The organism is Microbacterium sp. NPDC056569, from assembly GCF_042793475.1.
In the GTDB taxonomy this organism is placed as follows: domain Bacteria; phylum Actinomycetota; class Actinomycetes; order Actinomycetales; family Microbacteriaceae; genus Microbacterium.
In genome coordinates, this window is sequence record NZ_JBHTUV010000003.1 from 114,265 (window position 1) to 170,265 (window position 56,001).

Sequence of the window (56,001 nt, forward strand, 5' to 3'; positions counted from 1 at the left end):
ACCTCGCGGTCAGCCTAGCCAGGCTCTCGCCCGTGGCGCCACTGTTGCCAGCGTGACTGGTGTGACGGCCGACGCATCGCGGGGCGGCATCCGTCCCCTTAACTAGACTTGAGGTCATGTCGAAGGTCCTCCAGTCCCTGCCCGTCGGCGAGCGCGTCGGCATCGCCTTCTCGGGAGGACTTGACACCTCCGTAGCCGTCGCGTGGATGCGCGACAAGGGCGCGATCCCCTGCACCTACACCGGCGACCTCGGCCAGCCCGACGAGGACGACATCGACGCGATCCCGAGCCGGGCGCTCGAGTACGGCGCCGAGGTCTCGCGCCTGGTCGACTGCAAGCCCGCCCTCGTCGAGGAGGGCTTCGGCGCCCTCGCGTGCGGCGCGTTCCACATCCGCTCGGGCGGCCGCACCTACTTCAACACGACGCCGATCGGCCGCGCCGTGACCGGCACGCTGCTCGTGCGGGCCATGAAGGAGGACGGCGTCGACATCTGGGGCGACGGCTCCACCTACAAGGGCAACGACATCGAGCGGTTCTACCGCTACGGTCTGCTCGCCAACCCGGCCCTGCGCATCTACAAGCCGTGGCTCGACGCCGACTTCGTCACCGAGCTGGGCGGCCGTCAGGAGATGAGCGAGTGGCTCGTCGAGCACGGCTTCCCCTACCGCGACTCCGCCGAGAAGGCGTACTCCACCGACGCCAACATCTGGGGCGCCACCCACGAGGCGAAGACCCTCGAGCACCTGGACGTCTCTCTCGAGACGGTCGAGCCCATCATGGGCGTGCGCTTCTGGGACCCGTCGGTCGAGATCGAGACCGAGGACGTCACGGTCACCTTCGAGGCGGGCCGCCCGGTCGCGCTCAACGGCGTCGAGTTCGCCGACCCGGTCGCCCTGGTGTTCGAGGCGAACCGCATCGGCGGCCGCCACGGCCTCGGCATGAGCGACCAGATCGAGAACCGCATCATCGAGGCCAAGTCGCGCGGCATCTACGAGGCTCCGGGCATGGCGCTGCTGTTCACCGCGTACGAGCGCCTGGTCAACGGCATCCTCAACGAGGACACGCTCGCGACCTACCACGAGCAGGGCCGCCGCCTCGGCCGCCTGATGTACGAGGGCCGCTGGCTCGAGCCGCAGTCGCTCATGCTGCGCGAGTCGATCCAGAAGTGGGTCGGTTCGACGATCACGGGCTCCGTGACGCTGCGCCTGCGCCGCGGCGAGGACTACACGATCCTCGACACCACCGCCCCGCGTCTGTCGTACCACCCCGACAAGCTCTCGATGGAGCGCGTCGGCGACGCCGCATTCGGCCCGACCGACCGCATCGGCCAGCTCACCATGCGCAACCTCGACATCGCCGACTCGCGCGTGCGCCTCGAGTACTACGCGTCGAAGGGTCTCATCGGCGGCGCGACCGGCGAGCTCGTCGGCCACCTCGCGCAGGGCGAGGCCGGTGAGATCACCGAGCACGCCGAGCAGTACAGCGCCGAGCGCGAAGAGCTCGCGGAGGCGACGGATGCTGCGAACGAGGCGTCCGCGTTCGACCTGGGAACCGACTGAATCATCGTGGATTAACTTGCACACCACTGTGCAAGTTACCTAACGTGGAGGCATGACCTCCCCGATCGATGCTGCGCGCCGTCCGCGGCGCGACGCCCTCGAGAACCGCGCGGGCATCCTCGCCGCGGCTCACGTCGCCCTCGCGCACGACCCGCGCGCGTCCGTCGACGCCATCGCCCGCCAGGCCGGCCTCTCGCGCCGAGCGCTGTACGGGCACTTCGACGACCGCGACGCGCTGGTCCGCGAGCTCGTGGCGCAGGGCGCCGCGCGCTTCAACGCCGTCGCCGCCTCGATCGACGACGCCGACGCGCGGGTCGCGCTCGCACGTCTCGCCGCGGCGCTCTGGAACGAGGCCGCGCACGTGCAGGTGCTGGCCGCGATCGCCCTCGACGAGGCGCACCTCGAAGAGACGGCGACTGCGCTCGCACCGCTGCGCCGCACCGTCGTGCGGATCGTGCGCGACGGACAGGACGCCGACGCGCTGCGCACCGACGTCGCCGCCCCGACCCTCGCCCGCCTCGTCGAAGAGACGGCGCGCACCGTCATCACGCGCATCGACGCATCCTCGCCCGCCGCCCGTGGCCTCGCGGTGCGCGCCGTGCTGAGCATCGCCGGGCTGTCGTGGCGTGAAGCCGCCGCGCTCCTCGACGAGCATCCCGAGATCCTCGCAGCGCCGGCTGAAGCGGCGAGCGCGTGAGGGTCGTGCTCGACGCGGTCGGCAAGGGCCGCCGCGAGCACGCCCTGCCCGTGACGTCGGTCGCGTTCGAGTCGGGCCGCGCCACGCTGGTCTCGGCCGAGACCGCGCAGCGGCCGACGGTGCTCGGCCTCATCGCCTCGGGGCGCATGCGGCCCGATACCGGCCGCGTGCAGCTGGACGGACGAACGGATGCCGCGGCCCTGCGCCGCCGCGTCGCCCTCGTCGACGCCCCCGACGTCTCGGAGCCCGAGCCCGACGTGACGCTGGCCGGCGTCGCCGCCGAGGAGCTCATGTTCGCCGGGCGGCGGTCCGACCCCGTCGCGGTGCGGCGCTGGCTCGACGGGCACGACCTCGGGGACGCAGCATCCGTTCCCGTCTCGAACGTCGATCCCGCCGCCCGCGTGAGTGCGCTGTGCGAGCTGGCGGTGCTGCGCAAGGGCGTCGAGGGGATCGTGCTGGTCTCCCCCGACCGCCACGGCGGAGACCCCGCCGGGTGGTGGGGCATCGCCGAGGACTTCACGGAGCGCGGCTTCGCCGTGCTCGTGATCGCCGGCCAGGCGTCCCTCCCGCTGGTTGAGCGAGCGAAGCGAGACGAAACGCCCCGGACCATCGGACGACCCCGCGTGCGCAGGCTCACGGCACCCACGAAGGGGCACCGCGCATGAAGGTGCCCCAGATGATCCTCGCCGAGCTCCGTCGCCTCGGCTCCACGCGCATGTCGCTCATCGCGCTCATCGCGCTCATGGTCGTGCCGATCCTCTACGGCGGTCTGTACCTGTGGGCGAACCGCGACCCCTACGGCCGGCTCGACCAGGTTCCGGTGGCGCTCGTCGTCGCCGACTCCGGCGCGGAGCTCAGCGGAACGCCACGCAACCTCGGCGACGAGGTCGCCCAGGAGCTCATCGACGACGGCACCTTCGACTGGCACCTCGCCACCGCCGAGGAGGCCGACGCCGGCCTCGACGAGGGTGGCTACGACTTCGCGATCGAGCTGCCCGCCGACTTCACGGCCGCCATCGCATCCATCACCACCGGCGAGCCGCGGACCGCCGACATCGTCCTTCGCACGAGCGACGCCAACAACTACCTGGCCTCGACGATCGGCACGCAGGCGGTCGAGCGCATCCAGGCGACGATCACCGAGAAGGTCGTGGCCGAGGCGGGTCTCACCATGCTCGACGCCCTCGACACCATCCGTGTGCAGCTGACGGATGCTGCCGCCGGCGCCTCGCAGCTGGTCGACGGCCTCGCGCAGGCCGGTGCCGGCGCGTCGCAGCTCTCCGACGGTGCTGCCCGGCTCGCCGACGGCACCGCCCAGCTCAGGGACGGTGCGGCTCAGCTGTCGGACGGAGCCGCCCAGGTCGCCGACGGCGCGGCCCAGATCGCCGGCGGCACCGCCCAGCTCGACGCCATCGCCGACCGGATCGGCGCCGCATCCGCGTCTGCGATCTCGGTGCTGCCGCAGGTCCGCGACGACATCGCCGCGAAGCTCGCCGAGGCCGGGCTCGATCAGGCGCAGATCGACGAGGTGCTCGTCGCACTCGATCCGGTGGGCGAGCGGCTCGGCACGGTGGACAGCCGCGTCCAGGGCGCCGTCGCCCAGATCGACCGCCTGGACTCCGGCGCCCAGCAGGTCTCGGTGGGAGCGGCATCCGTCGCCGCAGGCGCCGCCGCGCTGGCCGCGGGGACGGTCACCGCGGCGGACGGTGCGTCGCAGCTGCGCGACGGCGCGGCGAGCCTCGACGGCGGGATGGTCCAGCTCGAAGACGGTGCGACGCAGCTGCGCGACGGTCTCTCCGCGGGCGCGGCCCAGCTTCCCTCCTTCGACGCGGACACCCGACAGGCGCAGGCCGACACGCTCGCAGCTCCTGTCGAGGTCGAGCGCTCGTCGCTCACGCAGGCGCAGAACTACGGTGCCGGCCTGGCCCCGTTCTTCGCCGCGCTCGCGGGCTGGATCGGCATCTACGCGCTGTTCCTCATCGTCAAGCCGGTCTCGAAGCGCGCGGTGACCGCGCTGCACTCGCCCATCCGCATCACGCTGGCCGGCTGGGCGACCCCGGCCCTCCTCGGCGGCGTGCAGATGCTCGGCCTCTTCGGCGTGCTGTCGCTCGCGCTCGGCTTCTCGTTCGCGCATCCGCTCGCGACCCTCGGCATCCTGCTCCTGGCCTCGGCGACGTACGCCGCGATCGTGCTCGCGCTCAACGTGTGGCTCGGCTCGGTCGGGCAGTTCCTCGGCCTCGTGCTCATGGTGCTGCAGCTCGTGACCGCGGGCGGCACGTTCCCGTGGCAGACGCTGCCGGCGCCGCTCGCGGCGCTGCACCATGTGCTGCCGATGGGCTACGTCGTCGACGCCATGCGCCAGGTCATGTACGGCGGCAGCGCCGACCGCGTGTGGCTCGACCTCGCCGTGCTGTTGGCGTGGCTCGTCGGCGCGGGAGTGATCGCCGCGATCGGCGTCACCCGCATGACCCACTTCCGCACGCTGCGCGACCTGCAGCCGAGCGTCATCGGATAGCGGGCGTCTTCGTCGCAGGTGCCGGCGGCGATCTGCGTCGGGTCCCCGTTGCCCGGAAACCACAGCGTGTCGCCGTCCCCTGGTTGAGATCGGCCAGTGGACGCGTCGAGTCCGGCAGTGCCGCGCATCTGGGACAAGAGCCCGGTCGCAGGACGAAAAGCGAGCGCGATTCGGCACGGGGGGCCGGTCGGGGTTAGCATGCGGAATGGTGCCGCGGCGACCCGAACGCATGCGGCACCGAATATCGCGGTGTCCGGCACCGCGTGTCCCCCCACTCCGCCCGGAAAGCCCTTTCAATGACGAAGCCCCAGCCATCTCCGTACGCCGTCGACGACAGCGTGCCTCGCCGGTCTGCGGGGAGGACCGTCGGGATCATCCTGTTCAGCATCCTCGCGGTCGTCGTGGTGATCGCCCTCATCGCGGTCGGCTTCGTGACGTACACCGCGCAGCGCTCCTTCCCGCAGCTGAGCGGCGAGGTGAAGGCGGCAGGGCTCGACGCCGAGGTGACGGTGCAGCGCGACGCGCTGGGCATCCCGACGATCACGGCGGACTCGTCGCACGATCTCTTCTTCGCGCAGGGCTACGTGCACGCGCAGGACCGCTTCTGGGAGATGGACTTCCGCCGCCATGTCACGAGCGGCCGGCTCTCCGAGATGTTCGGCGAGTCGCAGCTGGCCACCGACCAGTTCCTCCGCACGCTCGGCTGGCACGACACCGCCCAGCAGGAGGTCGACGCCCTCGACGAGACCGAGCGCGCCTACTACGACGCCTACGCCGACGGCGTGAACGCGTACCTCGCCGATCACCAGGGCGCCGACGCGTCGTTCGAGTACGCCGTGCTGGGCCTGCAGAACGCGGACTACCAGATCGAGCCCTGGACGCCGGCCGACTCCGTCGCCTGGCTGAAGGCGATGGCCTGGGACCTCCGCAGCAACATCGAGAGCGAGACCGAGCGGGCCGTCATGGCACCGGACTTCAGCGAGGCCCAGATCGACCAGCTCTACCCCGGCTACCCGTTCGACCGGAACCCGGTCATCGTCCCCCAGATCTCGGCGGTGCCGGCGGTCGGCACGGCACCCGACCTTCCCGCCGAGGAGGGCGCGGCCGCGGACGAGGGTGCGGACGACGCGGCGGGCGACGCCGCGGGGAACACGGATGCCGCCACCGCCGCCATCGACTGGACCGAGGTCGGCAGCGTGATCGAGGCCGTCGGCGAACTCGTCGGCGACGCCGGCGAAGGCATCGGCTCGAACTCGTGGGTGGTGTCGGGCAGCATCACCGACACCGGCATGCCGCTGCTCGCCAACGACCCGCACCTCGGCGCATCGCTGCCGAGCGTGTGGCACCAGATCCAGCTCAAGTGCCGTGACGTGACCGAGGAGTGCCCGTTCGACGTCGCCGGCTTCGGCTTCTCGGGTCTGCCCGGCGTCGTGATCGGCCACAACGAGCGCATCGCGTGGGGCTTCACGAACCTCACCACCGACGTCACCGACCTCTACCTCGAGAAGGTCGAGGGCGACTCGTACTGGTACGACGGCGTGCTGGTGCCGCTCCAGACGCGCACCGAGACCTTCAAGGTCGCAGGATCCGAGGACGTCGAGCTCGAGGTGCGCTCCACGGCGAACGGACCGATCGTCTCGGGCCTCACTGATGACTTCACCGCCATCGCCGAGGCTCCGTACGTCGGCACCGGAGGCACCGTGACGGAGCCGCCGGCGGCTGCCCCGGCTGGCGAGACCGCGGTCAGCCTGCGCTGGACCGCGCTGCAGCCCGGGACCACGGCATCCGCCATCTTCGCCCTCAACACCGCGAAGGACTTCGACGACTTCCGCGGCGCCGCCGCCCTGTTCGACGTGCCGGCGCAGAACCTCATCTACGCCGACGTGGACGGCAACATCGGGTACCAGACGCCGGGCAAGCTGCCGATCCGCGGCGCCGGCGACGGCTCGATGCCCCAGCCCGGATGGGACTCCGCCTACACCTGGCAGGGCTATATCCCGTTCGAAGAGCTTCCGGTCTCGTACAACCCGACCGAGGGGTACATCGTCACCGCGAACAACGCGATCGTCGCGCAGGACTACACCTACCCGCTGACCCGCGACTGGGACTACGGGTGGCGCGCCGCCCGCATCACGGAGCTGGTCGAGCGGGCGATCGCCAAGGGTCCCGTCACGATGGACGACCTCAATGCCATCCAGGCCGACGACTACTCCTTCATCGGCATGCGTCTGACGGCGGCCTACGCCGACATCACCACGGGCGACGACGAGACGGATGCGGCGCTCGAGCTGCTGCAGGAGTGGGACGCCCAGAACAGCGCGGACTCCGCGGCCGCCGCCTACGCGAACGTGCTGTGGGACACCCTCGCGGAGAACGTGTTCGTCGACGGCCGCGAGAACGCGGCGCCGATGAGCGGTCAGGGCCGTCAGTTCCTCGTGATCGACGCGATGCTCGACGACGAGACGTCGCCGTGGTGGACCAACGACGAGCTCGGCGTGGACGGCATGACAGACATGCTGAAGCGGTCGGCCATCGACGCCTACGAGCGTCTCGTCGATGCCCAGGGCGACAATCCGTCGCGGTGGAACTGGGGCAGCCTGCACGCCCTGCCGCTGGAGAACGAGAGCTTCGGCCAGTCCGGCATCGCGCCGATCGAGTGGCTGTTCAACCGCGGTCCGTTCCCCGTGGGCGGCGGCTCGTCGGTCGTCAACGCGACCGGGTGGGACCTGGGCTCCAGCTTCGCGACCGTCACCGTGCCGTCGATGCGCATGATCGTCGACCTGTCGGACTTCGACGCCTCGCGCTGGAACCAGCTCACGGGGCAGAGCGGCCACGCGTTCCACACGAACTACATCGACCAGGTGGAGTCGTGGCAGAAGGCCGAGCTCACCCCGTGGGCGTTCACACCCGAGGCCGTCGCGGCCGCGACCACCGACACACTCGTGCTGAAGCCCTGACGCTCAGCCCGGGCGCTCGATCGCGTAGCCCTCGGCGGCGAGCGTCCGGGCCATGAACGCGGCGTACCATCGCGGCCACGCCTCGTCGTAGACCCCTCCCAGCACGTCGCGCTCATACCCGCCGTGGGCTTCGGCCGTCCGGATGAGGAGCTCGCGCAGGAACGCCTCGGTGTCGGGCATGCGTGACATCGCCGGAGTCCTTCGCGGCTCAGCGTCCGGGCGCCCGCGTGACGATCTGCTGCAGCACCCATTCGTTGCCGTCGGGATCGGCGAACGACGCGAACGTGCCGTAGCTGTCGGCCGACGGGTGCGGCCCCACCACGCGGTTCTCGGTGCCGGCCCAGTGGAAGACGCCGTCGGCGTCGTGCCACAGCTCGCTGACCACGGCGCCCCGCTCGAGGAGCGCAGCGCGCGCGGCGGCGATGTCGGCGGTGATGGTGATGTGATCCACGCCTTCCCCTGCGGCACGCTCAGCCTCGACTTCGTCGGAACCCTCCGCGCGCGCCGCAACGACGAACCCACCGAGAAGCTCGCCACGCCGTCGGACCTCGACGCGTGGTTCACCGAGTCGGGTCTCGTCGCCGAGGTCGCAGCATCCGTGTCCCGCGACCTCAGCGACGCGATCGAGGTGCGCGAGGCGATCTACGCGCTGGTGTGGTCGCGCCTGCACGACCGGCCACAGCCCGCCGACGCCGTCGCGACGCTGAACGCCGCCGCCGCGACGCCCCCGCTCACCGCAGCACTCACCGCCGACGGCTGGACGCGGTCGGGCACCCCGCGACAGGCGCTGTCGCACCTCGCGCGCGAGGCCGTCGAGATCATCGGCGGCGAGCAGGCGGCACTCCTGCGCGAATGCGCGCGCCCCGAGTGCACGCAGGTCTACCTCGACACGTCGCGCGGGCACCGTCGCGAATGGTGCTCGATGGCCACGTGCGGCAGCCGCATGAAGGCGAAGGCCTATCGCGAGCGCCGGAAGGCCGGCGCGGCTTGAGGCCTCAGCCGCCCGCGGCGGGCGGGGTGCGCTTCGACTCGGCCAGCTCGTCCACGTACAGACCCGTCTCGTCGATCGTGCCGTTGCGGTAGGCCTGACGCCCCACCATGTGCGCCGACAGCGGCGCCGTCGCGAGCTGGATGAGCACGACCGGCACGAGGAACGCGACAACGGGCCACGACCGCAGTGACAGCGCGATCGCGAGGCAGATGAGGATGAGCCCGAGCACCTGCGGCTTGGTCGCGGCGTGCAGGCGTGTCGGCACATCGCGGAAGCGCAGCACGCCGATCGCGGCGGTCAGGCACAGCAGCGCCCCGATCAGGATCAGGATCACCGAGGCGACGTCGAGGATCTGGTTCATCGGTCCTGGTCCCTTCTCGCGACGAACCGCGCGATCGAGATCGACCCGAACACTCCGACGGCCGCGATGATCAGCAGCACCGGCAGGGTGCGCGTGTGATGGTTGATCGCCATCTCGGCGCCGAGAACGCACATCACGAGGGTGAGCAGGACATCGGATGCCACCGCCCGGTCGAGGATGGACGGTCCGATGACGATGCGCCACAGCGTGAGCAGCGCCGCGACGGCGAAGATCACGTAGATCGCGAGCAGCAGCACGTTCATCGCGCACCCCCCTTGATGGCATGCAGCTGCGCGTGCGAGCCCACGGCGCGGACGATGCGGGCCTCCCAGTGGTGCACGCTGGCGCGCTGCTTCTCCACGTCGGCGTCGTCGCGCACGCCGATGACGTGCAGGTACAGGATGCGGCGGTCGCGATCGGTGTCGACGATGAGGGATCCGGGAATGAGGGATGCCGTCACCGCCGTGTGCGTCATGATCAGGTCGTCGTCGGTGACGAGCTGCACGGCGATGATCGCGGCGCCCGGCTGCCGGCGGAAGTCGAGCACCTGCCACGCCACCGTGAGGGAGCCCTGGAGCACCGCGATGAGGAATTCGACGACGAACACCAGGCCCCACCAGAGGTTCACCCGGCCCGACAGCTCGACGGGCGGCAGGCGGAACACGCGCGTCACGACGAGGGCGGCGACGAGTCCGGTGAGGAACGCGACCCACGTGAACTGACCCCACAGCAGCATCCACAGGGCGATCAGCCACACGAAGAACGGCAGCTGCCGCCACGCCGTCGCGAACGCGCGGCGCTGGCGGGTCTGGGGCAGATCGGGGCTCACGGAGCCTTCTCCGTTCCCGCGGTGTCGTCTTCGAGCTGGGTCAGCGACACGGGCTGCAGCAGCGCCTCGCCGATGCGCGTGCACACGTCGTAGAGCGGGCCGGCGAACACGGTGAGCGCGACGGTGATGACCACCATGCCGGTGGTCGCCGCGGTCATGATCTTCGGGATGACGCGACGCTCGGTCTCGATGCCGGCGGCCGGCGCGGAACCGAGGTAGGAGATGCGGGCCTCGGTCTCGGCCGAGTCCTCGTCCTCGCGCCAGAACGACAGGTTCCACGCGCGCATGAGCGCGTAGAGCGTGAGCAGGCTGGTCAGGATGCCGCCCACCATGAGCACCATCATGATCGGCGTGCCGACCTGCGCGGCGGCGTCGAAGAGCGCGAACTTGCCGATGAAGCCCGAGAACGGCGGCAGCCCTCCCAGGTTGATCGCGGGGATGAAGTAGAGCACCGCGATCACGGGTGCCGCCTTCATGAGGCCCTTGACCCGGAGGATCGACGTCGAGCCCGCGCGGCGCTCGACGAGCCCGACGGCGAGGAACAGCGTCGTCTGCACCACGATGTGGTGGACCATGTAGTAGATCGTCGCGCCGATCGCGGCGGGCGTCGCGATCGCGAGCCCGAAGATCATGTAGCCGATGTGGCTCACGAGCGTGAACGACAGGATGCGTTTGAGCTCGGCCTGCGCGACCGCGCCGAGAACCCCGACGATCATCGTCGCGAGCGCCACCCACATGAGCAGCTGGTTGACGTCGTTGTCGAGGAACAGCTCCGTCTCGGTGCGGATGATCGCGTAGACGCCGACCTTTGTCAGCAATCCGGCGAACACCGCCGTGACCGGGGCCGGCGCTGTCGGGTACGAGTCGGGCAGCCAGAACGACAGGGGGAACACGGCGGCCTTGATGCTGAACGCGAGCAGCAGCATCAGGTGCAGGATGAGCTGCGTCTCCTGCGGCAGCTCCCCCATGCGCTCGGAGATCTGCACCATGTTCACAGTGCCGAGGGCGCCGTAGATCATCGCGATGGCGGCGAGGAACAGGATCGACGACACCAGCGACACGACGATGTAGACGACGCCGGTGCGGATCCGCGACTCGGTCGAACCCAGGGTGATGAGCACGTACGAGGCGACCAGCAGGATCTCGAAGCCGACGTAGAGGTTGAAGAGGTCGCCCGCGATGAACGCGTTGAAGATGCCCGCGCCGAGGATCAGGTACGAGGGGTGGAAGATCGAGACCGGCGTGTCGTCGTCGCCGTCGGCGGCGCCCTGACCGACGGAGAACAGGAGGACGGCCAGCAGCACGATGCTCGAGACCACCACGAGCAGTGCCGCGAGGCGGTCGACATAGAGCACGATGCCGAACGGGATCGGCCAGCCGCCGACGGACACCGCGATCGGCTGGTCGCCGGTGTCGACGACGTAGAGCAGGATCGCCGCGATGACGGTGACCGCGCTGAGCGTCACGACCGAGACCGTGACCTGGGTCTTGCGGTGACGGCCGGCGATCAGCGCGATGGCGGCGCCGAGCAGAGGCAGAGTGACGAGCAGGGGGACGAGGGCGGGAGCGATCTCGGTCATGCGTCGTCACCCCGGTCCCGCGGGTCCCGGTCGGGGCGGTCCACCGGTGCGTCGTCGCGGAGGCCGGCGAAGTCCCGCGCGCCCAGGATCGTGATCGGGGCGGTGTCGGTGCCGACGAAGTCCGTGGTGGCGTCGTCGTCGGTGTCCTCGATCTCGGTCTCCTCGTCCATCGTCTCCTCGGCCTCGGCGGCGCGCTCGCGCACCTCGAGGTCGGCCTCGTCGTCGGTCACGGTGTCGGCCTGGCCGAGCTGCCAGGACCGGTAGATGAGGGCGAGGAGGAACGCCGAGACGGCGAACGTGATGACGATGGCGGTGAGCGTGAGTGCCTGCGGCAGCGGGTCGGACATCTCGTCGACCGATGCCGAGCCGAAGAACGGCGCGACGCCCGGGCGGCCCATCACGATGAGCAGGAGCAGGTTGGTGGCGTTGCCGAGCAGCAGGAACCCGATGAGCACGCGGGTGAGGCTGCGCTCGAGCATGGCGTAGACGCCGCAGGCGAAGAGCACCGCCATCACGATGATGAGGACGAGCGACACGTTCACGGGACCGTCACCCCCTGCTGCTCCCGTGCCTCCTGCGCCTGTCGGTCGACTTCGGCGCCGAGGCTGCGCAGCACGTCGAGCACGAGGCCGATGACGACGAGGTAGACGCCGATGTCGAACAGCGTCGAGGTGACGAACTCGACATGGCCGAGCAGCGGCACGTCGTCGAACTCCCAGAAGTAGCTCGTGAGCGGCTGGTCGCCGAAGAACACCGGCACGATCGCGCACGCGACGGCGATCGTCATGCCGGTGCCCAGCAGACGGCCCGCATCGGTGGGAGCGGCGGCGCCGAGCTCGTAGCGACCGCCGGCGACGTAGCGCATGACGAGCGCCATACCCGCGACGAGACCGCCGGCGAAGCCGCCGCCGGGAAGATTGTGGCCTGCGAACAGCAGGTAGAGCGACACGATGATGATCGTGTGGAACAGGATCCGCACGATCACCTCGAGCATGATCGAGCGGTTCTCGGGGCGCACGCGCTGGCCGCCGACGAGCCACGCCATGCGTCCGCTGCCCCGCTCATCGCCGCGCTGGCGCAGCCCGTCGGAGGTCTCGACGAGCGGGCGTCGCGCCCGCGTCGCCCCGGTGGGCAGCGACGAGATCGCCCGGGAGAGCGTGTCGGCGCGGTGGGTGACGAACACGAGGGAGGCCACGCCCGTCGCCGCGAGGATGAGCACCGACAGCTCGCCCATCGTGTCCCAGCCGCGCAGGTCGACGAGGGCGACGTTGACGACGTTCCTGCCGTGGCCGAGCTCGTACGCGAGTTCGGGGAACGCGTCCGAGATCGGCTTCTCGACGCGGGCGCCGGTGGCGACGATCGCCACGAGCGCCATCGTGATCCCGACCGCCGCGCCGAGCACGGCGCGGGCGACGGGCCACACCGAGGCGTTGTGCTCGCCGAGCCGCGACGGGATGCGCCGAAGCACCAGCGCGAAGGCGACGAGCGTCACCGTCTCGACCAGGATCTGGGTGAGCGCGAGGTCGGGTGCGCCGCTCGTCGCGAAGAGCAGCACCATGCCGAGGCCGGTCACCGACACGAGGACGACGCCCGTGTACCGTTTGCGCGCGCGGATCGCGATGAGGCCGGCGGCGATCATGACGGGTGCGACCAGCAGCTGCGTGGGCGTCTGGTAGGCGTCGAGCTTCGCCTGCCAGTCGTCGCTGGCCAGCAGAGCCGTCGCCTCGGCCGCGACGAACACCACGAAGATCGTGCCGACGTACACCGGCAGCGATCCACGCTGCGTGAGGCTCGTCGTGACGACCGAGAGGCGCGCGACGCCGCGCAGCGCGCCGTTGTACGCCTCCGCCGCCGTGAAGGGCAGCATGCGCTTGGCGGGGCGCCAGCCGCGGGTCGCCCAGAACACGACGACGCCGATCACGATCGTCGCGAGTGAGATCCACAGCGCGGGCTCGAGCCCGTGCCACAGCGCCAGGTGCGCGGGGGACGACGGTGCGGCGACGCCGGGCGTCGACACCGGCGCCTGGTCGGCGTACGGCGCGAACGCCTTGTCGAGCCACGGCGCTGCGGCACCCGCGACGACGGTGAGCCCCGACAGCACGATGGGCGCGACGAGGAAGCCGATCGGCGGGTCCGGCCATTCCGTATCGGGCATGCGATCGCCGTTCGGCTCCCGCTTCGTGGAGAACGCGCCCCACAGGAAGCGGATGCCGTACCCCGCGGTCAGCACGGAACCCAGCGCGATCCCGACGAGAGCGACGATGCCCCAGACCGCGCCGCCGAGCGCCTCGTGCAGGAGCGCGGCGAGCGCGCCCTCCTTCGCGACGAAGCCGATCGTGGGGATGATGCCGATCATCGACGCGACGGCGACGATCGAGAACGCCGTCATCACCGGCGCCTGGCGTCCGACGCCGGAAAGCTCGGTCAGGTCGCGCGTCGAGAGCTGGCGGTCGATGACGCCGACGACGAGGAAGAGCGCCGACTTGAAGAGGGCGTGGCTCAGCAGGAGCGCGAGACCCGCGAGGGCGGCATCCCGGGTTCCGTAGCCGAGCACGACGGTCAGCAGTCCCAGCTGGCTCACGGTGCCGAAGGCGAGCACGCGCTTGAGGTCCGTCTCGCGCAGCGCCTGCAAGCCGCCGAGCAGCATCGTGAAGACGCCGAGCCCGACCACGATCGGCCGCCAGGTGGGGGCGATCGCGAAGACCGGTGCGAGGCGCGCGATGAGGTAGATGCCGGCCTTCACCATCGCCGCGGCGTGCAGGTACGCGCTCACCGGAGTGGGCGCGGCCATGGCGCCGGGCAGCCAGAAGTGGAACGGGAAGATGGCCGACTTGCTGAGCGCGCCGACCAGGATCATGACGAGCGCGGCGTCGACGATCGCTCCGGAGGGGGCCTCGACGAGGATCGTCGAGACGCTGGAGGTGCCCGCGTCGACGACGAGGAGCACGACCCCGATCAGCATGACGAGCCCGCCGAGGGTGGTCACGAGGAGCGCCTGCAACGCCGCACGGCGGCTGGCCGCACGCTTGTTGTAGTACCCGATGAGCAGGTACGACAGGACGCTCGTGACCTCCCAGAACATCACGAGGACGACGAGATCGTCGGTGAGCACGAGTCCGTACATCGCCCCGGCGAAGGCCAGCAGGACCGCGGCGAACTGCCCGAGGTTCTCCTTCTTGCCCCGGAAGTACCAGCGGCAGTAGACCATCACGAGCGCGCCGACGCCGGTCACGATCAGCGTCATGAGCCACGACAGCGTGTCCATGCGCATCGACAGGTCGATCCCGAGCTGCGGGATCCAGGCGTATGTCTCGAACGGAATGTCGCCGGCGAGGACGCGCGGCGTGAGCACGGCGGCGTACACGAAGCCGGCGATGGGGAGGATCGCCGCGACGTAGAAGGCGCGGGCGCCGATGCGTGCCACGAGCCACGGCAGCAGGAGCGGGACGACCGCGAACGCGCCGAGCACGAGGAGCATTCGGGCCTCCTCGTGGTCGTCGGCGGCGCACGTCAGGAGAGGACGGCGCGAAGCCCAGGCGATCGGGGTGTCGGAACCATCCTAACGGGCGCGCTCTGCCCGATCGCCCAGACGGCATACATCGGCGGCTCGTGGGAGAGTGTGGGGGTGGCCGAAGCGAGCCCGACTCAGGTGAACGCGTCACCGCCGCCGCCGCGCTGGGCGCACGAGCTTCTCGGCGTGCTCGCGGCCATCGCGATCGCGATTGCGGCGGTGACGGCGGTGGCGGCATCCCCTCGCTCCGAGCTGCTGTTCCGCGACGGCGATTCGCTGGTCACGACGATGATCGTGCATTCGATCGCGGCCGGTCAGCCGCAGGACTGGGCACTGTCGTCGGTCCTGTTCCTCCCCGAGACCGCAGCGCTCGGACTGCTCTCGCTGCTCGGTCTGGGGGTCGACGGCACCCTCGCCCTCGCGGGCGTCGTGAACGTGCTGGCGCTCTACGGCGCCCTGCGGGTCGCCGCCGGTTCGATCGCCCGGGCGCGCGCGCCGATCGCCGGCGCGCTCCTCGCCCTCGGCGCGTTCGCGCTGCTCGCGGCGACCGAGACCTCGCCGTCGCGCGACGCCCTCGAGCTCGCGTCGCTGCTCACGACGACGACCTACTACTCCGCGACCGTCGTCGGCGTCGTGCTCGTCGTCGGGCTCGCGCGGCGCGCGCTCGACCGCGCGACCGGCCCGGTGCCGTGGGGCGCTGCGGCCGGGATCGGCGCCGTGGCCGCAGCATCCGTGCTCAGCAATCCGCTGTTCGCGGTGTGGGCGACCGTTCCGCTCGGGCTCGTGCTCGGCGTCGTCGCACTCCGCCGCCGGGTCGCGCTGTGGCTCATCGGCGGGCTCGTGGCGGGCACGGCCCTCGGCTTCGTGGGACGCGTGCCGCTGGCGCCCCTCATCGCGAACACCGGAACCGGCTACTTCGACCCGTCGCAGTGGCTGTTCTCGCTCGAGTACTACGCCGCGCTGCTCGCCGAGCGATGGAACGCACCGTGGGGCGCAGCATCCGTCATCGCGATCGCGGCGCTGTGGGGCTGGTGCGTCGCAGCGACGGCGCTGCTCGCGCGGCGACGCGACGCCGGAGCCGTCGTCGTCGCGGCGTGCGGCTGGGCGATGCCGCTCCTCGTCGTGGTCGGGGCGATCGTCGCCGGCACGCAGGCCGCCCGTTACCTTCAGCCGATGGCCTTCGCGCCGCTGCTCGGCCTCGCGGTGCTGCCGGCACTGCTGCCCCGCACGCTGCCGGTGCTCCGGCCGGCGGTGGTGATCGCCGCGACCGCGGCGGCGCTGGTGGCGTCCGTCGGCTTCGGCGTGCCGCGGATCGCGGTGGCCGCAGACGCGCCCGACGCCGACCTCGCCTGCGTCGTCGACTGGGCCGGACAGTCGGGTCGCACCGGCGCCGGGCAGTTCTGGACCGTCCGCCTGCCGAAGACGCACCTCGCCGACCCCCGCGGGCTCGTGCAGGTCGACCACCAGTTGCGCGGCTACGCGTGGCTCGTGAACCGCGACGACTTCGGCGTCGGAGAGGTGTCGTTCCTCGTGCTGGACGCGCAGTCGGCCGCGTTCGACCTGCCGGGCGGGGCGTCGATGGCAGAGGCCGAGCTGGTGTCGTGCGGTCGCTACACGATCGCCGACTTCGGCGCGGAGCGGCTGCCGATCGGGCCGCTGCGCTCGTAGCCCCCGGTCTCAGGCGGAGGTCGGCGCCGGTCCGGTGGTGTTGCCCTCGCGGAACGTGCACGTGAAGCGGATCGACGCGGCCGGAGCGCCCTCGAGCATCGCGGCGACGGCGGCGCCGGCCGCTCGGCCCTTGTCGGTCGCCGGCTGCACGAGCGTGGTGAGCTCGTAGGGGGCGAGTCCGTCGACCACGATGCCGTCGAAGCCCGTGACGCTCACGTCCTCGGGTACGCGGAGCCCCGCCTCCTCGGCCGCCCGGATCACGCCCGCGGCGAGCAGGTCGCTCTGCGCGATCACGGCGGTGGGGCGCCGGTCGGGGTCGGCGAAGATCTCGCGACCGGCCGCGAACCCCTGATCGATGAAGCTGCCGGCGGCGGCGTAGGCCGGCGCGTCCGGAAAGACGTCGAGGGCGCCGGCGAGTCGCTCGCGCGTGACGTCCACCGTGACCGCGGTGTCGTCGTGCAGCCAGCTGCGCTGCCAGTCGACCCGCGCAGGCAGCGTCACGATCGCGACGTCGCGGTGCCCGAGCGCCCGCAGATGGCTCGCCGCCTGGCGCTGGGCCTCGCGGTTGTCGAGGCCGATCCGCGGCACGTCGTCTCCGGCATCCCCCTCGATGACGACGACCGGGATGCCGCGTGCCTTGACCGTCGCGAGGGATTCGCGCAGGAGACCGCTGCAGCCGATGAGCACCGCGGCGTCGAGCGGTGCACTCGTGAGCGACGGACCGGTCCCGGTCGGCTCGTGGTCGCGCAAGAGCAGAAGTCCGGCGCCGAGGTGGGTCACCGCGTCGGCCAGGCCGTCCATCATCAGTGTCTTGACCGGATCGAGGAACGCCGTGCCGAGGTGCTCCTCGAAGACCACGCCCACGATGCCGGAGCGGCCGCGGCGCAGAGATGCGGCGCGGGGGTCGGGGCCGGTGTAGCCGAGGACGGCGGCGGCATCGAGCACTCGGCGACGGGTCGCGTCCGACACCGGGGTCTTGCCGCTGAACACCACCGATGCGGTCGACGGCGAGACGCCTGCCTCACGGGCGACGTCGGAGATCGTGGCACGGCGGGTGCCGGTGTCCTGACGGCTCATGCTGTCACGATCGTAGCCCGTCGCGGACCCCCGATGTCGAATCGATTCGGGCACCTCCGAATCGATTCGGTAGCATGTCCGGATGGACACCGCGCTCACCCGTCGGCAACTGGTCGCCTGGCGCACCGCGATCTTCACGATCTTCCTCGTGATGGGCGTCGGCTTCGCGTCGTGGGCGGCGCGGCTGCCCGCGGTGAAGAGCGACCTCGGCATCAACGACCTCGAGGTCGGCATCCTCCTGTTGGTCTCGGGCGCCACGTCGATCGTCGGCCTGTCGCTCGCCAACGTCATCGTCGCCCGCTGGGGCGCCCGGCGCGGGATGTTCGCCACGATCATCACGTTCGCCCTCGGTGTCGTCGTGGCCGGCGTCGGCGTGGAGTTCGCCGGGTCGTACCTCGTCACCGCCGTGGGACTCGGGCTCATGGGCCTGGGCATGAGCGCGACCGACGTCATGATGAACGTCGAGGCGGCCGCGGTCGAGCAGGCGTTCGAGCGCACGCTCATGCCGCTGTTCCACGCCTTCTTCAGCCTCGGCACCGTCGCCGGTGCCGGTCTCGGCGTGGCGATGGCCGCCGCGGGCATCGGGGTCGGCTGGCACCTGGGCGGCGCCGGCCTGATCGTCGCCGCGGCGGGACTGCTGTCGCTGCGGGCCGTCCCCGTGCGCGAGAGCATGCACGACGACCCCGCGACGACCAGCACGCGCCGCGAGCGCTTCGCCGAGGTGGTGGCGGTGTGGCGCGATCCGCGCACCTACGCGATCGGCGCCATCATGCTGGGCATGGCCTTCGCCGAGGGCAGCGCGAACGACTGGCTCACCATCGCGATGGTCGACGGCCACGACCAGACCGAGGCCGTCGGGGCCATCGCGCTGACGGTGTTCTCGGTCGCGATGACCACGTTCCGCATCATCGGCGGCCCGCTGGTCGATCGGATCGGCCGTGTCTGGGCTCTGCGCATCCTGTCGATCGCCGCCGGGGTCGGCCTCGTCATGTTCATCCTCGCGCCGGACCTGCCGATCGCCTTCATCGGCATCGCGCTCTGGGGCGCGGGCGCCTCGCTCGGCTTCCCGCTGGGCATGTCGGCCGCAGCCGACGACCCGGCCAAGGCCGCAGCATCCGTCTCCGCCGCCGCGACGATCGGCTACCTCGCGTTCCTGTGCGGGCCGCCGATCCTCGGGTGGATCAGCCACGAGATCGGCATCCTGCCGACCCTGTGGATCATCGTCGGCCTCATTGCGATGTCGGGGCTCGCCTCGGGCGCTGCGAAGCCGATCGCCGGATCTAAGGTGGGCGCGGGGCACGCGCACCACTGATCCCGGCGAGGGGTTTCGCCTGTCAGAGCCGGTCGGCCACCGTCGCGGCGACGGTGAGCCATGCGTCCCGGGTCTGCGGCGACAGGGCCTCGAAGTCGATCGGCCCGCCGTCGACGAGCGAAGGGTCGAAGGGCGCGTTGACGACGGCCGACGTCACCTGCTCGAAGTGCTGCGAGAGGCGCGCCTCGAGGCGGCGGTCGGGTCGGGACGACGGCGCGGTGAGCACCGTCACGGCCTCGTCGATCTTGCGGCCGAAGCCCTTCTCGCGCAGGCCGTCCAGCAGCCATGCGGCGCTGGCGGCGGTGTCCTCGCGCACGGTCGACACGATGACCAGCTGGTCGGCGGCGGCGACCGCAGCGACCCAGTTCGACGCGCGCATGTTGTTGCCCGTGTCGACGATCATCAGGCGGTAGTACCGGCGCAGGAGCGCGTGGAGCCGGTCGAACGCCGCCGAGTCGATCGTCGAGGAGGCGGCCGCGTCCTCGTCGGAGGCGAGCACGTCGAAGCGGGCATCGACCTGCGTACGCACGTAGTGGTCGAGCGCGGCAAGGCTCGACCCGCGGAAGTTCGACGACTCGTCGAGGTCTTCCAGGAGGTCGACGGCGGTGCGGTGGTGCGGCGCGTTCTGCGCGCGCCAGCCGAGCGTTCCCCGGGTCTCGTTGTTGTCCCACGCGAGCGTCGCACCGCCGCGCAGCGTGCCGAACGTCGCGGCGAGCAGCAGCGTGCTCGTCGTCTTGTGCGCGCCGCCCTTCGGGTTCAGCACGACGATCGTGCGCGGCGCGTCCAGGCGCCGCTGCACCCGCTTCTCGCGGTCGAGGCGTGACCGCTCCGCACGCCCGGGCGCAGGAGAGATGAGGCCACCGGTCGCGCGGTGCACGGCGCCCTGCCAGCCCTCCGTCGCGCGCGGGCGGCTGCTGCCGCCGCGCGAGTCGAGCAGATCCTGCACTGTCGGCCGGGGCTCTTCGGGCGCCGACGGCGCGGGCACCGCCGCGACGGGCGTCGGCGTGGTGACCGGGAGCACCGACACCGGATCCCCCGACACGGGAGTCGCCGAGACCGGCGCCGGGGCGGGAACCGGCGCCGGGTCGACGGCCGCCTCCTCCAGGGCCTCGTCGAACGTGCCGTCGGGGTGCACGACGAGCGGCCAGCGCGACGAGCCCTCCACCAGGGTGGCGTGAGCGGGCTCTCCGGCGGACGCGGCGAGCTGGCGGATCTCCTCGACGACCCTGTCGCGCAGGGCGAGGCTGTCGGGGGCGACGACCTCCGCCACGTCGGTGCCGACGTGGAGTTCGGCGACGGTACTGGACAGGATGTGCACCGTCGCGTCGGGCAGGCGTGAGTTCATCGGTTCTTCTCCGGACGAAAGGGCGGCGTGGGGGGCCGGGGTCAGGGGGCCCGCGACAAACCGCAGGCAAACAGGGCAAAGGCTATCCGACGAGCCTGCGGGCAAGCTGTGGCGGCCCGCCCCGGTGGCACCGCCGCACACGACGGATCCGGCGTCGTGCGACCGGCCCCGGGCTAGGCTCTTCGGGTGCGTCTCGTCATCGCCCGCTGCTCCGTCGACTACACCGGGCGGCTCAACGCCCACCTGCCCCTCGCCACCCGCCTGCTCGTGCACAAGGGCGACGGGTCGCTGCTGGTGCACTCCGACGGCGGCTCGTACAAGCCGCTCAACTGGATGAGCCCGCCCTGCCGGCTCGACGTCGAGGTTCCCGACGAGGAGTCCGCGTCCGCCGGGGTGCTCGAGCACTGGCGCGTGACCCACGCGAAGACGGGGGACGCGCTGCTCGTGCGCATCTACGAGGTCATCCACGACTCGTCGCACGAGCTCGGCCTCGACCCGGGGCTGCAGAAGGACGGCGTCGAGGCGGATCTCCAGCGCCTCCTCGCCGAGCAGGTCGACGTCATCGGCGAGAATCTGACGCTCGTGCGCCGCGAGTTCCCGACCGCGATCGGCCCGGTCGACCTGTTGCTGCGCGATCCCGAGGGCGGCACGATCGCCGTCGAGGTGAAGCGCCGAGGCGACATCGACGGCGTCGAGCAGCTCACCCGCTACCTCGAGCTGCTGGGGCGCGACCCGCACCTCGCCCCGGTCACCGGCGTCTTCGCCGCCCAGGAGATCAAGCCCCAGGCCAAGGTGCTCGCCGCGGACCGCGGCATCCGTTGCGTCATCCTCGACTACGAGGGTATGAAGGGCATCGAGTCCGGCGCCCCGCGCCTCTTCTAGCAGGCCTTCGCGCCCCCGTCCCGCGACCGGCGCCCTCCCGACCCGGCGAGAGTGCAGCTGGTCGCCGAGAGGTAGGGAGGCAACCACCCTCTCGTCCACCAGGAGAACCCTCGCGGCCCCTGGGAGCCGGGGCGGGGGCTGAGGGCGAAGGCTGGGGTCGGGACGAGGGCTTGTGTCGTGTCCTGGGGACGGTACATACTGTCCGGACGACAGTAAAAGACCCGAAACGGATGCTGCAGCAATGACGCTCGACGACTTCCGGCGTGAGATCGCCGAACCCGCCATCGAATTCCGCCCCGAGCTGCGCTGGTGGCTCGCCGAAGGGCTGCACAGCGACGCGACGCTGCGCCGCGAGATCGACGACGCCCACCGCCTCGGCTTCGGCGGCATGGAGTTCCTGGCGATGGACGAGGGTGCGATCGACCACGCGCGCTACGGCTGGGGGTCGGAGGAGTGGGTCCACGACTCGCAGGTCGTGGTCGAGGAGACCACGCGCCGCGGCATGTCGGTGAGCTTCACATCGGGCACCAACTGGTCGAACGCGAACCTGCCGACGATCACACCCGACGACCGCGCCGCCGCGCAGGAGCTCGACGTCGCGTCGGAGGCGCTCGCGCCCGGCGCGCGGCGCTCCGGGCCGCTCCCGCGCATCGACCTCGCGGCCCCCGCCGCCGCGCGCCATCTTCCGGGCGGGCGCGGCACGATCCGCGACCAGCATCTCGTGGCCGTGGTCGCGGCCCGCGTGGTCGACGCCGAAGCGGGAGTGCTGGATGCCTCCTCGCTCACCGAGCTGACGGCATCCGTCCAAGGCGACGCGCTGGAGTGGACGGCGCCGGACGGCGACGGCGATTGGCGCCTCTTCTTCTACTGGCTGCACGGGACCGGCCAGACCGCGGAGCCCTCGGCATCCGTCAACTACACCGTCAACTACATCGACCGGGACGGTGTCGACGCCGTCATCGCGTACTGGGACGAGGTCGTGCTCACGCCCGAGCTGCGAGCGCAGATCGCGCAGAACCCCCGCGCGCAGATGTACATGGACTCCCTGGAGCTGTCGACGTTCGGCGCGGGCGGGCTGTTCTGGGGCCACACCGTCGTCGACGAGTTCCGCGCACGCCGCGGCTACGACGTGGTGCCGTGGCTGCCGTTCCTCACGCGGGATGTCCCGTTCATGGCGGTCTCGACGACCTACCACCACCAGCCTGCCGACGCCGCCGACCGCGTCACGGTCGACAAGGTGCGCCACGACCTCGTCGTCACCTTCACCGACCTCTACATCGAGAACATGCTGCGGCCGTTCGCGGAGTTCCTGCACGGCGTCGGCATGACGCTGCGCGCCGAGATCAGCTACGGACTGCCGTTCGAGCTGACCCGGCCCGGTCCCGAGGTCGACGGCATCGAGACGGAGTCGCTCGAGTTCGGCGCGCAGATCGACGCGTACCGGCTGATGGCCGGGCCCGCGCACCTCTTCGGCAAGCAGTACTCGTCCGAGACCGGTGCCACGACGCGCAACCACATGCTCGACCACCGCTTCTACGACCAGATCATCGCGACCCAGCTGGCGGCCGGCATCACCAAGACGGTCCTCCACGGATGGGCGAGTCCTGCCGGCGCCGAGGGCGTCACCGAGTGGCCCGGCCACGAGGGCATGTGGCCGATGTTCTCCGAGCGGTTCGACACCCGTCAGCCGGGCTCCGAGTTCTACCCGCTCTGGACCGCCGCGATCGGCCGCCTCCAGTACGCCCTGCGTCAGGGCCGACCGCGGATCGACGTCGGGATCCTCCGCACCGACCACTTCACCGACAACCTCATCGGCGTCACCCTCGTCGGCCCCGGCGGCGAGCGCATCCCCGACGAGGTCGCGTACGGCACGATGTGGATGCGCGACCGCGAGAACCACTGGTGGCAGGACCTCGGCATGCAGGACGCCGGCATCACCTACGAGTTCTTCGACGGCTCGCTGCTGCTGCGCGACGACGTCTCCTTCGACGGCGACGAGGTGCAGCCGGGCGGTCCGGGCTACCGTGCGCTCGTCGTGTACCAGCAGACCCTCGACCCCGACGTCGCCGCGCACCTGCTCGCCTGGGCGCAACGCGGGCTGCGCCTCGTCATCGTCGACGGCGCCCGTGAGCTCGAGTCGCTGTCGGCCGGCCGGTTCCGCACGCACGAGGTCGCAGCATCCGCCACTCCCGGTCTCGACGGCCGCGACGACGAGCTCGCGGCGACGATGGCGGAACTGCGACGGATGCCGGGGGTCCGCGTCGCCGCTCCGTCCGGCGTCGTCGCCGCCCTCGACGAGCTGGGCGCGAGCGGTCGGGCGCGCTTCGAGACCGACGACACGCACGTGCTGACCCACCTGCGCGAGGACGACGACCTCACCGTGCTCTACGCCTACCACTTCCTGTACGAGACGACCGAGCCCACGACGGTGCGCATCGCGCTCGAGGGCACCGGCGCGGTGCACCGCCTCGACGCCTGGACCGGCGAGCTGCGTCCTCACCGCGGCGCACGCGCCGTCGGCGACCGCACCGTCGTCGAGCTCACCCTCGCTCCGGGCGAGACCGCGATCGTGGTGCTCGACAGGACTGCGGATGCTGCCCCCTCGACCCCGCCCGCCGTCGCCGAGGTCGCGCGAGCCGAGGTATGGCGCCTCGTCGTCGAGAGCTGGGACGCCGGCGAGCCCGAGGTGCTGGAGGAGGACCGGGGTCTCGGGTACGTCTCACGCGAGGTGCGCCCGACGACCGCGGTGACGCGCCTCGACGCCGGCGAGGTCGAGCTCGCCCCGTGGTCGGAGATCGCGGCGGTCGGTGCCGACGTCTCCGGTGTGGGCGAATACCGCGCGATCATCTCCGTGCCGGAGGTCGCCGACGGGGCGCGATACCTCCTCGATCTCGGCTCCACCGGCGGCGGGCTCGGCGCGGTGCGCGTCGGCGACGGCCCGGCCCGCGGCTTCGACACCGCGCACCCGGTCGTCGACGTGAGCGGCAGCATCCGTCCCGGCGACAACGCGATCACCGTCCGCGTCTCGAGCTCGCTCAACAACCGGCTGCGTGCCCGCGGATACTATGACGGCATCCGCGACATCGGGGCGGACCTCACCGGCGAGCAGCGGATGCAGCACGCGATCGTGCGGCGATACGGTCTCCTCGGCCCGGTGCGCCTGCTGCGCGAGGGGTGACCGCGGACCCCGGACGAGAGAGGAACGAGAAGGCGATGGCCCGAGGTGACGTCGACACCGACGCCTCCGCAGATCTGAGCCCCGTCATCGCGCCCGACCCGCTCGACCTGCGGCTGTCGCTCGCGTCGATCGTGCACTGGGCCGACAGCACCGGCGTGCGGCGCGACGTCATGGCCCGGGTCGCGTTCCCGGCCGACGACATGGGCATGTTCCTCGTCGTGAACCAGCTGTCGTACAACGGGGCGATGCGGCCCGTCGACCTCTCGCTCGCGCTCGGCATGACGGCGACCAACATGAGCAAGATCGTCGGGCGCCTGGTGAGCGCCGGGCTCGTCGTGCGCGTCCCCGCGCCCGACGACGATCGCGGCGTGCTCGTCGCACTGACCGGAGAAGGGCGCGCGATCGGCGAGCGCATCATGTCGACCGCCGAGACGAACATGCGGACGCTCCTGGCCGACTGGTCTCCCTCCGAGATCGAGGATCTGCGCCGCATGATGGCGCGGCTCGCCCGCGTGCACCGGTCCGTCTCGGAGCGGCGGTCCGGCTCCGCATAGGCTGGACCCTATGCCGACCCGATCGCCGTGGACCTGTGTGCTGTGGGACGTCGACGGAACGATCGTCGATGCGTCCGACGGCATCCTCCGCCGCCTCACGATCGCCCTCGAGCACTTCGGCAAGCGACCGCCGACGCGCGCGGAGCTCGTGCACTGGATCGGCCCGCCGATGTACCAGTCGTTCCAGGTGAACGTGGGCATGACGCCCGAAGAGTCCGCCGAGGCCGTCGCCTTCTACCGCGGCCTCAACAAGACGGACGGGTACGCGACCGGCGCCAAGCTCTTCCCCGGAATGGGAGAGCTGATCACGGATGTCGCGGCCGCCGGCATCCCGCAGGCCACGGCCAGCTCGAAGCCCGAGGTGCAGGTCGTCGCCCTCATGGACCACTTCGACCTCTCGACGTCGCTCACCGCGATCGTCGGTGCGACCGCTGATGAGAAGACGCTCAGCGCGAAGTCCGACATCGTGGCCGAGGCGCTGCGCCGACTCGCCGCGGCGGGCGTCGACACCAGCCGTCCGGTGCTCGTCGGCGACCGCCACCACGACGTCGAGGGCGGCGCCGAGCGGGGCGTGCCCGTAATCTTCGTGCGGTGGGGCTTCAGCTGGCCGCACGAGTCGGAAGGCGCACAGGCCGTCGTCGACGACGTCGACCAGCTCCGCGCGCTGCTGCTGTTCGGCGAGTACGCCGACGGTGTGTCCGACGCGGCGCCCGCCGGAGCTGCCGCCGGGGTCGCCGATGCCTGAGCTCGCCGCCGCGATCCTGGGGTGGCTGGTGCCGGCCCTGGTCGTGTTCGGTGTGACGGCGATCGCCGTCGCCGTCCTCGTGTGGGCCGTGCGCCGCGCGCGGCGCTCCCCCCGGGCGCGTGCCGCCGCCGAGCAGTCGCGCGCCAAGGCCGGTGCGACGCTGGTGCGGCTCGACGACGAGGTCGACGAACTCGACCTCGAGGTCGGGCTCTCGGGCGCGCTCTACGGCGGCAACGCCCCGGCGTCCCTGCGGCGCGCACGGCTCACCGCGCAGCATGTCCGCGACGACGCCTTCGAGGACTACCGCACGATCAGCGATCCCGCTGTCGCTCCTGACGAAGTCCGGCGCGTGTCGGCGCGCATCGAGCGCCATGCCGGCGAGGCGCTCGCGACGGTCGCCGCCGCCCGCAGGGAGCACGGCGCATGGGTCACGGCGAACGTGTCCGCCGCCGGGCAGATCGACGCGGCGCGAAGGCGCCTCGCCGTGCTCACCGCGTCGATGGGGGACCCCGCCGCACTCGTCGCCGAGCTGTCGTCCCGCTTCGCCGAGGAGGAGTGGCGGGAAGCCTCGCGCTCCGCGCACGCGGCGCTCTCGGAGATCGCCGCCGCCGAACGCCACCTCGACGCCGCCGCGACCCGCGCCGCCGACCCGTCCCTCAGCGCCCTCCCCGACCTCGCCGCCGCCGAACGGGCGCTGCGTCAGGCCGAGGCCGACTCCCGCAACCTCGAGGAGACGCACCGGCTCGTGCTGCAGGCGGCCCAGGCGGTTCCCGACGAGATCGCCTCCGCGCGCACCGCCCTGCGCCAGGCGTCGGTCACGCGCGAGCACCTCGACGCCGACGACGCCGCACGGCTCGGCGCGGAGCTGCACGCCATCGAGACCGAGCTGAACCGCGTCGAGACGGATGCTGCGCGCCGCCCCACGCGCACGGTCGAGGCGATCGCGCGCCTGCGCGGTCGGCTCGACCTCGCCCTCGGCGACGCCCGCACCTCGCAGCAGCGCTTGCGCGGCGCGCGCACCGCCCTGCCGGGCACCCTCGCCGCCGCACGCGGCGCACTGGCGCAGGCCGAGGCATCCGTCTCCCGCTCCCGTGCCGGCGCCGACGCGCGCTCCCGGCTGATGTCCGCCCAGCGCGAGCTCGCCACCGCCCGGCAGGCACAGGACCCCGTGGCCGCGCTCGACGCCGCCCGCCGTGCGATGCGCGACGCCGAGGATGCGAAGGCCCTCGCGGACTACACCCGCGCGCCCGAGCCCCTCGGATAAGGGACAGCGGACAGGCCCACCGCTACCCTGAACGCATGAGCGACGGGGCGACTCAGAGACCGAACCGCGTGCTCGCCGGGATGGCGCGGATCCCGGCGACGCTGACGATGATCGCCCTCCTCCTGGTGGCCGGCCTCGTCTGGCAGGGGCTGTGGCGGCCGTTCGAGGATTCCGACCTGTTCGAGACGGTCGCCTACGGGCTTCCCGCCCTCGAGGCGGGGCGATGGTGGACGCCTGTCACCGGCACGTTCTTCGTCAACGCGCCGTGGGTCTACGCGTTCACGCTCGCGAGCTTCGTCGGCATGGCGTACCTCGAGTTCCGGCGCGGCTCGCGCCTCGCCCTCGCCTACTACTGGGTCGGGCAGCTCTTCGCGATCTTCGCGACCGCGCTCGTGCTGTGGGGGTGCTCCGCGATCCCAACGTGGAACTGGGCCCAGAGCCAGGCGGCGGCCTTGGACGTCGGCCCGTCGGGCGGCAGCCTGGCCTGCATCGCCGCCGCCGTCGGCCTGCTGCGCAGCCCCTGGCGCGTGCGCGCATGGCTCGTGCTGCTCGGCTTCGTGTTCGTCGCGATGCTCTTCTGGGGCACGCTCGCCGACCTCGAGCACCTGCTCGCCGTGCTCCTCGTGCTGTTCGTCGACCGGTCGCTGCGCGTCCAGCGCACCACGATGCGCGAGCAGCGGCTCATCGCGTTCATCTCGGTGCTCGTGCTCGGCGCCGTGGAGGTGATCACGATCCTCGTTCCGACGGACGGTCCGTTCGGACAGACCGAACCCGCCTCGGGCGGCTTCTGGGACTTCTTGATCGACGTGATCATCATCGTGATCATCGCCAACGGTCTCCGGCGCGGACGCCGCTGGGCGTGGATGCTCGCCGTCATCCTGGCGGTGTTCAACATCCTGACCGCCCTCCTCGTCGCGACGGTCATCATCATCGCCTCCGAGGCTCAGGTGGAGGCGACGATCGACGGCGAGACCGAGCTGTCGCTGGCGAGCGGCGCGATGTGGCTCCTGATGCTCGTGTACCTGATCTGGGTGCGCCACGCCTTCCGCGCTCGACGCAGGTCGCGCATCGGCCAGGAGCCGCATCCGGGTGTCGAAGACGTGAAACGGATGCTGCACGCCCACGGCGGCGGCACACTCTCGTGGATGACGACCTGGGAGGGGAACACCTACGCCCGGACGACCGACAGCATCGTCGCGTACCAGCGACGTGCGGGTGTGGCGCTTGCCCTCGCGGACCCGATCGGTCCGGCGGCGTCGCGTGCGGCATCCGTCCGGGAATTCATCCACGACGCCGAGCGGGCGGGACTCATCCCGTGCTTCTTCAGCGCCGACGAGGCCACGCGAGCCGCGGTGCCGGCGTCCTGGCGCAGCCTGGTCGTCGCCGACGACACGATCGTCGACCTGCCCGGCCTCGAATTCACCGGCAAGCGGTGGAACTCGGTGCGCTCGTCGCTCAACCGAGCCGGTCGCGAGGACATGACGTTCCGGATGACCCGCCTGAAGGACGAGTCATGGGGCGTGCAGCAGCAGCTGCGGGGGATCTCGGAGATGTGGGTCGGCGACAAGGGCCTGCCCGAGATGGGGTTCACCCTCGGCACACTGGTCGAGGCGGAGGATCCGGAGGTGCGCCTGGCTCTGGCCGTCGCGCCGAACGGCGACATCGACGGGTTCCTGTCGTGGCTGCCGGTGTACGGCGAGGACGGCACCCCGCGCGGCTGGACACTCGATCTCATGAGGCGCCGCGAGGGCGGCTTCGGCCCGGTGATGGAGTTCCTCATCGGATCGTCCGCGCGGCTCTTCTCCGACGAGGGCGCAGAGATCATGTCGCTGTCGGGCGCGCCGCTGGCGCACGACTACCCGCCGGATGCCGGCATGATCGCCGCCCTCAGCGACAAGCTCGCCGACGCGCTCGAACCCGTCTACGGGTTCCAGTCGCTGCACCGCTTCAAGGAGAAATTCCACCCGCGGTACGAGACCATGTACCTGCTGTTCCGCGACGAGAGCGACCTCACCCGGATCGGCGGCGCGCTCACGCGGGCGTTCCTGCCCGACGCGACGCTGCGTCAGTTCGCCGGGGCGGGACTCGAACTCGTCCGGGGCGAGCGCGACTGAGCCGGCCCCGTCGCTCGCGACCGGGTCACTGCCGCGCGTCGGCCGCGCGCGACGAAGCCGCGGCACCCACCCGTGGGAGGGATACCGCGGCTTCGACCGCGTGAAGCGATCGATCCGCCGCTCAGAGCGGGCGGATGTTCTCGGCCTGGAGGCCCTTGGGTCCCTGCGCGATCTCGAACTCGACGCGCTGGTTCTCCTCGAGAGAGCGGTATCCACCCGACTGGATTGCGCTGTAGTGCGCGAAGACGTCTGCGCCACCCTCATCGGGAGCGATGAAGCCGAAACCCTTCTCCGAGTTGAACCACTTGACGGTGCCCTGCGTGCTCATTACTTGCCGTTCTTCGTTGATCTCGTCGCGATTGCGGCGATTGCATCCAACGTAGTGAAGAGGCGGGCGCGCGGCGAGACCCTGTTGCGAAGGTGACACAAATGTTGCACAGGAACCTGCGGAGTCCAGGGCCCATCGTCCGCCCGGGCTGAGCTTCGCTCGAAAGCCCGGGCGTCGACGGATCCCCCCGGATAGGCCACGTCGTAACGTGGACAGGCATCATCGTACCGATATATCACCGCGAGAGCGAGCGCCGTTCCTCAAGGTTTCCGCATCTCCGGCGGTCTCCGCCCACGCCGGAGGAGTCCGCCTCAAGGCCCGCTCAAGAGGGTCTATGCACGTGAATCCTCCGGCGTACACTGGTGCCACTCATGACTGCCCCCTTCGTCCCGCTTGAGCCGAGCCGCGCCGTGCTCGGAGACGAGGTGTACGCCCGCCTGGGCGAGGCGATCCTGGACGGCCGCCTGGCCCCCGGCGAGCGCCTGCGCGACCAGGAGCTGGCCGAGTGGCTCGGCGTGTCCCGCACTCCGGTGCGAGAGGCCCTGCAGCGCCTGGAGCGGGCCGGCCTGGTCGAGGTGTCGCCGCACCGCTATACGCGCGTGTCGCACCCCAACCAGCAGAACGACACCGTCGAGCTCGTCGCCTTCAACATGGGGCTGGCGGTGCGCATGGCGTCGGCGCGCGCGGACGCCGACGCCCTCGAACACGCGCTGGAGCGGCTCGACGAGGTCATCGCGGCGTCGCGCGCGGACGAGCCCGAGGCCCTCGCCGTGGCCAGTCACAGCTTCTTCTCCGTCGTCACCCGCGCGAGCGGCAACTTCGCCCTGCTGCAGTTCGTCCGCGAATACGAGTTCGCGATCCGACGCGACATGGTCGGCTGGCGTCCCTTCATCGCGTGCCCCATCGGCCGCACCGCCGCCTACGAGGAGTTCCGCGACGCCTTCGTCGCCCGCGACGCCGATCGCGCCGAGGCGCTGTTGCGCAGCATCCACGGCCTGAACTGAGATCCCGCCCTTTCTGGGCACGGATGCCGCGGCTAGCGTGAAACGCGTGAACCACATCGATCTGCGGCCCCTGGACGACGACGACCTCGACGCCGTCTTCGAGATGATGCGCGACCGCGAGGCGATCGCGATGGCCGCGTTCACCGCCGAGGACCCCGACGACCGCGCGGCGTTCGACGCGTGGATCGAACGGCAGCGCACCTCGCACGACGTGCTCTCGTTCGTGGTCACCGAGAACGGCGGATTCGCGGGCACGGCGGCCACGTTCACCATCGACGGAGACCGCGAGGTCACCTATTGGATCGCCCGCCACGCGTGGGGGCGTGGCGTCGCGACCGAGGCCCTGCGCCGGCTGATCTCGCGCGAGCCCCTCCGCCCGCTGTTCGCCCGGGTCGCCGCCCACAACGCCGCCTCGATCGCCGTGCTCACCAAGGTCGGCTTCACCGAGGTGTCGCGCAACGTCGACTTCGCCCCCGGCGTGGGCCGCGAGATCGAGGAGATCGTCTTCACACTCCCGCCGGCCCTCGACGGCGCCTGAGCCGCAACCGGTGAAGAAAAGAAGAGGACCCCCTCTCGGGAGTCCTCTTCTGCGCTGTGCGCGAGGGGGGAGTTGAACCCCCACGCCCTTTCGGGCACTGGCACCTGAAGCCAGCGCGTCTGCCTATTCCGCCACTCGCGCGAGTCGCAGGATCTTCAGATCCCGCGAAACTCAACTTCCCGAGGATATCATGCGTCGCGGCCCCTTCCGAACTCACCCGTCCGGGGGCGCGATCCATCACGGGTACAGCCTGTGCAATTAGCATGTAGCAACCGGCACCCCCCTCAAGAGGAGCTCCGTGGGACTACTTGACAGCTTCGAGAAAGGTCTGGAGCGCGCAGTCAACAGCGCGTTCGCCAAGACCTTCCGCAGCGGCATCCAGCCTGTCGAGATCGCATCGGCCCTGCGCAGCGAACTCGACAAGAAGGCGGCCGTCGTCAGCCGCGACCGCATCCTCGCGCCGAACACCTTCACGGTGCGTCTGTCGCCCGCCGACGACGACCGCATCTCGGCGCTCGGCGACGCGCTCCTGCACGAGCTCGACACGCTCGTGCATGCGCATGCCAAGGCCCAGGGGTACTCCTTCGCCGGTCCCGTGACGATCGCGATCCGCCGCGACGAGGAGCTGTCGACCGGCACCCTCCGCGTCGAGTCCTCGACGGCACAGGGCGGCCGCGTATCGTGGCGCGGCGTCGTCGACGTCGAGGGGCGCCGCATCCCGCTGACGAAGTCGCGCACGGTCATCGGCCGCGGCAGCGACGCCGACATCACGGTCGCCGACTCGGGCACCAGCCGCAAGCACGTCGAGATCCTCTGGGACGGCGAGCGCGCCATGGTGCGCGACCTGGGCTCCACGAACGGCACGACGCTCGACGGCAGCAAGGTCACCGAGGCGGCACTCCCGCCCGACTCCACCGTGCGCATCGGCCGCACCGACATCGTGTTCCGCGTCGTCGCGCAGGCGAGCACACCCAGGGGCGCAGCATCCGTCGACGATGCCACCCGGGCGTTCGACGCGCAGGAGAGGGGCCCGCTGGCATGAGCGAGCTCACCCTGCTGCTGCTGCGCATCGGGTTCCTGGTGCTGCTGTGGGCCTTCGTCTTCGCCGTCATCTACTCACTGCGCGCCGACCTCTTCGGCGTGAAGGTCAGGAGGATGCCGGATGCTGCCGCCGCAGCGGCCGCGCCCGCGGCATCCGCTTCCGCCGCGTCGGCGACCGCACCCGTCGCCCCGGTGGGCTCCGCGCCCGCGCCGAAGCCGAGCGGACCCGCGACGACCGCCACGGCATCGCGCATCGTCATCACGAGCGGACCCAAGACCGGCCTCGAACTCCCGCTGGGGAACGAGCCGCTCACGATCGGCCGCTCGAGCGAGTCCGGCCTCGTCATCCGCGACGACTACACGTCGAGCCACCACGCGCGCCTCGTGCTGTGGGGCGACCAGTGGATGATCCAGGACCTCGATTCGACGAACGGCACGTGGCACGACGGTGCCCGTGTGACGGCTCCGGTCCCCGTGAACCTCGGCGCTCCGATCAAGGTCGGCGCGACGACGTTCGAGCTGCGGAAGTAGCGGGCGGGCCCCTCGCACATGGTCTTCCAGGGCTCGAGCGCCGCGATCTCGCACACCGGCAAGGTGCGCTCCAACAACCAGGACTCCGGGTACGCCGGATCGAACCTGTTCGTCGTCGCCGACGGCATGGGCGGTCACGCCGGCGGCGATGTCGCCTCGAGCCTCGCGATCTCGCGCCTGGAGGGCCTGGACCGCCCGTACGACTCGACGGCCGAGGCGGAGCGGGCGCTCCGCGACGCGATCTCGGACGCCGCCGTCGACCTGGTGGACACGGTCGGCGCACGGCCCGAGCTCGCCGGCATGGGCACCACGGTCAGCGCGCTGATCATGGTCGACGACTACGCCGTCATCGCCCACATCGGCGACTCGCGCATCTACCTCTACCGTGACGGCGCACTCACGCAGATCACGACCGACCACACGTTCGTCCAGCGCCTCGTCGACTCGGGCCGCATCACGCCCGAGGAGGCGCGCTACCACCCCCGCCGCTCCGTGCTCATGCGCGTGCTCGGCGACATGGACACCGACCCCGAGCTCGACACGTTCATCATGCCGACGCAGCAGGGCGACCGGTGGCTGCTCTGCTCGGACGGCCTGTCGGGCGTGGTCGACGACCCGCACACCGCCAAGGCACTCGGACAGGGCCTCGCCCCAGGCCGCACGGCCGACAGCCTGCTCAAGCAGGCGCTCGACGGCGGCGCCCCCGACAACGTCACGATCGTCATCGTCGACGTCGGCGGGCAGCATCCGCTCTTCTCCGGCACGCCCACCATCGTGGGCTCGGCGTCGAACCCGGTCGGTGTCGAGGTGCCGGCGGCGGCGCCGCGGCGCTCGAGCTGGCTGCACCCGAACCGGCAGGCAGCGAACGAGCCGACGCACTTCGAGCCCGCGCCGGAATTCCTCGAGGAGCTCATCGAGGAGGACCGCCGCCGCGCCCGCCGCCGCCGCATCGGCTGGATCGCCGGCGTCGCCCTCGTCCTCGTGATCATCGCCGGGGCCGCGTGGATCGGCTACCAGTGGACCCAGACCCGGTACTACGTCGGCGCCGACGAGGACACCGTCGTGATCTACCAGGGCGTGCAGCAGAGCATCGGACCGATCTCACTGTCGACCCCCTTCGAAGACACCGAGATCCCCCTCGATTCGCTCTCGGACTTCGCCCGTGCGACGGTGGAGCAGACGATCTCGGCGAACTCGCTCTCGCACGCGCGCCAGATCGTCTCGGGAATCAGTGACCTGGCGGGAGGCGGCGGATGAGCGCAGCCACGAACACGCCGACCGACGCGGTCTCGACCGACACCGCGGTGGTGCGCGCGCTGCGGCGCATCCGCGTGCCGCAGACCCAGCGCAACCGCGAGCTGGCGCTGCTGATCTTCGCGTTCGCGATCAACGCCTCGGCGATCGCGCTCGTGCAGCTCGGCGCGCAGGACGCCATCGACTGGACGTTCCTCGTCTACTGCGGCGGGCTCACCGCGCTCGTGATCGCGCTCCATATCCTGCTGCGCCTGCGTGCACGTGCAGCCGATCCCTTCGTCGTTCCGATCGCGACGCTCCTCACCGGGCTCGGCCTCGCGATGATCTACCGGCTCGACCTCTACTGGGAGCGCCACGGGTGGGACGCCTTCTCGACGCGGCAGCTCGCGTGGGCGGCGATCGCGCTGGTCGCGGCGATCCTCGTGGTGATGTTCCTGAAGAATTACCGCGTGCTGTTCCGGTATACCTACATCTTCGGCTTCGTCGGCATCGTCCTGCTGATCCTGCCGGTGATCCCGGGCCTCAGCGGCGGCGGCAACGCCGACGTGTGGGTCGACCTCGGCTTCTTCACGTTCCAGCCCGGCGAGCTCGCCAAGATCGCACTCGCGATCTTCTTCGCCGGCTACCTCGTGCGCACGCGCGAGAGCCTGACGTCGACGGGCACGCGCTTCCTCGGCATGACGTGGCCGCGCGCCCGCGAGCTGGGACCCCTGCTCGTGATCTGGCTCGTGTCGCTCGGCATCATCGTGCTGCAGCGCGACCTCGGCACCGGCGTGCTCATCTTCGGCATGTTCGTCGCGATGCTCTACGTCGCCACCGGCAAGACCAGCTGGGTGCTCATCGGCGTCGTGCTCGCGGTGTCGGGCGCGTTCCTGGCGTCACGGATCCTGCCGTACGTCGGCGCGCGGTTCAACAACTGGCTCGACGCGTTCAACCCCGAGCTGATGGACAACTCGAGCTTCCAGCTCGTCAACGGCCTGTTCGGCATGGCGAACGGCGGCCTCATCGGCACCGGCCTCGGGCAGGGACGCCCCTACCTCACGCCGGTGGCGGAGAGCGACTACATCCTCCCCGCGCTCGGCGAGGAGCTGGGCCTGATCGGCGTGTTCGCGATCCTGTGCCTCTACATGGTGTTCACCAGCCGCGGCATCCGCATCGGCCTGGCCGGTCAGGACGACTTCGGCAAGCTCCTGGCGACGGGCCTGTCGTTCACGATCGCGCTCCAGGTGTTCATCATGGTCGGCGGCGTCACCCGTCTCATCCCGCTGACGGGCCTCACCACCCCGTTCCTCGCGGCCGGCGGTTCGTCCCTCGTGGCGAACTGGATCATCGTGGCGCTCCTGCTGCGGATCTCCGACGCCGTCCGCAGCCGTCCCCGGGTGGTGATCGGCTGACATGACGACCCTTCGACAGGCTCAGGGACCGGTTCGCGGCCAGTGCCTTCCCGCGCGGGGAGGTGCATCGTGACGAAAGAGCTCCGTCGCCTCAGCATCCTGATGCTGGTCATGTTCCTCGCCCTGTTCGGGTCGACGAGCTGGATCCAGGTGATCCAAGCCGAAGAGCTCGCCGCGAATCCCGAGAACCGCCGCTCGCTCTACGACTCGTACGAGGTGCAGCGCGGCTCGATCATCGCGAGCGGGTCGGCCATCGCGTCGTCGGTGCCGTCCGGCGATCTGTACAGCTGGCAGCGCGTGTACACGGATGCCGCGATGTGGGCGCCCGTGACGGGCTACATCAATCCGGTCCTGAACTCGGCGACCTGGATCGAGCAGGCGATGAACCAGGAGCTGAGCGGCACGGCCGGATCCCAGTTCCTCTCGCGGATCGAGCGCATCTTCACGGGGCAGCCGCCGCGCGGGTCGAACGTCGTGCTGTCGCTCGACGCCGACGTGCAGCGCGCGGCGTTCGATGCTCTCGGCGACCTGCAGGGCGGGATCCTCGCGATCGAGCCGGCGACGGGGCGCGTCCTCGCACTGGTGACGAGCCCCAGCTACGACACCAACGTGCTCGCCTCGCACAACACCGCCGAGGTCAACGCCGCCTACGACGAGCTCGTCGCCGATCCGGGCAAGCCGCTGTCGAACCGCGCCATCGCCGGCGACCTGAACCCGCCCGGCTCGACCTTCAAGCTCGTGGTGGCCTCGGCCGCCCTGGCCTCCGGCGACTACACGCCGGATTCGGCGCTGCCGAACCCGGCGACGTACCAGCTGCCGCAGTCATCGAGCGTCGTGCACAACGCCAGCGGCGGCACGTGCGGCGGCGGCGACACGGTCACCCTCGCCGACGCGCTGCGGCTGAGCTGCAACATCCCGTTCGCGGAACTGGCCGTCGAGCTCGGCGACACGGCCATCCGCGAGGAGGCTGAGAAGTACGGCTTCAACCAGTCGTTCGAGCTGCCGCTGATCTCGACGCCGTCCGGCTACCCCCGCACGATCCAGGACGACGCGCAGACCGCGCTGAGCGGATTCGGCCAGGGCCAGGTCACGGCGACGCCGCTGCAGATGGCCATGGTGTCGGCCGGCATCGCGAACGGGGGGATCGTCATGAATCCGCGCATGGTCGACCGGGTGATCGGCCCGGATCTGTCTGTTCAGCAGACCTTCGACGACACCGAATTCGGGCGTGCGCTCGACGCGGATCTGGCGGACGAGCTGGTGCGGATGATGGTCGCCAATGTCAGTGACGGTGCCGCGTCGGGTGCAAGAATAGACGGGGTCGACGTGGCCGGAAAGACGGGAACCGCGGAGAACACGGGCGACGAGCCGTACACGCTCTGGTTCACCGGGTTCGCTCCCGCCGAAAACCCCGAGGTCGCCGTCGCCGTGGTCGTCGAAGACGGCGGCAGGCAAGGACAATCGGGCAGCGGCAACACCATCGCCGCTCCTATCGCGAAGAAGGTCATGGAGGCGGTGCTGGGCAGATGAGACCGACGCAAGGCGTGACCTTCGGCGGCCGATACGAACTCGATTCGCGCATAGCGATCGGCGGCATGGGCGAGGTCTGGGAGGCGACAGACCACGTCATCGGGCGAACCGTCGCCATCAAGATCCTCAAAGACGAGTACATGGGCGATCCGGGCTTCCTGGAACGCTTCCGCGCCGAGGCCCGTCACGCGGCGCTCGTGAATCACGAGGGCATCGCGAGCGTGTTCGACTACGGCGAGGAGAACGGCAGCGCCTTCCTCGTGATGGAGCTCGTCCCCGGCGAGGCGCTGTCGACGATCCTCGAACGCGACGGGTCGCTCTCGACCGACAAGACGCTGGACATCGTCGCGCAGACGTCCGCCGCCCTGCAGGCCGCGCACGCCGCCGGCCTCGTGCACCGCGACATCAAGCCCGGGAACCTCCTCATCACGCCCGACGGGCGGGTGAAGATCACCGACTTCGGCATCGCCCGCATCGCGGACCAGGTGCCGCTGACCGCCACCGGCCAGGTGATGGGCACCGTGCAGTACCTGTCGCCCGAGCAGGCATCGGGGCACCCGGCGTCGCCCGCGACCGACATCTACTCGCTCGGCATCGTCGCGTACGAGTGCCTCGCGGGCAAGCGCCCCTTCACGGGGGAGTCGCAGGTCGCGATCGCGATGGCGCAGATCAACGAGCAGCCGCCCGCGCTGCCCGCGACGGTCGCCGTGCCGGTGCAGAACCTCGTGATGGCGATGATCGCCAAGAAGCCCGAGGAGCGTCCCGCGTCCGCCGCCGCCGTCGCGCGCGCCGCCACGGCCCTGCGCCGCGGCGATGTCGCGGCCGCGGCCGCGGCCGTCCCGGCGATCGCCGGCATCGCCGGGGGCGACGCCGCGACCGAGCTGCTCGCCTCGGGGTCCGACACCTCCGCCGCGACCCGCCTCATGCCCGCACCGGGCGAGGAGGCCACCGAGGAGACACCCGAGAAGAAGAAGCGCAGTCCCTGGACGTGGCCGCTCATCGCGCTCATCGCGCTGCTTCTGCTCGTGCTCATCGGCACGATCTGGGCCGTCGTCGCCAACTCCGGCAACCAGCCCGATCCCGGACCGTCCACGAACTCGGCGTCGCCCTCGACGACCCCGACAGACACCCCGACGCCGACGCCCACGACCGCGAACGTCGTGGCCGACGACTACCTCGGGCAGGACTGCGCCACGGCGTCGGCCGCGCTCGACGCGCTCGGTCTCGGCGCGAGCTGCGTGGAAGGCAACGCCGCGCCGGACGAGGCGAGCGAGGGACAGGTCTACGCCGTCGCACCCACCGGAAACGTCCAGCTCGCGACAGTCATCGAGCTGACGGTATACGCCGGGCAGGTGCCGATGACGCAGCCGGGGCCGCTCACCCTGTCCACGCCGATCGAAGAGGGCGGGACGGTCACCGTGCAGTGGCCGGGCTACAGTTGCCCGTCCGGCACCGGCAGTGTCAGCGCGTACAACCTTTCTGCGACCCAGGGCGTCTTCCCGAACACTGGGCAGTCGACCGCCGCGTTCGGCCCCAATGACCGCAGCGGCCAGGTCGAGGTCACCGGCGCCGCTGGCGCCTCGCTTCTCGTCACCTACACCGTCACGTGCACTGGAAACGGAAACGGCCAGGAGCGCACCAGCCCGTCTACCGAGGCCAGTGGAGTGATCACAGGCGCGCCGGCACCCGGCCCGTCGCCTTCGGCGACCCCGTGATTCGAGTCTGAGCTTGGCTGAGTGAGTCCTCCGAGCGGGTCGCACCGAACGTGCGACCCGCTCGGGCTCGGCTAGTGTGGCTGATGTTCCAGGCAGGGAGTGACCGTGACAGCTGAGCCGCGCGTGCTTTCGGGGCGCTATCGCATCGATGAGCCGATCGGCCGCGGGGGCATGGCGAGCGTCTACAAGGGGTACGATCTGACGCTCGGCCGCGAGGTCGCGATCAAGATCCTCGACCGCGAACTGGCCGACGACAACGCCTTCCGCACGCGGTTCCGCCTCGAAGCGCAGGCCGCCTCCCGCATGGCGCATCCGACGATCGTGCGTGTGTACGACGCGGGGGAGGATTCGCTCACCGCGCCCGACGGCACGGCCCGCCCCGTCCCGTTCATCGTGATGGAGCTTGTCAAGGGCCGCCTCCTCAAGCAGATCATCGCGGCGGGCCCGGTTCCGGTGACGGATGCCGTCCGCTACGTCGACGGGATCCTCGAGGCCCTCGAGTACTCGCACCGCGCCGGTGTCGTGCACCGCGACATCAAGCCCGGCAACGTCATGGTGACCGACGCCGGTCAGGTGAAGGTGATGGACTTCGGCATCGCGCGCGCGGTGTCGGACTCCTCGTCGACGGTCGCCGAGACGACGCAGATCCTCGGCACCGCCGCATACTTCTCACCCGAGCAGGCCAAGGGCGAGCCGGTCGACGCGCGCGCCGACGTCTACTCGACGGGCGTCGTGCTCTACGAGCTCCTCACCGGGCGCCAGCCTTTCCGCGGCGAGTCGCCGGTGGCGGTGGCGTACCAGCACGTCAGCGAGGCGCCGGTGCCGCCCTCCGAGGTCAACGACACCGTGCCGCGCGCGCTCGACACCGTCGCGCTGCGCGCCCTCGCGAAGGACCCTTTCCAGCGCTACCAGGACGCGGCCGGCTTCCGCGAGGCGCTCGACGCGACGGTGGACGGCCGCCAGCCCTCGAAGCGGCAGGTGGGAGCCCTCACCAGCGAGCTGTACGGACCGAACCCCCGCCAGGCGGCCGAGACGGCACGGTCGCTGCGCCAGCTCAGCACCGACACCACGATGAAGCGCACGCAGGCAGGACCGCCGGTCGCGTGGATCTGGGCGGGCGTGGCACTGCTCGCGGTGCTGCTCATCTCGCTGCTCTTCTGGGTGCTCTCGATCCAGCCGCGCGACGACCTGCCCGGCAACGTCCGCGAGGTGCCGGACGTCACGGGCATGACCTACGAGCGCGCCAACGACACCCTCGCCGAATCCGACCTCCGGGCGATCCGGATGGACGAGGAGAGCGCCGACGTCGCTGCCGGGAACGTGATCCGCACCGACCCCGAGTCGGGAACGTCGGTGACCGCCGACCAGCAGGTGCGGGTCTACGTGTCGACCGGACAGCAGATGTCCACGGTGCCGACCCTCACGGGCCTCGGACAGGATGCCGCGACCTCCGCCATCACCGGCGCCGGGCTGCAGCTGGGCACGATCACGCCTCAGAACGACAAGGATCTGTCCGCGGGAACGGTGATCTCGAGCACTCCCGCCGAGGGCGCCAGCGTCCCCGCCGGCACGACGGTCAACCTCGTGGTCGCGTCGGGCCGCGTGGCCATCAACGACGTGCGCGGCTACACCGTGGACGCGGCGACCCGCGAGCTCGAAGGCCAGGGACTCACCGTGATCCCGCAGGAGGACCCGAACTGCGCGGGATCGAACCCGCCGACCGTGTCGTCGCAGTCGCTGACGCCCGGCGACGTCGCGGTCCACTCCGAGATCACTCTGACGTACTGCTCAGGCGCGTAGCCGCGCGGCTCATCGCCCTCAGGCTCGGCGGCGGGGGCTCAGCGTCGCACCGCGGGCGGCAGCATCCGTGTATCCGATCGAGGCGAGCCAGTTGCCGAGCAGGCGGTGCCCGCCCTCGGTGAGCACGCTCTCGGGATGGAACTGCACCCCGACGATGGGGGCGGTGCGGTGCGCGACGCCCATGATGACGCCGCTCGCCGTGCTGCTCGTCACGACGAGGTCGCCGGGGAGGGTCTCGGGCACGATCGCCAGCGAGTGATAGCGGGTGGCCGTGAACGGGTCGGGGAGTCCGGCGTACAGGAGCGAGCCGTCGTGGTGCACGAGCGACGTCATGCCGTGCATGAGCTCGGGCGCGTGGTCGACCGTGGCGCCGAAGGCCTCGCCGATGGCCTGATGGCCGAGGCAGACGCCGAGGAGCGGGACGCCCGTCGTCGCCGCCGCCCGGACCACCTCGATCGACGCGCCGGCGTCGGCGGGCGTGCCGGGTCCCGGCGACACCAGAACCCCCGGGCGCCCGGCGATGTCGCGCGCCGGGTCGGTGAGGGCGTCCGCCTCGACGAGGTCGGTGGCGGCGCCCAGCTCGTGCAGGTACCCGATCAGGGTGTGGACGAAGCTGTCGTGATTGTCGACGACGAGGATCGGCGTCGACGAGGGGAGGACGGTCACGACGGCGACGGCCCGCTCGGCATCAGCGGCAGGGTCACCGTGACCTCCTGCGGGTTCACGAACTGGCTCACCCAGGGGAAGGCGTAGAAGAGGAGGCCGTACAGCACCGCGGCGATCAGCGCGAGCAGGATGAGCACGCGCACCCACCACGGGCCGGGGAGGATCCGCCACAGCCCCGCGTACATCAGGCCACCGCCTGGAGGGAGGCCGGTTCGCCGGCGGATCGCGGGGTGAACGAATCGAACACGCCGTAGGCGACGATGCGCTCGGTCATGGCGAACATGGGGCTGCAGCTGGTCAGCGTGATGTAGGCCGTGCCGGCGGGGACGTCCATCGCCTGGGGGACCGGAAGGAGCACCTCGACCTCGTTCGGCTTGACGTACTGGAGCGTGCGGAAGCGGTAGGTGTACCACCCCTCCTGCGTCTCGACGACGATCGCGTCGCCGACATGGAGATCGGCGATGCGGTTGAAGGGCTTGCCCCACGTGGTGCGATGCGCGGCCAGAGCGAAGTTGCCCGCCTCGCCCGGCATCTTCGTGCCGGGGTAGTGTCCGATGCCGATCGGGTCGAGCGTGCGCGAGCGCGTGACACCGCCGGCCATCGGCATGGCGTAGTCCGAGCCGAACCGGGGTATCCGCATGACGGCGAACTCCTGGCCGTCGCCCGGCTCGGGGATCACCGGCGGCGGCGCGGTGACGGGCTCGGCCGCGGGGTCCGCGCTGGGCGCGGGTGCCGCCTCGGGATTCTGCTCCTCGTACTGCTGCTGCCACTCCTGCGACAGCTCGGTGCCCTCGGCGTTGCGCTCGGCCCCGTAGATCAGGTCGCCCACCCAGAGCTGCCACACGACGTAGAGGAGCACGATGACGCCGGCGGTGATGAGGATCTCGCCGATGACGCCGACGACCGACGTGCGCCGCGGCGCGGGTCGGTCCCTGCGCGCGGCGCGCCTCGGACCGGGCAGCGCGTCATCCACAGGTGGATTCTAATCAGCGCGGGCTGTGGTCCGCCTGGCAGTTAGACTCTTGTGCATGGCACGACCCGGCAAAGACGACGACTCGCTCGTCGAGCGCGCAGAAGGCGAGGCCGCACCCAACCCGGTGTGGTTCAAGCCGATCATGATCGGACTGATGCTCATCGGTCTGGTCTGGATCCTCGTCTTCTACCTGAGCGGCATGGCGTTCCCGATCCCCGACATCGGGGCGTGGAACCTCGTGATCGGCTTCGGCATCGCCTTCATCGGCTTCCTGATGACGACGCGCTGGCGATAGCGACACTTCGAGAGAGAAACCCCGGTCTACGGCGACCGGGGTTTTTCCATGCCCGGATGCTGCGGTCCGCGGCCTCCGCGAGTTGTTAACAAGTCTGTTAACACCTGTGAATTACACCGGTGTGATTCTCCCCAGGTTGTGGATGAGCCTGTGGATAACTCTGGTCAGAGGATGACCAGAGCCGGGAGGAAGACCGGTACGAACAGCAGCGCCACGAGTCCCGCCGCCACGGCCGTGAGCAGGCCGATCTGCAGCCCGCGCTGCCGGACCGCGCGCGTGCGCGTGAAGATGAACGCGACGAGCAGACCCACCACGAGGCCGCCCACGTGCGCTTGCCACGACACGTTGAATCCGGGAATGAACCCGATCACGAGGTTGATTCCGAGCACGAGTGCGATGCCGGCGATGTTCGCGCCGATATGGCGGCCGATCACGAGGAGCGCTCCGAAGAGGCCGAAGATGGCGCCGGATGCCCCGACCACGGGTGTCGTGAACGACAGGAGGGTGACGGCGACCGAGCCGCCGAGCGCGCTCAGGAGGTACAGCGTCAGGAACCGCCAGCGACCGAGGAGCGGCTCGAGGCTGCGCCCGATCATCCACAGGGCGAGCATGTTGAGCCCCACATGCCAGATGCCCGAATGCACCAGCGAGACCGTGAGCAGACGCCACGGTTCGAAGGTGCCCTGGATCTCGGGGTAGAGGAGCGGCGCCCAGTACAGGAGCCACTGCGACACGGTGTCGCCGAAGCCGCCGGGGATGAGGGTGAGCAGATAGACGAACGCCGTGATGGCGATGATCGAGTAGGTCACCACCGGACGGCCGGACGACGCCGACATCGCGCGAGGGCGCGACCACCGCCGCTCGGCCTTCTTCTGAGCGGGCGACTGCGCCTTCTGCTGGTCGCGCAGGCATTCCGGGCAGATGACGCCGACGGCGCCGGGCGTCTGGCACTCCGGGCAGATCGTGCGCAGGCACCGCTGGCAGAGCACGAAGCTCTGCCGGTCGGGATGCCGGTAGCAGAAGTTGTCGCGGTTGCGCTGGAAGTCCTGCGTGCTCACGCTCGCCCCGTCTCTGTCTGGCCTGGGCTCAGGGATGCGGATGTCCGGGCCCGGGGCAGCCGACGCTGCTCCGGGCCCGGTGGCGCGTTGCGCTCAGACCGCGGCGACGTCGATCGACTCGATGACGACGGGCTCGACCGGGCGGTCGCCCGCAGCCGTCGGCACCTCGCTGATCGTGTCGACGACGGCCTTGGAGGCGTCGTCGGCGACCTCGCCGAAGATGGTGTGCTTGCCCTGCAGCCACTCGGGCCCGCGGCCTCCCTGACCGGGGACCGTGATGAAGAACTGCGAGCCGTTGGTGCCCTCAGGCTGGCCGGTGATCGCGTTGCGACGGAGGCCGGCGTTCGCCATGGCGAGCTTGTACGGCGCCGTGAAGGTGAGTTCGCCGTTGATCTCGTCGTTGAAGTTGTAGCCCGGACCGCCCACGCCCTGACCGAGCGGGTCGCCGCCCTGGATCATGAAGCCCGAGATGATGCGGTGGAAGATGACGTCCTTGTAGAGCGGGCCGTCGCCCGGCTTGCCGGTCGCCGGGTGCGTCCACGCCTGCGAACCGTCGGACAGGCCGATGAAGTTCTGCACGGTGCGAGGAGCCTGGTCGCCGAAGAGGTTGACGACGATGTCGCCGTAGTTGGTGTGGATCGTTGCGACAGCTGTGTGAAGCGGCATTCCTACATTGTCTCAGAGTTCCCTGCAACCCCTCCCGTCTCACCGGTGGTCTGGCAAGATGGGGAGACCGACATCCCCACGACAGGGAGGGCAACCGTGAGCCTCAGCCGCAAGCGCAAGAAGGAACTCCAGAAGCTTCAGAAGCAGGCCGGAAACCTGTGGGAGGCCCAGCAGGTTCTGGTCGGAGAGGCGGCGACCGTCGCCCGCGAGGCGGGTCGCCAGCTCGGCAACTACGGCCGCGAGCAGGTCAAGCCGCAGGTGCAGGCGGGCTACGACAAGTACGCGGCGCCGTACGTCGACAAGGGCAGGAAGGTCGTGAACGGCACGGTCATCCCGGCCGCGGGAGCCGTCGTCGGCTCCGCACTCTCGGTGTGGGACGCCGCGAACGAGCAGCGGTCGCACCTCGCCGCCGGCCGAGGGTTCTCCCTCCCGTCGTCGTGGGCGAAGGCCGCGCCGGTCCCGGCGAAGAAGGGCATCGGCGCCGGGGGCGTCATCGCGATCATCCTCGGCGTCGCCGCGGCGGTCGGCGTGCTGTACGCGGCCTGGCAGACGCTGCGGGCCGACGACGAGCTCTGGGTCGCGGACGACCCGCTGCGCGCACCGGATGCCTGAGCCCACTACGGGCGAGACGCTGACGGGCGTCGACCGCGTACGCGCGGCGGCGTCCGAGCGGGGCCTCGAGATCGAGATCCGCGAGCGCCCGGCGGCGAACAGCCTGCCGGAGGCCGCGGAGATCCTCGGCATCCCGCCGTCGGGCATCGTGAAGACGCTGGTCGTCAAGCGCAGCGACGACACCTACCTCTTCGCCCTGATCCCGGGCGACCGTGCGATCTCGTGGCCGAAGCTGCGAGCCGTCGTGGGGGTCAACAAGCTCCAGCTCCCGGATCCGGCGCGCGCCCTCGCGGCCACCGGGTACGAGCGGGGCACCATCGTGCCGCTGGGCAGCACGCACGACTGGCCGATCTACGCCGACGGCGAGATCGTCGGACAGCGCATCGCGATGGGCGCCGGCGCGCACGGCTACAGCATGTTCGTCGACGCCGACGCGCTCATCGCCGCCTACGGCGCGACGGTCGCCGACATCTCGCAGCCGGTCGACTGAGAGCATCCTCGATCAGGGGAGTTCGATCCCCGCCATCTCGAGGGCGATGTCGACGAGCTTGACTCGCTGCAGCGCGCGGACCTCGGCGAGCGCGAACCACTCGGCGCGATCCGTCGAGCCGTGGGTCTCGTTGCGCAGGCGCCCACCTGTGATCCGCGCCCGGTAGATGATGCGCAGCGTGTGCAGCGGGACGTCGGCGCCGGGCTTCAGCCGGCGCCCCGGAGGGATCACGCGGGAATGGATGCCGAGGAGCCCGTCGATCTCGACCCGGTAGCCGGTCTCTTCCTTCACTTCCCTGCGAGCGGCGCTCTCGGGATCCTCGCCCGCTTCGAGCCCGCCTCCGGGCATCGTCCACGCCGCGCGACGACCTTCGTTCCAGTGCGCGAGCAGGATGCGGTCGTGATCGTCGACGATCACCGCATACGCCGCGACGCGCAGGTCCATGCTTCACCCTAACGGCGCGGGCGCCCACCGGATAACGCAGAAGCCGGTCCCTCGCGGAACCGGCTTCGTGTCTGTGGAGCCTAGGAGATTCGAACTCCTGACATCCTGCTTGCAAAGCAGGCGCTCTACCAACTGAGCTAAGGCCCCGGGGCTTGATGTGTTCGCGGACTTCGTCCGCTCAACAGGACTCAATCGGCTCGGCAGTGATTGCAAGCATCGCTGCGCTCGCCTCAATCGCCTGTGGGGCTACCAGGACTTGAACCTGGGACCTCTTCATTATCAGTGAAGCGCTCTAACCGCCTGAGCTATAGCCCCGTCTGTCTGCGGAACCTGCGCTCCGCAACCTCCAAGACTTTACCCGACGAATCCCGATTTCACGAATCGGCTGGTTGACTGGGGCCGTGACGGAGAATCCCCACCCTGGTGAGCCGCACGGCGCCCGGCTCGGAGAGCGGCTCAACTGGTTGCGGGCAGGCGTGCTCGGCGCCAACGACGGCATCGTGTCGGTCGCGGCGCTCGTCGTCGGGGTCGCGGGAGCGACGACCGACACCGGCGCGCTCTTCACCGCCGGCATCGCGGGTCTGGTCGGCGGTGCCATCTCGATGGCGCTCGGCGAGTACGTGTCGGTGAGCAGTCAGCGCGACTCGGAGCGAGCGCTCATCGCGAAGGAGAGCGGCGAGCTGCGCGAGATGCCCGAGGAAGAGCTCGAGGAGCTGACGCAGCTCTATCGCGAGCGCGGCCTGTCGGATGCGACCGCCCGCCAGGTCGCCCAGGAGCTCACCGCGCATGATGCGCTCTCCGCCCACCTCGAGGTCGAGCTGCACATCGACCAGGACGATCTCGTGAACCCGTGGCACGCCGCGGTCTCGTCGGCCATCGCGTTCACGCTCGGCGCGCTGCTGCCGCTGCTCGCGATCCTGCTCCCGCCGCCCGAATGGCGAGTGCCCGTCACCTTCCTAGCGGTGCTCGTCGCCCTCGCGGCCACAGGCACGGTCTCCGCGCATCTCGGAGGTGCCCCGAAGTCGCGCGCCGCGCTCCGCCTCGTGATCGGCGGGGCGCTGGCTCTCGCCGCCACCTGGCTGATCGGCACCCTGCTCGGCACGACGGTGGTCTGAGCCGCGCCCTCCCGCACACACATACGAAAGCGCCGGCATCCGAGGATCGAATCCGCGGATGCCGGCGCTGCGGCGTCGTGTCGTCAGTTCGAGGTGAAGCCGACCAGCAGGCCGCCGGTCACCTTGACCGCGAGGTTGTAGATGCCGGCGATCACGGCGCCCAGCACCGTGACGACGACGAGGTTCAGAATGGCGACGACGGCGGAGAACGCGAGCACCTGCGGGAAGTTCACGAACTGCGAGAGCAGGATGCTGCCGTCGGAGAAGCTCGAGAAGAACTCGTCCGCCTTTCCGATCAGGCCGGTGGTCTGGACGACCAGGAAGATCATCACGAACGCCACGACCGTCACCACGGCGATGGCGATCGCGGCGAGGAAGGACAGCTTCACGGCGGACCAGAAGTCCACGTACACCAGGCGCAGGCGAACCTGCTTTGCGCTGGTCTTGTGACTCGATTTCTTGGCGAGCTTGTCGGCTACCGTACTCATGCGTCAGTGCTCTCTTCAGGGGTCTGGGGCGAGGCATCCGACCCGGGGGTCTCGTTCGACAGGGGGGTGTCGGGTGACGGCGCGGCGGCGCCGTCGGCGGATGCGTCCTCGGATTCTTCTGCGAGGCCTCGTTCGCCGTTGCGCGCGATCGCGATGATGCGATCGTCGTCGCTGGAGCGGGCGAACACGACACCCATGGTGTCTCTGCCCTTGGCGGGGACCTCGGCCACGGCAGAGCGTACCACCTTGCCGCTGGCAAGAACCACCAAGACCTCGTCGTCCTCCGAGACGATGAGACCGCCCGCCAGATCGCCGCGATCCTCGCTCAGCTTGGCCACCTTGATGCCCAGTCCGCCGCGGTTCTGCACGCGATACTGGTCGACGGACGTGCGCTTCGCGTACCCGCCCTCGGTGACGACGAAGACGTAGCCGTCGTCCGACGCGACGGATGCCGAGAGCAGGCTGTCGCCGGGGCGGAAGTCCATGCCCTTCACACCGGAGGTCGAACGGCCCATCGGGCGCAGCGCCGAATCCGTCGCCGAGAAGCGCAGCGACATGCCGTGGCGGCTGATGAGGAGGATGTCGTCGCCCTCGTCCACCAGCAGGGCGCTGACGACCTCGTCGTCGGGGCCGGCCTCGATTTCGTCGCCCTCCTCGGGCACCTGGCCCCGGAGCTTGATCGCGATGATGCCGCCCTGGCGGTTGGTGTCGTACTCGGTGAGGCGGGACTTCTTCACCAGACCGCTGCGGGTCGCGAGCACGAGGTAGGTCGCGACCGAGTAATCGCGGATGTCGAGGATCTGGGCGATCTCCTCGTCGGGCTGGAGCGCCAGGAGGTTCGCGACATGCTGGCCCTTGGCATCGCGGCCGGCCTCCGGCACCTCGTACGCCTTCGACCGGTAGACGCGGCCCTTGTTCGTGAAGAACAGCAGCCAGTGGTGGGTCGTCGTGACGAAGAAGTGCTCGACCACGTCGTCGGCGCGCAGCTGCGCGCCCTTGACACCCTTGCCGCCGCGGTGCTGCTGACGGTAGTTGTCGCTGCGCGTGCGCTTGATGTAGCCGTCGCGCGTGACCGAGATGACCATCTCCTCTTCGGGGATGAGGTCTTCCATCGACATGTCGCCGTCGAACCCGTGGAGGATGTGCGTGCGGCGCTCGTCGCCGAACTTGTCGACGATCGCGGTGAGCTCCTCGCGCACGATGTCGCGCTGGCGCTGCGGCGTCGCGAGGATCTCCTTGAAGTCGGCGATCTTCGCCTCGAGCTCGGTCGCCTCGTCGATGATCTTCTGGCGCTCGAGGGCGGCGAGCCGTCGCAGCTGGAGGCCGAGGATCGCGTCCGCCTGGATGTCGTCGATGTCGAGGAGCTTCTGCAGCCCCTCACTGGCCTCCTGCGCCGTCGGCGACCGGCGGATGAGGGCGATGACCTCGTCGAGCGCGTCGAGCGCCTTGAGGTAGCCGCGCAGGATGTGCATGCGCTTCTCGGCTTCGCGCAGCCGGTAGGCGGTGCGGCGGACGATGACGTCGATCTGGTGCTCGAGCCACAGCGTGACGAACCCGTCCAGCGACAGCGTGCGCGGCACCTTGTCGACGATCGCCAGCATGTTGGCGCCGAAGTTCTCCTGCAGCTGCGTGTGCTTGTAGAGGTTGTTCAGCACGACCTTGGCGACGGCGTCCCGCTTGAGGACCACCACGAGGCGCTGACCGGTCCGATCCGAGGTCTCGTCGCGGATGTCGGCGATGCCGGTGATCTTGCCGTCACGGGCGAGGTCGCCGATCTTGACCGCGACGTTGTCGGGGTTGACCTGGTAGGGCAGCTCGGTGATCACGAGGCACGTGCGACCCTGGATCTCTTCGATCGAGACGACGGCACGCATCGTGATCGAGCCGCGGCCGGTGCGGTAGGCCTCGCGGATGCCCTTGGTGCCCAGGATCTGCGCGCCGGTCGGGAAATCGGGTCCGGGGATGCGCTCGATGAGCGCGTCGAGCAGCTCCTCACGCGATGCCTCGGGGTGCTCGAGCGCCCAGAGCGCGCCGTCGGCGACCTCGCGGAGGTTGTGCGGAGGGATGTTGGTCGCCATGCCGACCGCGATGCCGACGGACCCGTTGACGAGCAGGTTCGGGAACCGCGCCGGCAGCACCGACGGCTCCTGCGTCTGGCCGTCGTAGTTCGGCTGGAAGTCGACGGTCTCTTCTTCGATGTCGCGCACCATCTCGAGCGCGAGCTGAGCCATCTTCGTCTCGGTGTACCGCGGCGCGGCGGCGCCCATGTTGCCGGGCGAACCGAAGTTGCCCTGGCCCTGCGCGAGCGGGTAGCGCAGCGCCCACGGCTGGACGAGGCGCACGAGAGCGTCGTAGATCGCCGAGTCGCCGTGCGGGTGGTACTGACCCATGACCTCGCCGACGACGCGCGCGCACTTCGAGAACGACTTGTCGGGGCGGAACCCGCCGTCGTACATGCCGTAGATCACGCGGCGGTGCACCGGCTTCAGGCCGTCGCGCACGTCAGGGAGGGCGCGGCCGATGATGACGGCCATCGCGTAGTCGAGGTAGCTGCGCTGCATCTCCAGCTGCAGGTCGACCTGGTCGATGCGACCGTGGTCGTGCTCGGCGTTCGCGTCGGGACGCTCGTCTTCTGCCATGTCTGTCATCTCGTCTTCTGTGTGAACCTCGGTCGCTGCACCCGTTTACGGGTCAGATGTCGAGGAAGCGGACGTCCTTGGCGTTGCGCTGGATGAACGTGCGGCGGGACTCGACGTCCTCGCCCATCAGCACCGAGAAGATCTCGTCCGCGGCGGCCGCGTCATCGATGGTCACCTGGCGGAGCGTCCGCGTGGTGTGGTCCATCGTGGTCTCCCACAGTTCCTTGGCGTTCATCTCGCCGAGACCCTTGTAGCGCTGGATGCCCTCCTTCGGGATCCGCTTGCCGCCTGCGAGGCCGTCGGCCAGCAGCGCGTCGCGCTCCTTGTCGGAGTACACGTACTCGTGCGGCGAGTTGGTCCACTTCAGGCGGTACAGCGGCGGCATCGCGAGGTACACGAAGCCGGCCTCGATGAGTCCGCGCATGTAGCGGAACAGCATGGTGAGCAGCAGCGTGGTGATGTGCTGGCCGTCGACGTCGGCATCGGCCATCAGCACGATCTTGTGATAGCGGGCCTTGTCGATGTCGAAGTCCTCGCCGATGCCCGTGCCGAAGGCCTGGATCATCGCCTGGACCTCGCGATTGCCGAGAGCCTTGTCGAGACGCGCGCGCTCGACGTTGAGGATCTTGCCGCGCAGCGCCAGGATCGCCTGGGTGTGGGGGTCACGCCCCTGCACCGCGGAGCCGCCGGCCGAGTCGCCCTCCACGAGGAAGATCTCGCTGATCGACGGGTCCTTGCTGGTGCAGTCCTTGAGCTTGTCGGGCATCGCGGCCGACTCGAAGACGCTCTTGCGTCGCGCGGTCTCGCGGGCCTTGCGCGCCGCCATGCGGGCGGTCGCGGCGTCGATCGCCTTGGTGATGACGCGCTTCGCCTGCACCGGATTGCGGTCGAGCCAGTCGGCGAGCTGGTCGCCGACGACCTTCTGCACGAACGCCTTCGCCTCGGTGTTGCCGAGCTTGGTCTTCGTCTGTCCCTCGAACTGCGGCTCGGAGAGCTTGACCGAGATCACCGCGGTGAGACCCTCGCGGATGTCGTCGCCGGTGAGGTTGTCGTCCTTCTCCTTCAGGAGGTTCTTGTCGCGCGCGTACGCGTTGATCCGCGTGGTCAGCGCCGCACGGAACCCCTCTTCGTGCGTTCCGCCCTCGTGGGTGTTGATCGTGTTCGCGAAGGTGAACACGTTCTCGGTGTAGCTCGACGTCCACTGCATCGCGAGCTCGAGCGAGATGTGGCGGATGGTGTCCTCCGACTCGATCTCGATGATCTCCTCGTTCACGACGTCGGCGTGACGCACCTTGTTGAGGTACTCGACATAGTCGACGAGACCGCGCTCGTAGTAGAAGTCGTCGAACGGCTGGCGTTCCTCGGAACCGCCGCCTTCGGCATCCGTCACGTATGTCGACTCGGGGCGCTCGTCGGCGAGCGTGATGCGCAGCCCCTTGTTGAGGAACGCGGTCTGCTGGAACCGGGTGCGCAGCGTGTCGTAGTCGAAGTTCACCGACTCGAAGATGGTGTCGTCGGGCCAGAACTCGATGATCGTGCCGGTCTCTTCGGTCGGCTCGCCCTTCGCGAGGGGCGCCTGCGGCTGCCCGCCGTCCCGGTAGGACTGGCGCCACACGTGACCCTGACGCTTCACCTCGACATCGAGGCGCGTCGACAGCGCGTTCACGACCGACGAGCCGACGCCGTGGAGGCCGCCCGAGACCGCATAGCCGCCGCCGCCGAACTTGCCGCCGGCGTGCAGCACCGTCAGCACGACCTCGACCGTCGACTTGCCCTCGGTGCGGTGGATGTCGACGGGGATGCCGCGGCCGTTGTCGACGCAGCGGATGCCGCCGTCGGGCATGATCGTGACGTTGATCGTGTCGCAGAAGCCGGCGAGGGCCTCGTCGACCGAGTTGTCGACGATCTCGTACACCAGGTGGTGGAGTCCGCGCTCACCGGTCGATCCGATGTACATGCCGGGGCGCTTGCGGACGGCCTCGAGGCCCTCGAGCACCTGGATGGCGTCTGCCCCGTAATCGCTGGGAGATCCGTTGGGAGCCTGATCGGGCGTTTCGGGTTCCTCGGAAACGTTATCGGGGTTGTCAGACGTCATCTTCGCGAGGGCTCCAAATCCTTCGACGCGGGCCCTGACAGTCTATCGGGTAACGGCCCGATCACAGCGCTCTGCGGCCCTGTAAGGGGATGGAATTCGCCTGGATGCCTCCTGACGTGGCTTATCCGTAGGTATCGCGCGGACCGCGCCCTGGAATCGTTCTGGGACCCCATTTCCAGGAGGGGACGTCCGGCCCGATGAAGCGCACCGCGTCGACCCCCGCCTCGGGGTAGCGGCGGACGATCTCGGAGAGGATCTGCGCGCGCATCAGCTGCAGCTGCTTCGCCCACGCCGTCGAGTCGGCCTGAATGGTGAGGGTGCCGTCCGAGAACGCGACCGGACGCGTGTGGCGCGCGGTGTCCTCGCCGGCCACCTGGTCCCACGCCCGGACGACGTCCTCGCGGGCGAGCTGGGGGTCCCAGCCGGCCTCGCGGGTGAGGTCGGCGAGCACGTCGCCGACACCGCGCGCGTCGCGCCCCGGTGCGAACGGGATGTTGTCGTCGTCCTCGGTGCGCCGACGGCGCTTGCGGTAGGACCGGGCCGACGGCTCGAGTCCGCGCAGGCGGAGGTACGTCGAGATCGTCTCGGGGACGGCCGTGCGATCGAGCGGGACGGATGCTGCGTCCTTCGGCTCTCCGGCCCCTGAGCCTGTCGAAGGGTCAGGCATCGGCGGCCTCCGCGTCCACGGGGCCGACGATGCGGCCGGCCTCGACCCGGACCATCCGCGCCCGCAGTGCTTCGGGGACGTCGCCCTCCACCGCGGCGGTCACGACGACCTGCTCGTAGCCGGCGGCGAGGAGCGCGAGACGGGAGCGGCGGTCGGCGTCGAGCTCGGCGAAGACGTCGTCGAGGATCAGCACCGGGTCGCCGAGTCGCGAATCCGCGCGGAGCAGCTCGGCCGAGGCGAGCCGCAGCGACAGCGCGACCGACCAGGATTCGCCGTGCGACGCGTAGCCCTTCACCGGAAGCCCGCGGATCCGCAGCAGCAGGTCGTCGCGATGCGGGCCCACCAGCGTCAGCCCGCGCTCGAGCTCGGACGTGCGCTTCGCCGCCAGGGCCTGACGGAAGAGCTCGGCGATGCGGGTGGTCGAGGCGTCCGGGCGTCCGGCGTCCGGTGCGGGGCTCGGTGCTGCGGGAGCGCCCGAGCCGCCGTCGGCGTCTTCGCCGGTGTCGGCGCCGGCGACCGAGAGCGCCCACTCGATCTCGGGATTGTGGTCGGCACCGGCGATCGCGGTGTACGCAGCGGCCAGCGGAGTCGCGAGGTCGGCGGCGAGGGCGAGCCGCGCGGCGATGAGCTGGGTGCCGAGGGAGACGAGTTTGTCGTCCCACACGTCGAGCGTCGACAGGGCATCGCCGCGGATGCCGCGCGCCTTCGCCGACTTCAGCAGCGCGGTGCGCTGCTTGAGCACGCGGTCGTAGTCTGCGATCACGCCGGCCATGCGCGGAGCGCGCTGAACCAGGAGCTGATCCGCGAAACGCCGCCGGGCGGAGGGATCGCCGCGCACGATCTGCAGGTCTTCCGGTGCGAAGAGCACGACCTGCGCATAGCGGGGCAGCTCCGCCGGCTTCACGGGAGCGCCGTTCACCCGAGCCTTGTTGGAACCCTGCCGGTTCACCTGCGCCTCGAGCTGCACGCGACGCTCCCCGTGGGCGAGTCGCGCGCGGATGATCGCGGCATCCGCCCCGTCACGCACCATCGGCGCGTCGTTCGAGACTCGATGCGAGCCGAGCGTCGCGAAGAATCCGATGGCCTCGGCCAGATTCGTCTTGCCCTGGCCGTTGCGGCCGACGAACACGTTCGGTCCGGGCCCGAGCTCGACGTCGGCGGCCGCATAGTTGCGGAAGTCGACCAGACTCAGGTGCTCCACGATCACCGGACAAGCCTAATGAGCGGCGCTGACGTTCCGACCGCCGCTGCGCGGGATCAGCGCAGCAGCAGGTTCGGCTGCAGCAGGTAGCGGAACGAGTCCGAGCCGGCGCGGTCGACGGAGGTCTGCGGGGTGATGAGCACGGGGCTCAGCTTGTTGGCGTTCTCGCTCGACGTGAACGTGATGCGCACGAACTCGCTCTTGACGGCTCCGAGGGATTCGAGCAGGTACTGGGGGTTGAGGCCCAGGGTGACCTCGTCACCGCCGAGCAGCGTCGCGTCGACGGACTCGGTGGCGCGCGCCTGCTCGGTGCCCGAGGCATCCATCGACACGCTGTCGGCCGTGAAGGTGAACCGCAGCGGAGCCGAACGGTCGAGCACGAGCGACACACGGCGAACGGCCTCGGCGAGCTCCGCGGTGTTGACCACCGCGTGGTGCTCGGTCTGCTCGGGGAACAGGCGACGCACCGGCGGGAAGTTGCCCTTGATGAGCAGCGACGTCACGGTCTTGTTGCCCGCGGTGAAAGCGATGATCTCGCGGTCACCCGAACCCGAGAACGCGATCGAGATGTCGCCGCCGTGCGCGAAGGTCTTGCCGACCTCGGTGAGCGTGCGCGCCGGCACGAGCGCCGTGGTCGACTCGTCGCTCGCGGCGCTGCCGCCGTCCCACGGGATCTCACGGAGCGCGACACGGTAGCGGTCGGTGGCGACGAGGCTGAGGCTCGTTCCCGAGACCTCCAGCTGCACGCCGGTGAGCACCGGAGTCACGTCGTCGCGCGATGCGGCGAAGGCGACCTGCGCGATGGCGGTCGCGAAGTCCTCGGAGGGGACGAGTCCGGAGTCGCCGGTGACCTCGGGGATCGCGGGGTACTCCTGCACGGGCATGGAGGCGAGCGTGAAGCGCGCGGAGCCGCACGTGAGGAGGATGCCGGCGTCTTCGTCGACCTCGATCTGGATCGGCGCGTTCGGCAGACGGCTCGCGATGTCGGAGAGCAGGCGGCCATGGACGAGGATCGTGCCCGGCTCGTCGACGGTGGCCTCGATCGTGGTGCGCGCTGACGCCTCGTAGTCGAAAGCGGCGAGCGAGAGTCCTTCGGCGGATGCCTCGATCAGCACGCCGGCGAGGATCGGCTGAGGGTTGCGCTGCGGGAGGAGTTTGACGACGAACGATACGGCTTCGCTGAACACATCGCGATTGACGTGGAACTTCACGAACGCTCCCTTTGCTGCAGCGGGCCCTTCGACTGCGGGCTCGGGGTTCTCATGCTAGTGCCAGCCTCGGAGATTGCCAGTCCGCTTCGCGTCTCGGGACTTGTCCACCGCAAAGGTGATCGGACGGGGTTCATCTCAGAGAATTCTTGTCATGGTGTTAACGGCTGTGGAAACTGTGGACAACTGCCTCGTTGCCAGTCGGGAGACGGAAACCACACGCGTGTGAGTTGTGGAGACGCTCCGGAGAAGCGTCGGAGAGATGAATGACAAGACGTGTGTATTCCGCAATCCATCCACAGGTGTCCCCCGCCCGTTCACAGCGGTTTCCGCAGCTTGGGAGAGTTATCCACAGGTTTTCCACACTGTGCAGAACCGGAATGATGGCCCTGCTCACCGTGGGTGTCAAGAACTTCTTCCGGCATATGCAACGAGGGGCCCGCGCGTCGTAACGCACGGACCCCTCGAAGGGTGTAGGGGACCGGTCAGCGACCGTTGCGGCCGAGCTGTGCGGTGATCTCGGTCACCTGGTTGTAGATCGACCGGCGCTCCTTCATGAGCTCGCTGATCTTCTTGTACGCGTACATCACGGTGGTGTGGTCGCGATTGCCGAACAGCTGCCCGATCTTCGGGAGCGACAGGCTCGTGCGCTCACGGCACAGGTACATCGCGATCTGACGGGCGGTCGCGACGGACTGCGAGCGGCTCGACCCGTAGAGGTCGTCGACGGTGAGCTTGAAGTAGGCCGCGGTCGCCGTGATGATGTCGGTCGGCGAGATGACGTTGGCGTCGTCCTGGTCGACGATGTCGCGCAGGACGGTCTGTGCGAGCGACATGTCGAGCGTCGAGCGGTTCAGGCTCGCGAACGCCGAGACGCGGATGAGGGCGCCTTCGAGCTCCCGGATGTTGCTCGAGACGACGGTCGCGATGTACTCCATCACCTCGTCGGGGATGTGGAGCCGCTCGGATTGCGCCTTCTTGCGGAGGATCGCGATGCGCGTCTCGAGGTCGGGCGCCTGGACGTCGGTGATGAGGCCCCACTCGAAGCGGCTGCGCATGCGGTCCTCGAAGCCGGTGAGGTGCTTCGGCGGCACGTCGCTCGTGATCACG

At 70.2% G+C, this 56,001-nt stretch carries 51 protein-coding genes and 3 tRNA genes (1 of these 54 only partly in view); 27 read left to right on the forward strand and 27 right to left on the reverse strand.

Annotated features, from left to right (window positions below; all coding sequences use genetic code 11):
• Positions 1-116: 116 nt before the first annotated feature.
• The 5 genes from argG to ACFQ7C_RS04840 all read left to right on the forward strand — a co-directional run bounded on the left by argG (position 117) and on the right by ACFQ7C_RS04840 (position 7,728).
• Positions 117-1,559 carry an argininosuccinate synthase gene (argG, locus tag ACFQ7C_RS04820; RefSeq protein ID WP_378898385.1) on the forward strand — a complete coding sequence of 481 codons (1,443 nt, stop codon included), beginning with the start codon at positions 117-119 and terminating at the stop codon, positions 1,557-1,559.
• 52 nt (positions 1,560-1,611) lie between these two features.
• A complete protein-coding gene (locus ACFQ7C_RS04825) occupies positions 1,612-2,256 on the forward strand; it encodes a TetR/AcrR family transcriptional regulator (protein WP_378898386.1) in 645 nt (214 codons plus the stop codon).
• Complete coding sequence (locus ACFQ7C_RS04830; protein ID WP_378898387.1) at positions 2,253-2,921, forward strand: hypothetical protein; 669 nt, start codon at positions 2,253-2,255, stop codon at positions 2,919-2,921. Before ACFQ7C_RS04825 ends, ACFQ7C_RS04830 begins: the two co-directional genes overlap by 4 nt.
• The gene (locus tag ACFQ7C_RS04835) at positions 2,918-4,771 is read left to right on the forward strand and encodes a YhgE/Pip family protein (RefSeq protein ID WP_378898388.1); all 1,854 of its coding nucleotides are present in this window, start codon (positions 2,918-2,920) and stop codon (positions 4,769-4,771) included. The genes ACFQ7C_RS04830 and ACFQ7C_RS04835 overlap by 4 nt, the downstream gene beginning before the upstream one ends.
• 296 nt (positions 4,772-5,067) lie before the next feature.
• Positions 5,068-7,728, forward strand: coding sequence for a penicillin acylase family protein (locus ACFQ7C_RS04840; protein ID WP_378898389.1), 2,661 nt, complete (start codon positions 5,068-5,070; stop codon positions 7,726-7,728).
• A 3-nt stretch (positions 7,729-7,731) separates the two neighbouring features.
• Here the strand turns inward: ACFQ7C_RS04840 and ACFQ7C_RS04845 are convergent, their stop codons facing one another.
• On the reverse strand, positions 7,732-7,917 hold the full coding sequence (locus ACFQ7C_RS04845) for a hypothetical protein (RefSeq protein ID WP_378898390.1): 186 nt from the start codon (positions 7,915-7,917) through the stop codon (positions 7,732-7,734).
• Positions 7,918-7,936: 19 nt separating this feature from the next.
• A complete protein-coding gene (locus tag ACFQ7C_RS04850; protein WP_378898391.1) occupies positions 7,937-8,179 on the reverse strand; it encodes a hypothetical protein in 243 nt (80 codons plus the stop codon).
• Between ACFQ7C_RS04850 and ACFQ7C_RS04855 the strand changes: the two genes are divergently transcribed.
• Positions 8,171-8,719 (forward strand): CGNR zinc finger domain-containing protein, encoded by a 549-nt coding sequence (locus tag ACFQ7C_RS04855; RefSeq protein WP_378898392.1) that lies wholly within the window; start codon positions 8,171-8,173, stop codon positions 8,717-8,719. The two genes, ACFQ7C_RS04850 and ACFQ7C_RS04855, sit on opposite strands and share 9 nt — an antisense overlap.
• A gap of 4 nt (positions 8,720-8,723) precedes the next feature.
• Here ACFQ7C_RS04855 and mnhG read toward each other — a convergent pair whose 3' ends face one another.
• From mnhG to ACFQ7C_RS04885, 6 genes are read right to left on the reverse strand one after another with little or no spacing between them, the layout of a single operon-like run.
• Positions 8,724-9,080: a monovalent cation/H(+) antiporter subunit G gene (gene mnhG, locus ACFQ7C_RS04860; protein ID WP_378898393.1), complete on the reverse strand. Its 357-nt coding sequence runs from the start codon at positions 9,078-9,080 to the stop codon at positions 8,724-8,726.
• The gene (locus tag ACFQ7C_RS04865) at positions 9,077-9,343 is read right to left on the reverse strand and encodes a monovalent cation/H+ antiporter complex subunit F (RefSeq protein WP_220288949.1); all 267 of its coding nucleotides are present in this window, start codon (positions 9,341-9,343) and stop codon (positions 9,077-9,079) included. The genes mnhG and ACFQ7C_RS04865 overlap by 4 nt, the downstream gene beginning before the upstream one ends.
• Positions 9,340-9,909 carry a Na+/H+ antiporter subunit E gene (locus tag ACFQ7C_RS04870; protein ID WP_378898394.1) on the reverse strand — a complete coding sequence of 190 codons (570 nt, stop codon included), beginning with the start codon at positions 9,907-9,909 and terminating at the stop codon, positions 9,340-9,342. The genes ACFQ7C_RS04865 and ACFQ7C_RS04870 overlap by 4 nt, the downstream gene beginning before the upstream one ends.
• Complete coding sequence (locus ACFQ7C_RS04875) at positions 9,906-11,489, reverse strand: Na+/H+ antiporter subunit D (protein WP_378898395.1); 1,584 nt, start codon at positions 11,487-11,489, stop codon at positions 9,906-9,908. The genes ACFQ7C_RS04870 and ACFQ7C_RS04875 overlap by 4 nt, the downstream gene beginning before the upstream one ends.
• Positions 11,486-12,031 carry a Na(+)/H(+) antiporter subunit C gene (locus ACFQ7C_RS04880; RefSeq protein ID WP_378898396.1) on the reverse strand — a complete coding sequence of 182 codons (546 nt, stop codon included), beginning with the start codon at positions 12,029-12,031 and terminating at the stop codon, positions 11,486-11,488. Before ACFQ7C_RS04880 ends, ACFQ7C_RS04875 begins: the two co-directional genes overlap by 4 nt.
• The gene (locus tag ACFQ7C_RS04885; protein WP_378898397.1) at positions 12,028-14,967 is read right to left on the reverse strand and encodes a Na+/H+ antiporter subunit A; all 2,940 of its coding nucleotides are present in this window, start codon (positions 14,965-14,967) and stop codon (positions 12,028-12,030) included. Before ACFQ7C_RS04885 ends, ACFQ7C_RS04880 begins: the two co-directional genes overlap by 4 nt.
• Positions 14,968-15,114: 147 nt before the next feature.
• Between ACFQ7C_RS04885 and ACFQ7C_RS04890 the strand changes: the two genes are divergently transcribed.
• On the forward strand, positions 15,115-16,668 hold the full coding sequence (locus tag ACFQ7C_RS04890) for a hypothetical protein (RefSeq protein WP_378898398.1): 1,554 nt from the start codon (positions 15,115-15,117) through the stop codon (positions 16,666-16,668).
• A 9-nt stretch (positions 16,669-16,677) separates the two neighbouring features.
• On the opposite strand, the gene ACFQ7C_RS04895 is transcribed toward ACFQ7C_RS04890, so the two are convergent.
• A complete protein-coding gene (locus ACFQ7C_RS04895; RefSeq protein ID WP_378898399.1) occupies positions 16,678-17,745 on the reverse strand; it encodes a LacI family DNA-binding transcriptional regulator in 1,068 nt (355 codons plus the stop codon).
• Between the two features lie 82 nt (positions 17,746-17,827).
• On the opposite strand from ACFQ7C_RS04895, the gene ACFQ7C_RS04900 reads away from it, so the two are divergent.
• Positions 17,828-19,057, forward strand: coding sequence for an MFS transporter (locus ACFQ7C_RS04900; protein WP_378898400.1), 1,230 nt, complete (start codon positions 17,828-17,830; stop codon positions 19,055-19,057).
• Between the two features lie 22 nt (positions 19,058-19,079).
• On the opposite strand, the gene ACFQ7C_RS04905 is transcribed toward ACFQ7C_RS04900, so the two are convergent.
• Entirely contained in the window at positions 19,080-20,402 is a 1,323-nt protein-coding gene (locus ACFQ7C_RS04905) for a chromosome partitioning protein (protein WP_378898401.1), read from the reverse strand.
• 186 nt (positions 20,403-20,588) lie between these two features.
• Here ACFQ7C_RS04905 and nucS point away from each other — a divergent pair, with 186 nt between their 5' ends.
• From nucS to ACFQ7C_RS04935, 6 genes are all read left to right on the forward strand, one after another.
• Positions 20,589-21,284: an endonuclease NucS gene (gene nucS, locus ACFQ7C_RS04910; protein ID WP_378898402.1), complete on the forward strand. Its 696-nt coding sequence runs from the start codon at positions 20,589-20,591 to the stop codon at positions 21,282-21,284.
• A gap of 241 nt (positions 21,285-21,525) precedes the next feature.
• Entirely contained in the window at positions 21,526-24,462 is a 2,937-nt protein-coding gene (locus ACFQ7C_RS04915; protein WP_378898403.1) for a glycosyl hydrolase, read from the forward strand.
• Positions 24,463-24,497: 35 nt separating this feature from the next.
• Positions 24,498-25,016, forward strand: coding sequence for a MarR family winged helix-turn-helix transcriptional regulator (locus ACFQ7C_RS04920; protein ID WP_378898404.1), 519 nt, complete (start codon positions 24,498-24,500; stop codon positions 25,014-25,016).
• A 10-nt stretch (positions 25,017-25,026) separates the two neighbouring features.
• Positions 25,027-25,761: an HAD hydrolase-like protein gene (locus ACFQ7C_RS04925; RefSeq protein WP_378898405.1), complete on the forward strand. Its 735-nt coding sequence runs from the start codon at positions 25,027-25,029 to the stop codon at positions 25,759-25,761.
• Entirely contained in the window at positions 25,754-27,025 is a 1,272-nt protein-coding gene (locus ACFQ7C_RS04930; RefSeq protein ID WP_378898406.1) for a hypothetical protein, read from the forward strand. The genes ACFQ7C_RS04925 and ACFQ7C_RS04930 overlap by 8 nt, the downstream gene beginning before the upstream one ends.
• Before the next feature lie 35 nt (positions 27,026-27,060).
• A complete protein-coding gene (locus ACFQ7C_RS04935; RefSeq protein ID WP_378898407.1) occupies positions 27,061-29,139 on the forward strand; it encodes a bifunctional lysylphosphatidylglycerol flippase/synthetase MprF in 2,079 nt (692 codons plus the stop codon).
• Positions 29,140-29,260: 121 nt separating this feature from the next.
• On the opposite strand, the gene ACFQ7C_RS04940 is transcribed toward ACFQ7C_RS04935, so the two are convergent.
• A complete protein-coding gene (locus ACFQ7C_RS04940; RefSeq protein WP_109208752.1) occupies positions 29,261-29,467 on the reverse strand; it encodes a cold-shock protein in 207 nt (68 codons plus the stop codon).
• Between the two features lie 371 nt (positions 29,468-29,838).
• Here ACFQ7C_RS04940 and ACFQ7C_RS04945 point away from each other — a divergent pair, with 371 nt between their 5' ends.
• A complete protein-coding gene (locus ACFQ7C_RS04945; RefSeq protein ID WP_378898408.1) occupies positions 29,839-30,471 on the forward strand; it encodes a GntR family transcriptional regulator in 633 nt (210 codons plus the stop codon).
• 46 nt (positions 30,472-30,517) lie between these two features.
• A complete protein-coding gene (locus tag ACFQ7C_RS04950; protein WP_378898409.1) occupies positions 30,518-31,009 on the forward strand; it encodes a GNAT family N-acetyltransferase in 492 nt (163 codons plus the stop codon).
• Positions 31,010-31,066: 57 nt separating this feature from the next.
• On the opposite strand, the gene ACFQ7C_RS04955 is transcribed toward ACFQ7C_RS04950, so the two are convergent.
• Positions 31,067-31,150: transfer RNA gene (locus tag ACFQ7C_RS04955), tRNA-Leu, on the reverse strand.
• A 157-nt stretch (positions 31,151-31,307) separates the two neighbouring features.
• Between ACFQ7C_RS04955 and ACFQ7C_RS04960 the strand changes: the two genes are divergently transcribed.
• The 7 genes from ACFQ7C_RS04960 (at position 31,308) to pknB (ending at position 40,274) form a co-directional block, all read left to right on the forward strand.
• The gene (locus ACFQ7C_RS04960; protein WP_378898410.1) at positions 31,308-32,051 is read left to right on the forward strand and encodes an FhaA domain-containing protein; all 744 of its coding nucleotides are present in this window, start codon (positions 31,308-31,310) and stop codon (positions 32,049-32,051) included.
• Positions 32,048-32,581 (forward strand): FHA domain-containing protein, encoded by a 534-nt coding sequence (locus ACFQ7C_RS04965; protein WP_378898411.1) that lies wholly within the window; start codon positions 32,048-32,050, stop codon positions 32,579-32,581. The genes ACFQ7C_RS04960 and ACFQ7C_RS04965 overlap by 4 nt, the downstream gene beginning before the upstream one ends.
• 18 nt (positions 32,582-32,599) lie before the next feature.
• Positions 32,600-33,838: a PP2C family protein-serine/threonine phosphatase gene (locus ACFQ7C_RS04970; RefSeq protein ID WP_378898412.1), complete on the forward strand. Its 1,239-nt coding sequence runs from the start codon at positions 32,600-32,602 to the stop codon at positions 33,836-33,838.
• Positions 33,835-35,229, forward strand: coding sequence for an FtsW/RodA/SpoVE family cell cycle protein (locus ACFQ7C_RS04975; protein ID WP_378898413.1), 1,395 nt, complete (start codon positions 33,835-33,837; stop codon positions 35,227-35,229). Before ACFQ7C_RS04970 ends, ACFQ7C_RS04975 begins: the two co-directional genes overlap by 4 nt.
• Before the next feature lie 69 nt (positions 35,230-35,298).
• Positions 35,299-36,759: a peptidoglycan D,D-transpeptidase FtsI family protein gene (locus ACFQ7C_RS04980; protein ID WP_378898414.1), complete on the forward strand. Its 1,461-nt coding sequence runs from the start codon at positions 35,299-35,301 to the stop codon at positions 36,757-36,759.
• The gene (locus ACFQ7C_RS04985; RefSeq protein ID WP_378898415.1) at positions 36,756-38,474 is read left to right on the forward strand and encodes a serine/threonine-protein kinase; all 1,719 of its coding nucleotides are present in this window, start codon (positions 36,756-36,758) and stop codon (positions 38,472-38,474) included. Before ACFQ7C_RS04980 ends, ACFQ7C_RS04985 begins: the two co-directional genes overlap by 4 nt.
• A gap of 105 nt (positions 38,475-38,579) precedes the next feature.
• On the forward strand, positions 38,580-40,274 hold the full coding sequence (gene pknB, locus ACFQ7C_RS04990; RefSeq protein ID WP_378898416.1) for a Stk1 family PASTA domain-containing Ser/Thr kinase: 1,695 nt from the start codon (positions 38,580-38,582) through the stop codon (positions 40,272-40,274).
• Between the two features lie 18 nt (positions 40,275-40,292).
• Here pknB and ACFQ7C_RS04995 read toward each other — a convergent pair whose 3' ends face one another.
• The 3 genes from ACFQ7C_RS04995 to ACFQ7C_RS05005 are packed head-to-tail and all read right to left on the reverse strand — an operon-like array spanning position 40,293 to position 41,913.
• Complete coding sequence (locus tag ACFQ7C_RS04995) at positions 40,293-40,940, reverse strand: anthranilate synthase component II (protein ID WP_378898417.1); 648 nt, start codon at positions 40,938-40,940, stop codon at positions 40,293-40,295.
• Positions 40,937-41,125, reverse strand: a complete 189-nt coding sequence (locus ACFQ7C_RS05000; RefSeq protein ID WP_378898418.1) for a hypothetical protein — start codon at positions 41,123-41,125, stop codon at positions 40,937-40,939. The genes ACFQ7C_RS04995 and ACFQ7C_RS05000 overlap by 4 nt, the downstream gene beginning before the upstream one ends.
• A complete protein-coding gene (locus tag ACFQ7C_RS05005) occupies positions 41,125-41,913 on the reverse strand; it encodes a class E sortase (protein WP_378898419.1) in 789 nt (262 codons plus the stop codon). The genes ACFQ7C_RS05000 and ACFQ7C_RS05005 overlap by 1 nt, the downstream gene beginning before the upstream one ends.
• Positions 41,914-41,968: 55 nt before the next feature.
• On the opposite strand from ACFQ7C_RS05005, the gene ACFQ7C_RS05010 reads away from it, so the two are divergent.
• Positions 41,969-42,208 (forward strand): cell division protein CrgA, encoded by a 240-nt coding sequence (locus ACFQ7C_RS05010; RefSeq protein WP_045301992.1) that lies wholly within the window; start codon positions 41,969-41,971, stop codon positions 42,206-42,208.
• Between the two features lie 164 nt (positions 42,209-42,372).
• Here ACFQ7C_RS05010 and ACFQ7C_RS05015 read toward each other — a convergent pair whose 3' ends face one another.
• Both ACFQ7C_RS05015 and ACFQ7C_RS05020 read right to left on the reverse strand, forming a co-directional pair.
• Complete coding sequence (locus ACFQ7C_RS05015; protein ID WP_378898420.1) at positions 42,373-43,266, reverse strand: rhomboid family intramembrane serine protease; 894 nt, start codon at positions 43,264-43,266, stop codon at positions 42,373-42,375.
• Between the two features lie 93 nt (positions 43,267-43,359).
• Positions 43,360-43,932, reverse strand: a complete 573-nt coding sequence (locus tag ACFQ7C_RS05020) for a peptidylprolyl isomerase (protein ID WP_378898421.1) — start codon at positions 43,930-43,932, stop codon at positions 43,360-43,362.
• Between the two features lie 96 nt (positions 43,933-44,028).
• Between ACFQ7C_RS05020 and ACFQ7C_RS05025 the strand changes: the two genes are divergently transcribed.
• Positions 44,029-44,544, forward strand: a complete 516-nt coding sequence (locus tag ACFQ7C_RS05025) for a DNA helicase (RefSeq protein ID WP_378898422.1) — start codon at positions 44,029-44,031, stop codon at positions 44,542-44,544.
• Positions 44,537-45,034 (forward strand): aminoacyl-tRNA deacylase, encoded by a 498-nt coding sequence (locus ACFQ7C_RS05030; RefSeq protein WP_378898423.1) that lies wholly within the window; start codon positions 44,537-44,539, stop codon positions 45,032-45,034. The genes ACFQ7C_RS05025 and ACFQ7C_RS05030 overlap by 8 nt, the downstream gene beginning before the upstream one ends.
• 12 nt (positions 45,035-45,046) lie before the next feature.
• On the opposite strand, the gene ACFQ7C_RS05035 is transcribed toward ACFQ7C_RS05030, so the two are convergent.
• The 3 genes from ACFQ7C_RS05035 to ACFQ7C_RS05045 form a co-directional block, all read right to left on the reverse strand.
• Positions 45,047-45,478 carry an NUDIX hydrolase gene (locus ACFQ7C_RS05035; protein ID WP_378898424.1) on the reverse strand — a complete coding sequence of 144 codons (432 nt, stop codon included), beginning with the start codon at positions 45,476-45,478 and terminating at the stop codon, positions 45,047-45,049.
• Positions 45,479-45,552: 74 nt separating this feature from the next.
• Positions 45,553-45,625, reverse strand: a tRNA-Ala gene (locus ACFQ7C_RS05040).
• Positions 45,626-45,719: 94 nt separating this feature from the next.
• Positions 45,720-45,793, reverse strand: a tRNA-Ile gene (locus ACFQ7C_RS05045).
• An 86-nt stretch (positions 45,794-45,879) separates the two neighbouring features.
• Between ACFQ7C_RS05045 and ACFQ7C_RS05050 the strand changes: the two genes are divergently transcribed.
• Positions 45,880-46,593 carry a VIT family protein gene (locus ACFQ7C_RS05050; protein ID WP_378898425.1) on the forward strand — a complete coding sequence of 238 codons (714 nt, stop codon included), beginning with the start codon at positions 45,880-45,882 and terminating at the stop codon, positions 46,591-46,593.
• Between the two features lie 83 nt (positions 46,594-46,676).
• On the opposite strand, the gene ACFQ7C_RS05055 is transcribed toward ACFQ7C_RS05050, so the two are convergent.
• The 7 genes from ACFQ7C_RS05055 to dnaA form a co-directional block, all read right to left on the reverse strand.
• Entirely contained in the window at positions 46,677-47,081 is a 405-nt protein-coding gene (locus ACFQ7C_RS05055) for a DUF3566 domain-containing protein (RefSeq protein WP_378898426.1), read from the reverse strand.
• Positions 47,078-49,720: a DNA gyrase subunit A gene (gene gyrA, locus ACFQ7C_RS05060; protein WP_378898427.1), complete on the reverse strand. Its 2,643-nt coding sequence runs from the start codon at positions 49,718-49,720 to the stop codon at positions 47,078-47,080. Before gyrA ends, ACFQ7C_RS05055 begins: the two co-directional genes overlap by 4 nt.
• Positions 49,721-49,772: 52 nt before the next feature.
• Positions 49,773-51,815 carry a DNA topoisomerase (ATP-hydrolyzing) subunit B gene (gene gyrB / locus ACFQ7C_RS05065; RefSeq protein ID WP_378898428.1) on the reverse strand — a complete coding sequence of 681 codons (2,043 nt, stop codon included), beginning with the start codon at positions 51,813-51,815 and terminating at the stop codon, positions 49,773-49,775.
• Between the two features lie 121 nt (positions 51,816-51,936).
• Positions 51,937-52,482 carry a DUF721 domain-containing protein gene (locus ACFQ7C_RS05070; RefSeq protein ID WP_378898429.1) on the reverse strand — a complete coding sequence of 182 codons (546 nt, stop codon included), beginning with the start codon at positions 52,480-52,482 and terminating at the stop codon, positions 51,937-51,939.
• Entirely contained in the window at positions 52,475-53,689 is a 1,215-nt protein-coding gene (gene recF, locus ACFQ7C_RS05075) for a DNA replication/repair protein RecF (RefSeq protein WP_378898430.1), read from the reverse strand. Before recF ends, ACFQ7C_RS05070 begins: the two co-directional genes overlap by 8 nt.
• 50 nt (positions 53,690-53,739) lie before the next feature.
• Positions 53,740-54,894, reverse strand: coding sequence for a DNA polymerase III subunit beta (gene dnaN, locus ACFQ7C_RS05080; protein WP_378898431.1), 1,155 nt, complete (start codon positions 54,892-54,894; stop codon positions 53,740-53,742).
• A gap of 482 nt (positions 54,895-55,376) precedes the next feature.
• A protein-coding gene (gene dnaA, locus ACFQ7C_RS05085) for a chromosomal replication initiator protein DnaA (protein ID WP_378898432.1) crosses the window boundary here: on the reverse strand, positions 55,377-56,001 show its final stretch. 818 nt of this gene lie beyond the right edge of the window; the window shows 625 of its 1,443 coding nt (coding positions 819-1,443); its start codon lies beyond the right edge, outside the window; its stop codon occupies positions 55,377-55,379.

What these genes read in the sequence shown, in the direction of transcription:
- argG (WP_378898385.1), top strand. Translation starts at nt 117, where the DNA reads ATGTCGAAGGTCCTCCAGTCCCTGCCCGTCGGCGAGCGCGTCGGCATC.
- ACFQ7C_RS04825 (WP_378898386.1), top strand. Translation starts at nt 1,612, where the DNA reads ATGACCTCCCCGATCGATGCTGCGCGCCGTCCGCGGCGCGACGCCCTC.
- ACFQ7C_RS04835 (WP_378898388.1), top strand. Translation starts at nt 2,918, where the DNA reads ATGAAGGTGCCCCAGATGATCCTCGCCGAGCTCCGTCGCCTCGGCTCC.
- ACFQ7C_RS04840 (WP_378898389.1), top strand. Translation starts at nt 5,068, where the DNA reads ATGACGAAGCCCCAGCCATCTCCGTACGCCGTCGACGACAGCGTGCCT.
- ACFQ7C_RS04845 (WP_378898390.1), bottom strand. Translation starts at nt 7,917, where the DNA reads ATGTCACGCATGCCCGACACCGAGGCGTTCCTGCGCGAGCTCCTCATC.
- mnhG (WP_378898393.1), bottom strand. Translation starts at nt 9,080, where the DNA reads ATGAACCAGATCCTCGACGTCGCCTCGGTGATCCTGATCCTGATCGGG.
- ACFQ7C_RS04865 (WP_220288949.1), bottom strand. Translation starts at nt 9,343, where the DNA reads ATGAACGTGCTGCTGCTCGCGATCTACGTGATCTTCGCCGTCGCGGCG.
- ACFQ7C_RS04875 (WP_378898395.1), bottom strand. Translation starts at nt 11,489, where the DNA reads ATGACCGAGATCGCTCCCGCCCTCGTCCCCCTGCTCGTCACTCTGCCT.
- ACFQ7C_RS04885 (WP_378898397.1), bottom strand. Translation starts at nt 14,967, where the DNA reads ATGCTCCTCGTGCTCGGCGCGTTCGCGGTCGTCCCGCTCCTGCTGCCG.
- ACFQ7C_RS04895 (WP_378898399.1), bottom strand. Translation starts at nt 17,745, where the DNA reads ATGAGCCGTCAGGACACCGGCACCCGCCGTGCCACGATCTCCGACGTC.
- ACFQ7C_RS04900 (WP_378898400.1), top strand. Translation starts at nt 17,828, where the DNA reads ATGGACACCGCGCTCACCCGTCGGCAACTGGTCGCCTGGCGCACCGCG.
- ACFQ7C_RS04905 (WP_378898401.1), bottom strand. Translation starts at nt 20,402, where the DNA reads ATGAACTCACGCCTGCCCGACGCGACGGTGCACATCCTGTCCAGTACC.
- ACFQ7C_RS04915 (WP_378898403.1), top strand. Translation starts at nt 21,526, where the DNA reads ATGACGCTCGACGACTTCCGGCGTGAGATCGCCGAACCCGCCATCGAA.
- ACFQ7C_RS04920 (WP_378898404.1), top strand. Translation starts at nt 24,498, where the DNA reads ATGGCCCGAGGTGACGTCGACACCGACGCCTCCGCAGATCTGAGCCCC.
- ACFQ7C_RS04925 (WP_378898405.1), top strand. Translation starts at nt 25,027, where the DNA reads ATGCCGACCCGATCGCCGTGGACCTGTGTGCTGTGGGACGTCGACGGA.
- ACFQ7C_RS04930 (WP_378898406.1), top strand. Translation starts at nt 25,754, where the DNA reads ATGCCTGAGCTCGCCGCCGCGATCCTGGGGTGGCTGGTGCCGGCCCTG.
- ACFQ7C_RS04935 (WP_378898407.1), top strand. Translation starts at nt 27,061, where the DNA reads ATGAGCGACGGGGCGACTCAGAGACCGAACCGCGTGCTCGCCGGGATG.
- ACFQ7C_RS04940 (WP_109208752.1), bottom strand. Translation starts at nt 29,467, where the DNA reads ATGAGCACGCAGGGCACCGTCAAGTGGTTCAACTCGGAGAAGGGTTTC.
- ACFQ7C_RS04945 (WP_378898408.1), top strand. Translation starts at nt 29,839, where the DNA reads ATGACTGCCCCCTTCGTCCCGCTTGAGCCGAGCCGCGCCGTGCTCGGA.
- ACFQ7C_RS04965 (WP_378898411.1), top strand. Translation starts at nt 32,048, where the DNA reads ATGAGCGAGCTCACCCTGCTGCTGCTGCGCATCGGGTTCCTGGTGCTG.
- ACFQ7C_RS04970 (WP_378898412.1), top strand. Translation starts at nt 32,600, where the DNA reads ATGGTCTTCCAGGGCTCGAGCGCCGCGATCTCGCACACCGGCAAGGTG.
- ACFQ7C_RS04975 (WP_378898413.1), top strand. Translation starts at nt 33,835, where the DNA reads ATGAGCGCAGCCACGAACACGCCGACCGACGCGGTCTCGACCGACACC.
- ACFQ7C_RS04985 (WP_378898415.1), top strand. Translation starts at nt 36,756, where the DNA reads ATGAGACCGACGCAAGGCGTGACCTTCGGCGGCCGATACGAACTCGAT.
- ACFQ7C_RS05000 (WP_378898418.1), bottom strand. Translation starts at nt 41,125, where the DNA reads ATGTACGCGGGGCTGTGGCGGATCCTCCCCGGCCCGTGGTGGGTGCGC.
- ACFQ7C_RS05010 (WP_045301992.1), top strand. Translation starts at nt 41,969, where the DNA reads ATGGCACGACCCGGCAAAGACGACGACTCGCTCGTCGAGCGCGCAGAA.
- ACFQ7C_RS05020 (WP_378898421.1), bottom strand. Translation starts at nt 43,932, where the DNA reads ATGCCGCTTCACACAGCTGTCGCAACGATCCACACCAACTACGGCGAC.
- ACFQ7C_RS05030 (WP_378898423.1), top strand. Translation starts at nt 44,537, where the DNA reads ATGCCTGAGCCCACTACGGGCGAGACGCTGACGGGCGTCGACCGCGTA.
- ACFQ7C_RS05035 (WP_378898424.1), bottom strand. Translation starts at nt 45,478, where the DNA reads ATGGACCTGCGCGTCGCGGCGTATGCGGTGATCGTCGACGATCACGAC.
- ACFQ7C_RS05055 (WP_378898426.1), bottom strand. Translation starts at nt 47,081, where the DNA reads ATGAGTACGGTAGCCGACAAGCTCGCCAAGAAATCGAGTCACAAGACC.
- gyrA (WP_378898427.1), bottom strand. Translation starts at nt 49,720, where the DNA reads ATGGCAGAAGACGAGCGTCCCGACGCGAACGCCGAGCACGACCACGGT.
- gyrB (WP_378898428.1), bottom strand. Translation starts at nt 51,815, where the DNA reads ATGACGTCTGACAACCCCGATAACGTTTCCGAGGAACCCGAAACGCCC.
- ACFQ7C_RS05070 (WP_378898429.1), bottom strand. Translation starts at nt 52,482, where the DNA reads ATGCCTGACCCTTCGACAGGCTCAGGGGCCGGAGAGCCGAAGGACGCA.